Here is a 55,547-nt window from a genome sequence, read left to right as displayed (position 1 = left end):
TGCCTGGTGACGACCGGCCCGGTCGCGCGGGTCGTGGAGTGGATCGAGGCGCTCCGGGTGCCCTGCGTCCTCGACGTCGCCGGGCCACGCGCCTCGGAGTGGCCCGAGGGGTACGACGTCGCGCGCGCGTTGCTCGACGAGGCCCTCCGGACGACGACCCTGTAGGTACGCTCGGGCCGTGCTGCCGCGACCGGGAGAGCTGCTCCACTTCAGCGAGGACCCCGGGATCACCGAGTTCGTGCCGCACGTCGCGGCGACGGCGCTCCAGCCGGAGGCCTACGTCTGGACCGTGGATGCGCTCAACGCGCCCTGCTACTGGTTCCCGCGGCAGTGCCCCCGCGTCTGCGCCTGGGCGCCGGACGGGGCAAGGGTGCACGCCGTCGAGGAGGCATGGCGTCCGGCGGTGTCCGACGTGGAGCTGTACGCCTACCGCTTCTCCGCCGCCCCCTTTGAGCCCTTCGGGGAACGGCCGCACGCGTTCGTGGCGACGCGCCGCGTGGTGCCCCTGGGCCCGCCCGAGCCGGTCGGTGACGTGGCGGGCCTCCACGAGGCGCACGGCATCGAGCTGCTGGTCCTGCCCCGCCTGGAGGAGCACTTCGAGCGGGTCCGGGCGGACGGCTGGGACTTCTCCGCCATCCGGATGCGCAACGCCGGGCGGGGACCGGAGGCGTTCACGTCCTGACCTGCGTCTAGCGTGCACGCATGCAGCTGAGCGGACCGATCGCCGACCGCTACCGCGACTTCGCGACGTACGCCGCGGGCGACAGCCCGACGTTCGAGGCGTGGGCGCTCGGGGTCGCCGAGGACCCCGAGTTGCACGCCTGGCTCGCCGACCTCCCCGAGCCCAAGCAGCAGCCCAACCTCGTCTTCGCGGCAGCCCGCTGGCACGGTGCGGCGGCGCCGGGGGAGTACGCCGGTCTCAAGGAGGTCCTGCTCGACCGGGAGCAGGAGGTCAAGGCCACCATCCGGGCGCGCGCGACCCAGACCAACGAGGTCGGCCGGCTCGCGACCATCGCGCCCGTGCTGGGCACGATCGAGGGGCCGCTCGCGCTCGTCGAGGTGGGCGCCAGCGCCGGGCTGTGCCTCTTCCCTGACCGCTACGACTACGACTGGCCCGGTGCCGGCGCGCTCACCGGCAGCGGCGGGCCGACGCTGCTGGCGGAGGCGACGGGCCCGGTGCCGGTCCCGGACCGTCACCCCGACGTCGCCTGGCGCGCCGGGGTCGACCTCAATCCCCTCGACGTGACCGACGACGACGCCACGGCGTGGCTCGAGAACCTGGTCTGGCCCGAGCAGGACGAGCGTCGGGAGCGCCTGCGCGCAGCCGTGGCCGTGACCCGCCGCGAGCCGCCGTACCTCGTCCGCGGCGACCTGCTCGACCACCTGCCGTCCCTGCTCGATGAGGCGGGCCGGCACGGCACGCCGGTCGTCCTGCACAGTGCCGTCGTCGCCTACCTCGACGACGCCGGCCGGGAGCGCTTCCACGACGCGATGACGGCCCGGGTGGCGGCGGGGGAGTGCCGCTGGATCAGCAACGAGGCACCACGCGTCCTGCCGCGGGTCACCGGCGCGCACGTCCCGGGCCCGGGACGGTTCGTGCTCGCGCTGGACGGTGTCCCGGTGGCGTTCGCGCACGGCCACGGGCACTCCTTGGAGTGGCTCGCAGCACCCTGACCCGGGCCCCGGGCGGCACGCCGGGAGCGGTGTCGGAACCCCCTGTCAGACTGACGTAGGCTGACGTCCCTTCCCCTCCACGTGATCCGCGAGTCACCCCAGCGAGGCTGCTGGGTCGTCAGTTCGCGACCGTTCCTGCGACCTGAGAAGAAGGTGTGGAAGACCCCGATGTCGGCCGGCTCCAACGACAGCTTCGTGCACCTGCACGTCCACACTGAATACTCCATGCTCGACGGCGCCGCCCGCCTCGGCGACCTGGCCAACCACACCGCCGAGCTCGGCATGCCGGCCATCGCGATGACCGACCACGGCAACGTGTTCGGCGCCTACGAGTTCTACAAGAAGGCCACCGCCGCCGGGGTCAAGCCGATCATCGGCATGGAGGCCTACTTCACCCCCAACATCAGCCGCTTCGAGCGCAAGCGCGTCAACTTCTACAAGGGCGGTCCCGACGACGTCTCCAGCCGCGGTGCCTACACGCACATGACGCTGCTGTCCGAGACGACCGAGGGCATGCACAACCTGTTCCGGCTCTCGACCGGTGCGTGGCGCGACGGGTTCTTCCAGCACCCGCGCGCCGACCGCGAGCTGCTGTCGCAGCACAGCGCCGGGATCATCGGCACCACCGGCTGCCCCTCCGGCGAGGTCCAGGTCCACCTCCGGCACAACAACTACGAGGCCGCCCGCCAGACCGCAGCGGACTACCAGGAGATCCTCGGCCGCGACAACTACTTCCTCGAGCTGATGGACCACGGGCTCGACATCGAGCGCCGGGTCCGCGACGGCCTGCTGCGGCTCGCCAAGGACCTCCGGATCCCGCTCCTGGCGACCAACGACTCGCACTACGTCCACCAGGCCGACGCCAAGAGCCAGGAGCACCTGCTCTGCATCAACTCCGGCTCGACGATGGACATCCCCGCCGGCGACGGTCCGGGTCAGCGCTTCGCGTTCTCCGGCGACGGCTACTACGTCAAGTCCGCGGCCGAGATGCGCTCGCTGTGGGTCGACAAGTACGACCTGCGCGAGGCCTGCGACAACACGCTGTGGATCGCCGAGCGCTGCGACGTGAAGTTCACCGAGGGCAACGGCACCTACATGCCCCGGTTCCCCTGCCCGCCGGGAGAGAACGAGGACTCCTGGCTGGTCAAGGAGGTCGAGGCCGGCCTCGCCTTCCGCTACCCGGGCGGCGTGCCCGACGCGGTCCGCAAGCAGGCCGAGTTCGAGCTCGGCGTCATCACACAGATGGGCTTCCCGGGCTACTTCCTCGTGGTCGCCGACTTCATCAACTGGGCCAAGGACAACGGCATCCGCGTCGGCCCCGGCCGCGGCTCCGGCGCGGGCTCGATGGTCGCCTACGCGATGCGGATCACCGACCTCGACCCCCTCGAGCACGGCCTGATCTTCGAGCGGTTCCTCAACCCCGACCGCGTCTCGATGCCCGACTTCGACATCGACTTCGACGAGCGCCGGCGCGGCGAGGTCATCAAGTACGTCACCGACAAGTACGGCGACGACCGGGTCTCCTACATCGTCACCTACGGCACCATCAAGGCCAAGCAGGCCGTCAAGGACTCCAGCCGCATCCTCGGCTACCCCTTCGCCATGGGCGACCGGATCACCAAGGCGATGCCGGCCGCGGTGATGGGCAAGGACGTCCCGCTCAAGGACATCTTCGACGCGGGCCACAAGCGCTACGGCGAGGGCGGGGAGTTCCGCGGCCTCTACGAGCAGGACAACGACGTCAAGCGGGTCGTCGACACCGCCATCGGGATCGAGGGCCTCAAGCGGCAGTGGGGCGTGCACGCGGCCGGCGTGATCATGTCCAGCGAGCCGCTCATCGACGTCATCCCGCTGCTCAAGCGGCCCGCCGACGGCGCGATGATCACGCAGTTCGACTACCCGACGTGCGAGTCGCTCGGCCTGATCAAGATGGACTTCCTGGGGCTGCGCAACCTCACGGTCCTCGACGACGCCGTCAAGAACATCAAGGTCAACCGCGACGAGGACGTCGTCCTGGAGGACCTCACCCTCGACGACCCGGCCACCTACCAGCTGCTCCAGCGCGGCGACACCCTCGGCGTGTTCCAGCTCGACGGTGGCCCGATGCGGTCGCTGCTGCGCTCGATGCGTCCCGACAAGTTCGAGGACATCTCGGCCGTCGGTGCCCTCTACCGGCCGGGTCCGATGGGTGCCGACTCCCACAACAAGTACGCGCGACGCAAGACCGGGCGCGAGCCCGTGGAGGCCATCCACCCCGAGCTGGCCGAGCCGCTCGAGGAGATCCTGGGCGAGACCTACGGCCTGATCGTCTACCAGGAGCAGGTCATGGCGATCGCGCAGAAGCTCGCCGGCTACACGCTCGGACAGGCCGACCTGCTGCGTCGCGCGATGGGCAAGAAGAAGAAGGAGGAGCTCGACAAGCAGTTCGAGATCTTCTCCGGCGGCATGGTCGAGCGCGGCTACTCCATGAAGGCCGTGCAGACCCTGTGGGACATTCTGCTCCCGTTCTCCGACTACGCGTTCAACAAGGCCCACTCCGCGGCCTACGGCCTGGTCTCCTACTGGACCGCCTACCTCAAGGCCAACTACCCGGCCGAGTACATGGCGGCCCTGCTGACCAGCACCAAGGACGACAAGGACAAGTCGGCGATCTACCTCAACGAGTGCCGCCGGATGAAGATCCAGGTGCTCCCGCCCGACGTCAACGAGTCCCACGCCAACTTCACCCCGGTCGGGCACGACGTCCGCTTCGGCCTCACCGCCGTGCGCAACGTCGGCGCCAACGTCGTCGACGGGATCGTCGCCGCCCGCGAGGAGAAGGGCCGGTACGTCGACTTCAACGACTTCATGGAGAAGGTCCCCGCCCACGTGTGCAACAAGCGCGTGGTCGAGTCGCTCATCAAGGCCGGCGCGTTCGACGAGATGAAGCACAAGCGTCGGGCGCTGGTGACCATCCACGAGACCGCGGTCGACCAGTACATCGACATCAAGAAGAACGAGGCCATCGGCCAGGACTCCCTCTTCGGCGGGCTCGACGAGTCCGAGGGTGGCTTCGGCACCAGCATCGCCATCCCGGAGATCGACGACTGGGACAAGATGACGCTGCTGGGCCACGAGCGGGAGATGCTCGGCCTCTACGTCTCCGACCATCCGTTGCTCGGCCTCGAGCACGTGCTCTCCAACGGCACCGACTGCACCATCGGCCAGCTGATGCTCGACGAGGAGCGCGCCCACGGCAGCACGCTGACCATCAGCGGGCTGGTGACCAGCGTCCAGCGCAAGATCACCAAGAAGGGCGACGCCTGGGCCACGGTCACGCTGGAGGACCTCGACGGCGCCATCGAGGTGCTGCTGTTCCCCAGTGCCTACCAGCTGGCCTCCAACCACCTGGTCGAGGACGCGATCCTGCGGATCAAGGGCCAGCTGTCCCGCGACAAGGACCAGCCCGAGCTGCGCGCCCAGGAGGTCTCGGTCCCCGACATCTCCGACGGTCCCAGCGGCCCGGTGGCGGTCAACCTGCCGCACACCCGGGTCAACCCCGGCACCGTGGACAGCCTCAAGGACGTCCTGGCCACCCACCCCGGCGTCACCGAGGTCATCCTCCACGTGCGGATGCGGGACCGGACGATCGTGCTCAAGGTGGGTGACCACCACCGCGTCACGCCGAGCCCAGCCCTCTTCGCCGACCTCAAGCAGCTGCTGGGCCCGGGGTGCCTGGCCGGGTGAGCGCGGTCGCGACCCGGTCGGCCGTGGTCCTGGGCACCTTCGCGGTCGTCGGCGCCATCGCCGGGGTCGTGTGGGAGTGGCTGTGGACCCCGCCGGTGGGGATCGTCTTCCGTGGCGAGTGGATCCTGGAGCCGTCCGGTCCCGACTACGAGTTCTCCGGCACGGGCTGGTACGTCGTCATCGCCCTCGTCGCCGGCCTGCTCACCGCCGCCGCGCTCGGCTGGCTCCTGGTGGGGCGCGAGCTGACCACCCTGGTGGCCGCAGCGGTGGGATCGGTGCTGGCGGGGTGGCTCATGTTCACCGTCGGGCACAGCCTGGGACCGCCGGACCCGCGCCCCCTGGCCGCCGCCATGGACGACCTCGAGCGGCTGCCCAGCGACCTGCGCGTCGCCGTGCAGGACCCCGACCCCGACGAGGCGTCGTGGTCGCTCACGTCGAGCGCCTTTCTGGCCTTCCCGGTGGGGACCGTGGTGGGGCTGACCGTGGTCTGGTTCACCACGCGAGGTCGCCGCGTTCGCGGGGTCGGGCACGCCTCCGCTGGGTAGGCTGCCGCCGTCTGATCACGCCGCACACGGGGGTTCCACATGTCCACCACACCGCAGGGTCCCTCGGGTCCCGAGTACCTCGAGTCGTCGGCGGGCAGTCCCGTCCCCGGCGGGTCGCGCCCGAGCGACAGCCGCAAGCGGGTCATCGTCCTCGGCGGCCTCCTCGGCCTCGTCGCCGTCGGGGGTGGCGCCGCCTGGGCCGCCTCGAGCTTCCTCAGCACGGGGGACCAGCCGGCGCAGGCCCTGCCCGCCGGCACCATCGGCTACGTCAGCGTCGACCTCGACCCGAGCGGCGAGCAGAAGATCGAGGCCATCCGCACGCTGCGCAAGTTCCCCGCCTTCGCCGACAAGGTCGACCTCGACACCGAGGACGACCTGCGCGAGCGCCTCTTCACCGAGCTCACCGAGTCGGGGGAGTGCGACGGGCTCGACTACGCCGCCGACGTCGAGCCGTGGCTCGGTGACCGGGTGGCCGTCGCGGCCGTCGACACCGGCGCCGAGTCGCCGTCCCCGGTGATGGTGGTCCAGGTGACCGACGCCGACGGCGCCGAGGAGGGGCTAACGACGCTGCAGGAGACCTGCGGCGGCGACGAGGTCGACTCAGCGACCGCCGGGTGGGCCGTGGAGGGCGACTGGGCGGTCATCGGCGAGACGGCCGAGATCGCCGAGGGCGTGGTGGCCGACGCCGGCGAGGGCACCCTCGCCGACGACGCCGACTTCCAGCGCTGGACCGAGGAGGCCGGGGATCCCGGGGTCATCACCATGTACGCCGCCCCGGCCGCCGGGAAGTACGTCGGCCAGCTGATGGACGCCCAGGACGCCATGCTCGGCTCGGTCGGTGGCATGGACGAGATGGACGGCATGGCGGGCATGGACGGGCTCGACCCGGAGGCGGACAACGGCCTGACCCCGGAGATGGAGGAGTCGCTGGCCGACTTCGGCGGCGCCGCGGCCACCGTCCGGTTCGACGACGGTGCGCTGGAGGTCGAGACGGCCCTCGACTCGAGCCAGTCGATGACCGCGCTCTCCGGACTGGACGCGGGCGGCGCCGACCTGGTGGCCGGCCTGCCCGACGACACCGTCGCGGCCTTCGGCCTCGGGTTCTCCGAGGGCTGGTTCACCGCGATGGTGGACAACATGTCGACCCTCGGCGGCGCCGACGTGTCGGTCGACGAGCTGATGTCGCAGCTGTCGGAGCAGTCCGGCCTCGACCTGCCCGCCGACGCCGAGACGCTCGCGGGCGACGCGATGGCCTTGTCGGTCGGCTCGGGCCTGGACCTGGAGGCGTTCTTCAACGGCGGTCCCGGCGAGCTCCCGGTGGGGCTGACCATCCAGGGCGAGCCCGACGAGATCCAGGGCGTCCTCGACAAGATCAAGCCACAGCTGGGCCCGGACGCCGACATGCTCGAGACCGAGACCGATGGCGACAGGGTCGCGATCAGCCCCAACGCCGACTACCGCGCCAGCCTGGCCGGCGGTGGCTCGTTGGGTGACTCCGAGGCGTTCGACGAGGTCGTCGACGACACCGACGGCGCGGCGGCAGTGCTCTTCGTCGACTTCGACGCCGACGACAACTGGCTCGCGCGCCTGGCCGGGGACGAGGACCCGGAGGTGGCGGAGAACATCGAGCCGCTCTCGGCGTTCGGCGTCACCGGCTGGCTCGAGGACGGCGTGTCCCACTCCGTCGTCAGGCTGACGACCGACTGAAGGACGCTCACCGGCCGATCGGGGCCGTGGTCGCTCGCGTGACCGCGACCAGGTCGGCCGGTGACAGCTCCACGTCCAGACCGCGTCGTCCGCCCGAGACGAAGACCGTCGGCCAGGCGAGGGCCGACTCGTCGACGACCGTGGGGTGGGCGCGCCGCTGGCCGACCGGCGAGATGCCGCCGGCGACGTACCCCGTGGCCCGCTCGGCCGCGGCGACGTCGGCCATCGCCGCCTTGCCGCCGCCCAGGGCGCGGGCCAGCGCCTTGAGGTCGAGCTGGCCGACGACCGGGACGACACCGACCACCAGGGTGCCGCCGAGCGAGGCCATCAGGGTCTTGAGCACGCGCTCCGGCTCGACGCCCAGCGCCCCCGCCGCCTCGAGCCCGTACGACGCGGCGCGGGGGTCGTGCTCGTAGGGGTGCAGCGTGAACTCGATGCCCGCCGCCGCCAGGGCGACGGTCGCCGGCGTACCGCCACCGGATCTCCTGGCCATGCCGACCGGCGGGCTCAGTTGGGCGACCAGGCCGTGCGGGCCACCTCGGTGGCCGGCAGGGACGGGATCACGTTGATGGCGCGGAGCTCCTCGCGGAGCAGGGAGGTGACCAGCTCGAGCCGCTCGAGGGGCGAGTCGGCCTCCAGCAGGGACTGCCGCTCGGCCATGGGCAGCGGGGCCAGGGCCGCGAGCGTCCAGGACAGGTAGCCGGGGTCGCGCGGCAGCGTGCCGGAGAACGTGGCGCCCTGGAGCTCGCTGATCGCCGCGCGGTAGGCGGTGAAAGTGGCCCGGGCGCGGTTGAGCAGCTCGTCGGGCACAGGACCCTCGACGTCGGGGTGGTCGGCGACGTCACCGACCGCGAAGTCGCCGGACGCGTCGAGCCCGTGCAGCACGATGCGCTCCCGGGCGACGGCCTCGATCTCGAAGGTGCCGTCGTCGTTGGCCTCGACGTCGGTCAGCTGGAGCCGGACGCCGACGCGGTAGAGGGACTGGGATCCGTGGTCGCCCACCTCGTAGCCCTCCCGGATGGCCACGGTGCCGAACACGCGCTCGGCCGGGTCGTCGACCTCGAGCAGGTGCGCGACCAGGGCGCGGTAGCGGTCCTCGAACACGTGCAGCGGCAGGGAAACCCCGGGGAACACCACCGTGCTGAGGGGGAACATCGGCAGAGGAGCGTTCACGCTCCGACCCTAGCGCTGTCCAGAGGCGGCACGAGTTCGGCCGCGGCGTGGCGCGGTCCCTAGACTTGGGCCCATGATCCGCCGCATCGACCTCAGGGGAGCAGACCGCGCCACGGTCGACTACCGCGCCGCCGTGCCGCGCGCGGAGTTCGACGTGGAGGCCGCGACGCATCTGGTCTCACCGGTCCTGCACGCGGTCAAGGCCAGGGGCGTCGACGCGATCCTGGAGTACTCCGCGGAGTTCGACCGGATCGAGATCGACGACATCGCCGTGCCCCGCGAGGCCATGGTGCGCGCCCTCGAGGAGCTCGACCCGAAGGTCCGCGAGGCGCTCGAGGAGTCGATCCGCCGCCTGCGCGCCACCTGCGAGGCCGAGCTCGAGCACGACGTCGTGACCCGACTCGGTGAGGGCGCCGTCGTCACCCACCGCAAGGTGCCGATCGACCGCGTCGGCCTCTACGTGCCCGGCGGCCTCGCCCCGCTGGTGAGCAGCGTGGTGATGAACGTCGTCCCCGCGCAGGTCGCCGGCGTGCGCAGCATCGCGCTCAGCAGCCCGCCCCAGAAGAACACCGGCGGCCTGCCCGAGCCCACGATCATGGCCGCCTGCGAGCTGCTCGGCGTGCACGAGGTCTACTCCGTGGGTGGGGCCCAGGCGGTCGGCATGTTCGCCTACGGCGCCGGTCCGTGCCGGCCGGTCAACCTGATCACCGGGCCGGGCTCGATCTACGTCGTGGCCGCCAAGCGGCTCGTCCGCGGCACGGTGGCCATCGACTCGGAGGCCGGGCCCACCGAGATCGCGATCCTGGCCGACGACTCGGCCGACCCGGCCCACGTCGCCGCCGACCTGATCAGCCAGGCCGAGCACGACCCGCTCGCCGCGTCGGTGCTCGTCACCGACTCGACCGTCCTGGCCGACGACGTGACCGCCGAGCTCGACAAGCAGGTCTTCGCCACCCGCCACACCGGCCGCATCCAGCAGGCGCTGACCGGCCAGCAGTCCGGCATCGTCCTGGTCGACGACATGGACCAGGGCGTCGACGTGGTCAACGCCTACGCCGCCGAGCACCTCGAGATCCAGACCCGCGACGCGTCCGAGCACGCAGCGCGGATCACCAACGCGGGTGCCGTGTTCGTCGGCGCCTACGCCCCGGTGTCGCTGGGTGACTACTGCGCCGGCTCCAACCACGTCCTGCCGACGGCGGGCTGCGCCTGCCACTCCAGCGGGCTCAGCGTGCGCGCGTTCCTCAAGTCGATGCACGTCGTCGACTACTCTCGCGAGGCGCTCGCCGAGGTCGCCGACCACGTCGTGACCCTGGCGGAGGCCGAGGACCTGCCCGGCCACGGCACCGCGGTGTCCGTGCGGTTCGAGCGGTGAGCGCCCCGTCCGAGCAGGAGTGGGCCTCGGAGTCGGGATGGCCGCCCCTGCGGGAGGAGCTGCGCGGCATCGAGCCGTACGGCGCGCCCCAGCTCGACGTGCCGGTCCAGCTCAACGTCAACGAGAACCCCTACGGCCCCTCCCCGGAGGCCGCGGCGGACATCGCGGCCGCGGTGGGCCGGGCGGCGGCCACCCTCAACCGCTACCCCGACCGTGAGTTCGTGGAGCTGCGCGAGGCGCTGGCGGCGTACCTCAACACCTCCGGCGGCAGCGGCATCACCGCCGACCGGGTGTGGGCGGCCAACGGCTCCAACGAGATCATGCTCCAGCTCCTGCAGGCCTTCGGCGGGCCGGGACGGGTGGCGCTCAGCTTCGCCCCGACGTACTCGATGTATCCCGAGTACGCCCGCGACACGGTCACCGAGTGGGTGGCCGGCCGGCGCGAGGAGGACTTCTCCCTCGACCTCGACGCCGCCCGCGCGATGGTCGAGGAGCGGCGGCCCAGCGTCGTGCTGCTCCCGTCGCCGAACAACCCGACGGGCACGGCCCTTCCGCCCGAGGCGGTCTCGATGCTCTGCAAGGCAGCAGGGGACGGCCTGGTGGTCGTCGACGAGGCGTACGGCGAGTTCCGCCGCACCGGGACGCCGAGCGCCCTGGAGATGCTGGACGACCACCGCAACCTCGTGGTCACGCGGACGATGAGCAAGGCGTTCGCGCTGGCCGGCGCCCGGGTGGGCTACCTGGCCGCGGCACCGGAGATCTGCGACGCGATCCGGGTCGTGCGGCTGCCCTACCACCTCTCGGCAGTGACCCAGGCGACCGCGCTCGCGGCGCTGCGGCACGCCCCCGAGCTGCTCGGCCGGGTCGACGAGCTCCGCGCCGAGCGGGACGCGACGGTCGACTGGCTGCGCGGACGCGGCCTCGCCGTCGCCGACAGCGACGCCAACTTCGTGCTGTTCGGCACCTTCGCCGACCGCCATGCCGTGTGGCAGGGCCTGGTCGACCGTGGCGTGCTGATCCGCGAGACCGGGCCGGACGGCTGGCTGCGGGTCTCCATCGGGACCGGCGCCGAGATGGACGCATTCAAGGACGCACTGACCGACGTCATGGAGGACAAGAGATGAGCACCCGTACCGCCAAGCTCGAGCGCCAGACCAAGGAGACGCAGATCGTCCTCGAGCTCGACCTCGACGGCACCGGCCGCGCCGACATCTCCACGCAGGTGGGCTTCTTCGACCACATGCTGACCGCGTTCGCCCGGCACGCGCTGGTCGACCTGCGCGTGCACGCCAACGGTGACACCCACATCGACGCGCACCACACCGTCGAGGACACCGCGATCGTGCTCGGCCAGGCGCTCCGCGAGGCGCTGGGTGACAAGCGCGGTATCCGCCGCTTCGGTGACGCGACCGTCCCGCTGGACGAGGCGCTCGTGCAGGCCGTGGTCGACGTGTCCGGGCGTCCCTTCTGCGTGCACACCGGCGAGCCCGATGGGCAGGTCTACGTCCAGATCGGCGGCCTCGGCGGCGCGGCCTACCCGGGGTCGCTGACGCGCCACGTCTTCGAGTCGTTGTCGTTCCACGCCCAGATCGCACTGCACGTGCGCGTGCTGTCCTGCCGCGACCCCCACCACCTGGTGGAGGCGCAGTTCAAGGCGTTCGCCCGCGCGTTCCGCGACGCGATCGCCATCGACCCGCGCGAGACGGGCGTGCCCTCGACCAAGGGCACGCTCGGGGGCGCTTCTTGAGCGGGGCGGCCAAGCAGGTCGTCGTCCTCGACTACGGCTCGGGCAACCTGCGCTCGGTCGTGCGGGCCGCGGAGCGCACCGGCGCCGAGGTGACCCTGTCGAGCGACTTCACCGCCGCGCTGGAGGCCGACGGGCTCGTCGTGCCGGGTGTCGGGGCCTACGCCGCGTGCATGGCGGGGCTGCGGGCCATCAAGGGCGAGCGGATCATCGGTCGTCGCCTCGCCGGCGGTCGCCCCGTGCTCGGGATCTGCGTGGGGATGCAGGTGCTCTTCGCCCGCGGCGTGGAGCACGGCGTGGAGACCGAGGGCTGCGACGAGTGGCCCGGCACGGTCGAGCGGCTGCACGCCCCCGTCGTACCCCACATGGGCTGGAACACCGTCGAGGCCCCCGAGGGCACCCGGATGTTCGCCGGCATCGAGGACGAGCGCTTCTACTTCGTGCACTCCTACGGCGCCCGCCGCTGGGAGCTGGTCACCAACGACCGCACCCGCGCGCCGCTGGTCACGTGGACGACGCACGGTGACGAGCGGTTCGTCTCGGCCGTGGAGAACGGCCCGCTGTGGGCCACGCAGTTCCACCCGGAGAAGTCCGGCGACGCCGGCGCCGCGCTGCTGCGCAACTGGGTGCAGACCCTGTAGGTCTTGCCCGCTGTGTTTGATCGAAATGCGGGTCGCCCCGCCGGGCGTCCCGTCGTAGCGTCGCGGTCATGGCCACGATGAGCGTGAACCAAGTCATCCATGCCGCCGTACGACGCGACGTCACGCGCACCGAGCGAGCCCTGCGCGCGCTGCCCGACGGTGACCGGGCGCGGGCCCGGCAGGTGCAGCGGGCCTGGCAGAACCTCGTGAGGGAGCTGACCCACCACCACGAGGCGGAGGACGCCGTCATCTGGCCGTTCCTGCTCTCGCGCGGCGCCGACCCGGACCTGATGGCCGCGATGGAGGGGGAGCACGCCGCGATGAAGGAGGCGCTGACCGAGTCGACCCGCGCCATCGACTCCGTGGTCGCCGACCCGACGTCCGACCTCGCGGAGCAGGCGGCCGACGTCCTCGCCCGGTCCAGGACGGTCATCGACGCGCACCTCGAGCACGAGGAGCAGGACGTCGAGCCGCTCCTGGCCGAGCACGAGGACGATCCCGAGTGGAAGGCCGCCGCCAAGAAGCTCCGGCCGGGGACGATGGCCGACACGGGCCGCTCGCTGGCCTGGATGCAGGACGGCGCGGGTGCGCGCGAGCGGGACGGGCTGAAGGCGGCCATCCCGGGTCCGGTCCTCGCCGTGATCACCGCGCTGTTCGGCCGCCGCTATCGGCGCGAGGTGGCGCCGACCTGGCGGGCGGGAACCCAGTAGCGTCCTGCCATGGAGTCACGCCACGCGCTCGTCCGTCGTCCGTCCTCGAGGATGGGCGAGGGCCTCGTCACCCACATCTCGCGCAGCGACCACGTCGACGTCGACCTCGCCCGGCACCAGTGGGAGTCCTACGTCGACGCCCTGCACCGGGCCGGCTGGACCACGCACGAGGTCGAGGCCGCCGACGACCTCGCGGACTCGGTGTTCGTCGAGGACACGATGGTCGTGTACGGCGACCTCGCCGTCATCAGCCACCCGGGCGCGGAGGAGCGCCGCGGCGAGACCGCGGCCGCCGAGGAGGCGGTGGCGGGGCTCGGCTACCGCGTCGCCCGCATCGAGGCGCCGGGCACGCTCGACGGGGGTGACGTGCTCAAGTTCGACGGCCGCGTGTGGGTGGGCACCGGGGGGCGCACCAACCACGAGGGCGCCGCGCAGCTGAGGGAGCACCTGGCCCCGTTCGGTGCCGAGGTGATCGAGGTCCCCGTGCACAAGGTCCTCCACCTCAAGACCGCCGTGACCGCGCTGCCCGACGGCACCGTCATCGGGCACCGCCCGCTGGTCGACGACCCCGACGTGTGGGCCGGTCACTTCCACGAGGTCCCGGAGGAGTCGGGTGCGCACGTCGTCCTCCTCGACGGCGGGACCGTGCTGATGGCTGCCTCGGCGCCGCGATCCGCCGAGCTGTTCCGCGACCGGGGGCTCGACGTCGTGACCGTGGACATCTCCGAGTTCGAGAAGATGGAGGGGTGCGTCACCTGCCTCTCGGTGCGGCTCCGGGGGCTTCCCGAGGCCGGAGCGTCGTGACCGTCAGCCCGGCAGGTGCAGGTCGATGAACGGCACGGTGTCCCCGTCGCGGAGGTAGCGGTCGTGCTCGACGAACCCGTGCGCCAGGGCGAACCGCAGGCCGTCGGCGTTCGACTCCAGCACCACGGTCTCGATGCGCCGGGCACCCATGGATCGCGCCTGTGCGAGCTCCGCCTCGAGGTAGGCGGCGCCGTGGCCCCTGCAGCGGTGCTCGGGCAGGATGCGCACGATCACGGTGGCGGTGGCGCCGTCGTGGGGCGGTCGCACGGTGGCGTTCCCCACGAGCTCCCCTGACAGGCGGGCAACCGTCAGCCGGTTGCGCGGGGCTCGTTCCGTCACCTCCGCGGCAGACAGTGGGGCGGTCGGGATGACCGCGTTGTGGATCGACCGCCAGTCGTCCAGCAGGGGTCCGGTGACAACGACGATGTCGAGAGGCACGACTGGAAGTGTGGCGCATCAAGGTTGTCGTGTGACGTTTCAGAACTGTCACCGATCTCTTGAGAGATGACACCGAGACAACCTGGGAAGATGCCCTTGACTCGAACACATGTTCGATAGAGAATGGGTGGCATGGCCCTGACCCCCGCCGAGACGCCTCAGACGCCGGTGTGCGTCGACGAGCTCTCGGCGGCCGGGCTCCTGGTCGAGGCCACCCGGGCGTTGGCGGTACGCCGTGCTGCCGAGGTGGCCGAGCTCGAGCTGGCGGTGCAGTGGGCGGTCCTGCACGGCCAGCCGCGCGACGAGCGCGACCCGATGGTGTCCCCGGGAGGAGAGGGGACGCCGTCCCTGCGGGAGTACGCCGTGCCCGAGCTGGCGATGGCGCGGGAGACGCACCCGGCGACGACGCGGGCGCTGGTGGCCGACGGGCTGGACCTGGTGCACCGCCTGCCGTTGACGTGGGCGAAGGTACGAGACGGGGCGTGCGAGCCGTGGGTGGCGCGCAAGGTCGCGGTCCTCTCCCGGCGGGTGCCGGCCGCCGACGTGGGGGTGGTGGACCGCGCGGTCGCCGCCGCGATCGCCGGGCATGCGCCCGCCACGGTGCTGGAGATCGCGCGGGCCAAGGTCGTCGAGGCCGACCCCGAGGGGCACGCGATGGAGCGGGAGCGGTCCCGCCACGAGCGCTACGTGACGCTGTCGCGGGCCGACGAGTTCGGGTTCCGCCACGTGATCGCCCGGGTGCGGTCGGGCGACGCGGTGTGGCTGGACGCCCTGGTGGACCGGGTCGCCGACATCCTCGCCCTCGAGCACGGGCACGACCACAACCGCGGCGAGCTGCGCGCCGACGCCCTGGGCTGGCTGGCCCGGCCGGCTGACCTGCTCCGGCTGCTGCTGGACCACACCGACCACTCCGCCGGCGACTCCGACGAGCCCGCCGACTCCGACGAGTCCGACGAGTCCGACGAGCCCAGTGAGTCCGTGCGTCCGCTGTGGGCGCCGGAGCACCTGGCCGGGACGGTCGAGCGGCTGGCCGGCATGTCGCCGCGGCAGCTGGCCGCGATGCACGGGCGGGGCACGGTGTTCGTGCACGTCACCGAGCAGTCGCTGACCCGGCAGGCCGGCATCGCGCGGGTCGAGGGCCTGGGCCCGCTGCTCGTGCAGTCCCTGGCCGAGCTGCTCGGCCACGCGGACGTGACCATCAAGCCGGTCCTGGACCTGGCCCAACGACGCCGGGTCGACGCCTACGAGCACCCCGACCGGGTCAAGGACCACGTGTGGACCCAGACCGGCGGTGACGTGTTCCCCTTCTCGCCGCGGACCGCGAGCCGCGACCGGGTCGACTTCGACCATCCCACTCCCTACGTGCCCCCCGACCGGGGCGGACCCCCGGGACAGACCGGCGCCCACAACTCCGGCCCACTCCGACGCCGGCACCACCGCTGGAAGACCTACGGCGGCTACCGCTGCCGCCAGGCAGACCCCGGACGACACCTGTGGCAGACCCCCCACGGGCTCTGCTACCTCGTGGACCACACCGGCACCCGCACCCTCACCCCCGAACAGGCCGAGGTCATGCTCACCGCACCTGACGGCGTCGAGATCTACTGGCCATGAGCCTCGTCGCGCCCCCCGGCTGGCCGCGGGAGGTGCGCCCTCCCGACGCACCCGACTGGGAGGCGACCGCAGTGAGCTGGCTGCTGGACCTGTGCCCCGCGGAGTACCGCCGCTATCCCGGCCTACGTCGCCACGTCGTCGTGCTCGCCCGCTTCGCGGTCCTGCACGTCGAGGCGCAGCAGGCCGCTTCCCGTCGCGGACTCAGCGAGATCAGGTCCGACCTTAAGGACGTCGTCACGCTGGACGTCGTGGAGGCCGCCGTCCAGACCTTCCAGCTCGACGAGGCGCGGCTGCAGTCGACACGCCGCGCCGTCGGGCTCGTCGAGGAGGCACTACGGGGACGGCGGTACGTCGCCCGGCTCTGACCGTCCCTAGGATGCGCGGCGTGGACCTGACGCTCGCCCCTGTGACGGCTGACAACTGGCGCGATGTGGCGGACCTCGCGCCCCACGACGAGCAGCGGCGGTTCGTCGCCGCCCTCGGAGCGCGGTACCTGCTGCTGGGCGTCTACGGCGAGACCTGGCACAACCTTGGCGTCTTCGAGGGCGGCACTGCCGTCGCACACGTGATGTGGGGCGTCGACGACGACGGCTCCCACTGGATCGGCGGGCTCCTCGTCGATGCTCACCAGCAGGGACGCGGGATCGGTCGGGCGACCGTCGAGGCACTGCTCGACGGGTGGCGCGCCGACCGCCGTCTCGTGCGGGCCTCGTGCCACCCGGACAACACGGCGAGCCGGGCGCTCTTCGGCTCGCTCGGGTTCGTCGAGACCGGGGAGTGGGACGACGACGAGCTGGTGGTGGAACGCCAGCTCTGACCGCGTGCCCCGGTCAGAGGAACCGTGCGGGGTCGGGCGCGTGCCGAGGAGGTACGTCGCCGACGTGGTCGCGCATGACGCGGAGCACCGCGTCCATCGAGACATCGGCATCGACGACGACCTCGCCGTCGATGCCGAGCGTGTCGGTGGGCACGTACCACCCACGCACCCTCGAGGCCGGAACCTCGAGCGCGAGAGCCCGCCCGCTGTGCCGCCGGAGCGACTCCTCCAGGGTGACGTCGAGGTAGAACACGTGCGCTGGTCCCCGGTGCTGCGCCACCAGCGAGCGGAGCATCGGTCCGTAGTGGCCGGAGAAGAAGATCCCCTCGAGGATCACGTGGTAGTCGATGGCCAGGCAGTGTCGGGCAGTGCTGGCGATCAGCTCGATGTTGTCGCCGCCAGGTACGTCGTGCTCGCGGAGGACGACGCGTCGGAAGTGGTCCTGTCCGATGTTGGCCGTTCCTCGGCCCATGGCCAGCTGCAGCTCGCGAGCGACGCTCGACTTGCCGGCGGCCGAGTTCCCGCGGATCACGACCAGTGTCGGGTGCTCGGCCATCCGGCGATCAGATCACAGAACCATCAGTCGAGCAGACCGGCGGCACGGAACATCCGGTCGTAGATCTCGCGGACGACCGGCTCCTTGACCCGGTTGTAGCGCATGCCGAAGCCGAGGACGCCGTTGTCGTCGCCGGTGGCAGCCATCTCGGCGGCCGCCGCACGCTTGGCGGCGGCGTACCGCTCGCGGTCCTCGGGGTGGGCGACCAGCCAGTCCCGGAACATCCGGTGCCGGACCACCTCGGGGCAGTCGGGGCCGAAGACGTGGAGGTGCGTGCGCGGCTCGTCGAGCTGCTTGAGGAGGCGGTGCTCGTGCCAGTCCGGCTCTGTGAGCCAGTGCACGAACCCGAGTCGCTCGAGAGGGGGGACGTACGACGCCTCGTCGATGGGGTCGGCCACCGTGAGGTCGATGTCGATGACGGGCTTGGCCGGCAGCCCGGGCACGGAGGTTGAGCCGATGTGCTGGATGCCGAGCACGCGATCGCCGAGGACGGCGCGGACCTCGGCCTCGAGGCGGCGGTACCGCTCGGACCAGGTGGGATCGGGCTCCTCGATCCGCACGGTGTAGCCGGTCCGGTGGGCGCCGACGTACACCACGTCGGCCTCGGCGTGGTGCCGGGTGATCTCCGCGGGGGTCGGCATCCCTACCGGTCCGCCGACCCGGCGTACCGGTGCAGCGTGGACGTCCACATGCGGGCGATCATGCGGCCCATGGGGCCACGGTGCAGCAGGAACATCAGAGGCTTCTGGGCGGGCCGAGGGTCGGTGTTGTCGTACTCGACGTACAGGCGCGTGCCACCATCCCGCGGCACCAGCCGGATCTCGCTCGCGCCGCCGCCCCCGTAGCTGCTCTCCACGACCGTCCACCGGACCACCGTCGGGTCCGACCAGTCGTAGAGCTTCGGGGTGCGCTTCCACGTCTCCAGTCGGCGGTCGGAGAAGTCGGTGAACGCGTCCAGCACCTGCCCCGGGGACGCCTTGGTCGTCACCTCGAACCGCATGCCGTCATTGCAGCACCACGGACGGCGCTCGGTCCATGCCGCCGGGGTGGGTGTCTTGCCAGCCTCCACCCTTCCCACCGCGGCTCAACGGTTCGCCGACAAGGACCGCCACAGCGACGGGTTCGACCTCGTGGTCCTCGCGAAGGTGGCGGCCGACCTGAAGGTCGAGGCGGTGGCCTATCCGCGTGCCTGCGCCTCTGAGCGCCGCTGGGCGCCCGGGACCCACCGCGGCACCATCTCCGGCCACCAGCGCCGGACGGCCCAGGTGTGCAGCAGCGCCAGCGGGACCCAGCCCAGGAGGGCGTGCCCGAACGGGTGGGCGGCGCCGGCGTAGTCGTAGCCGTGCTCCGGCGTGGCCTCGCAGACGTCCGGGATCTCACCGGCCCAGCACGGGCTCGCCACGTGCGGCACCACCTCGGCGCCGACCAGCACCACCACCGGCCCCGCCACCAGCAGGGCGCACCGCGCCAGCACCGCACGGCCGCGGTCGGCGCGCAGGATCGCGACCGCTGCCGCCAGGGCGAGCAGGACGGCGACGGCGACGAGGGCCACGGGCAGCACGGTCGGCGACGCCTCCACGAGCTCGACCCCCGAAGGGAGGGACTCGGGAGCGCACGGAGGATCGGTGCAGGGTTCGCTCACGTCGGTGGTGTCGCTCCCGACGTCCGGCCAGACGAAGCCGAGCAGTGCCACCGCCGTCCCCAGCGCGATCGCCGTCGCGCCCGCCAACAGCGTCGCCGCAACGGACCCCCGTCCGGCCCGGATCGCCCACACCCCCCGCGCAGCCATGCCTCATCGTGCCCCAGCCCCACGCGCCTGTCATGCCCCTGCCGGGCGCCGCCGAGTAGGTTGCCCGCCATGGGACCGGACACGACACAGCCCGAGGTGCGCACGGACTTCGTCTGCATGACGCTCGTCGACCCGCGGGGCTGGCTCCTGATGCAGGAGCGCGACGAGCACGCACCGGTCTGGCCCGACGCGTGGTGCTTCCCCGGGGGCGGCCTCGCGCCGGGGGAGTCGCCGAGGGACGGCGCCCTGCGCGAGCTGGCCGAGGAGACCGGCATCGTCGTCGATCCCGACCTGGTCGACGACCTCGGTGAGCTCGAGCAGGAGTCGCCGATCGGCCGGTTCCGCTACCACGTCTTCGTCGCGCCGACCGAGCTCGGCGACGCCGACGTGGACTGCCGGGAGGGGCGGCAGATCGTCTTCGTCGACCCCGCCACCGTCGAGGAGAGGCCGGTGGTGTCGTCCACCCTGGCGGCGCTGGGCGCGGTCCGCGCCTGGGCAGCCGAGCACACACCCGTCCCACCGGAGGACGCCCGAGCCTTCGCGGGAGTGATCCTCGTCGACCGCCGGGGCTGGATCCTGATGCAGGAGCGCGACGAGCACCCCCGCATCGACCCCGAGACCTGGGGGCTCTCCGGCGGCCATCTGGAGCCGGGGGAGTCGCCCGCGGAGGGTGCCCTGCGCGAGCTCGAGGAGGAGACCGGAGTGGCCCTCTCCCGGGAGGACCTGCGCGAGGTCGGGACCTTCGCCAACGACCACCGGGAGGCCTACGGCACCTGGGACCGGATGTGGGTGTACGCCGCCGAGGCCGACCTGGGCGACGCGGACATCGACTGCCGGGAGGGCCGCCAGATCGTGTTCGTGGACCCCGCCACGGTCGGCGACCTGCCGCTCACCAAGGGAGCGACGGCCATCGTCCCTGCCTTCCTCCGCAGTGACGTGTACGCCAGCATGGCGCCATGACCTTCACCGTCCACCCCGTCCCCGGCCCGGGCGCCGAGGACGTCGTCGTCACGCCCGACGGCCACGTCTACACCGGCACTGAGGACGGCTCGATCTTCCGCCTGAGCCCCGACGGCCAGGAGATCCGCCGCGTCGCCCACACCGGCGGCCGACCGCTGGGCCTCGAGCTCTTCGAGGACGGCGACCTCCTGGTCTGCGACGCCCGCCGCGGGCTGCTGGTGGTCCACGACCCGGAAGGCGACGCCTCGGTCGAGACGCTGGCGGCCAGCGTCGACGGGGTGCCGATACGCTTCTGCAACAACGCGGCGATCGCCGCCGACGGCACCATCTGGTTCAGCGACTCATCCACCCGCTACGGGATCGACCAGTGGAAGGACGACTTCGTCCAGGACACGCGCACCGGTCGGCTGCTGCGCCGCGACCCCGACGGCGCCGTGACCGTCGTCCTCGACGGCCTCGCCTTCGCCAACGGCGTCGCCCTGAGCCTCGACGAGCGCTTCGTCGCGGTCGCCGAGAGCGGGGCGCGCACCGTCGTACGACGCTGGCTCCAGGGGCCGCGGGCGGGGGAGCGGGACCTGCTGGTCGGCGACCTGCCGGGCTACCCCGACAACATCTCCCGAGGGAGCGACGGCCTGATCTGGGTCACCATCGGCAGCCCGACCGACCCGGTCGTGGAGCGGCTGCAGAGGGCGCCGTTGCTGCTCCGCAGGGCCGTCACGAGGATCCCCCAGCGCTTCCAGCCCGCGCCCGCGCAGACGATCCGGGTGCAGGCCTACGACGACGACGGCACGCTGGTGCACGACGTCGACCTCGACGAGCCGGGCTACCACATGGTCACCGGTGTCCGTGAGCACGCGGGGCGGGTCTGGATGGGCAGCCTGCACGAGCCGGCGGTGGCCGTCCACGATCTGCCTTGAGAGAGCTCGCCGCATAGACTCCCCGGCATGGGTCATCTCCAGTCGATCACGTCCCCGCAGGACCTGCGCGGGCTCACCGACGACCAGCTGGACGCACTGGCGGCCGAGATCCGGGACCTGATGATCCGGACCGTGGCCACCAACTCGGGCCACCTCGGCCCCAACCTCGGCGTCGTCGAGCTGACGCTGGCCATCCACCGGGTCTTCGACAGCCCGCGCGACCGCGTCGTCCTCGACACCGGGCACCAGTCCTACGTGCACAAGCTGGTCACGGGTCGCCATGCCGAGTTCGGCACCCTGCGCAAGGAGGGTGGCGTCAGCGGCTACCCGAGCCAGGCCGAGTCCGAGCACGACATCGTGGAGAACTCCCACGCCTCGACCGCGCTGTCCTACGCCGACGGGCTGGCCAAGGCCTACGCCATCCGGGGTGAGGACCGTCACGTGGTCGCGGTCATCGGCGACGGCGCCCTGACCGGCGGCATGGCCTGGGAGGCCCTCAACAACATCGCGATCAACCCGCAGAGCCGGCTGGTGATCGTCGTCAACGACAACGGCCGCTCCTACACGCCGACCATCGGCGGACTCGCCACCGCGCTCACCACGCTGCGCACCGACCCGCAGTACGAGCGGGTCCTCGAGGTCGTCAAGCGCCGCCTCAATGCCGTCCCCGGCATCGGGCACGCGGCGTACGACGCCCTGCACGCGGTGAAGAAGGGCATGAAGGACGCCCTCGCCCCGCAGGGCCTCTTCGAGGACCTCGGCCTCAAGTACGTCGGCCCCATCGACGGCCACGACCGCGCGGCGATGGAGGGCGCACTGACGAAGGCCAAGCGCTTCGGTGGCCCGGTCATCGTGCACGCCATCACCCGCAAGGGCTACGGCTACGACCCCGCCGAGCGCCACGAGGCCGACCAGTTCCACGCGCCCGGTCCCTTCGACGTCCAGACGGGCGCGGAGAAGCCGAAGGGCCGCATCTGGACCGACCACTTCTCCGACGCGATCGTCGAGGTCGGCGAGCGCCGCAAGGACGTGGTGGCCATCACCGCGGCGATGATGCACCCGGTCGGGCTCGACGCGTTCGCGGCAAGGTTCCCCGAGCGCACCTTCGACGTCGGCATCGCCGAGCAGCACGCGGCCACGTCGGCCGCCGGCCTCGCGATGGGCGGCATGCACCCGGTCTTCGCGGTCTACGCGACGTTCCTCAACCGGGCCTTCGACCAGGTCCTCATGGACTGCGCCCTGCACAGGTGCGGGGTGACCTTCGTCCTCGACCGCTCGGGCGTCACCGGCGACGACGGCGCCAGCCACAACGGCATGTGGGACATGTCCATCCTCCAGGTCGTCCCCGGGCTGCGGCTGGCCGCGCCGCGCGACGTCACCCGGCTTCGCGAGCTGCTCGACGAGGCCGTGGAGGTCTCCGACGCCCCCACCGTCGTGCGCTTCCCCAAGGGCCCGCCGCCCGAGGACATCCCGACGCTGTCCAAGGCGGGCGGTGCCGACGTGCTCGTCCACACCGGCGAGCAGGACGTCCTCGTCGTCGCCGTCGGCTCGATGGCCACCGTCGCGGTCGACGTGGCCGAGCGGCTCACCGCCCAGGGCATCGGCGTCACCGTCGTCGACCCCCGCTGGGTCAAGCCCGTGGACCCCGCCATCGTCGAGCTGGCACGCCGGCACCGGCTGGTGGTCAGCGTCGAGGACAACGGCCGGGTCGGCGGCTGCGGCGCCACGCTGCTGCAGACCCTCAACGACGCCGGCGTGACGACGCCGTTCCGCCTCCACGGCATCCCGCAGGAGTTCCTCGACCACGCCAAGCGCGACGTGATCCTGGCGCGCATCGGCCTCGACGCCCAGACCATCGCACGCGGCATCGTCGAGGACGTGACGGCCCACGACGACGGTCGTCTGCCCCTGGATGCCTCCCACCCGAGCTGACCGCGCGGCCACGAGGCTCCTGACCGCGGCAGCGCTGCTGCTCGCGGTGGTCGGGTGTGCCCTGGACGGGGACCGCGAGGAAGCACCGCAGGGGGAGGCCGCGCAGCAGTTGGCGGACCGGATGGAGGAGGTGCTCGACCGGCGGGCCACGGCGCTGCGGACGGGTGACGAGGGTGCCTTCATGACGACGGTGGGCCGGCGGTCGGTCCGCTTCGTCGCACGTGAGCGGACGTACGCCGACAACCTCGCGCAGCTGCCCGTCTCCCGGCTGTCCTACCGCGTCGACCCGGCCACCATCGCCGGGGACGACGGCCGCTGGAAGGCGGAGGTCGAGATCGGGATGCAGCTCGAGGGCTACGACGAGGCACCCGTCGTACGGCCGGCGCGGTTCAGCTTCGCCGAGGACCCGGACGGCGACGGGCTGGTCGTCGTCGGGGACCGGGACCGGGGGTGGGAGCGCCGCCACGAGGTCACCAGCCAGCCCTGGGACACCGGCAGCATCGTGGTCCGGGAGGGTGACGGCGTACCTGGTGTCTTCGACGACGCGAGCGTGGCGAGCGCGGAGCAGGTCCTGCGGGAGGTCGAGACGGGGATCGGTGCGGTCGGCGCCGTCGTGCCCCACGAGTGGTCGGGCCGCGTGGTCCTCTACGCGCTGTCCGACACCGGCGTGCTCGAGGGCGTCGAGGGACTGCCGGGGGAGGACCCTGACGACCTCGACGCCGTCACGTTCTCGGTGGCGACGCGGCCGGGCAGCGAACGGGTGGCCGGCAACCGGTTCGTGCTGCACCCCCGGATGCTGTCCGCCGCGCCCGACCGGCTCGCCCGCCTGGTCCGGCACGAGCTCACCCACGTCGCTGTCGGCGAGCGGGACGACGAGGTCTGGACCTGGCTGGCCGAGGGGATCGCCGAGTGGGTCTCGGTGCAGCCCATGGCGCCCGAGGACCGGCTCCTGCCGCGCGCCGCGGTCGAGGCAGCCGCGGCGGGACCCGATTCGCTGCCTCCCGACGACGGCTTCCACGGACCCGACCAGGGCGCGCACTACGGGCTGAGCTGGTGGGCCTGCCAGGCGATCGTCGACCTCCGCGGCGAGCGCCCGCTGTGGCGCCTCCTGGACCGGCTCGCCGCCACGAGCCCCGCGGACCGGGTCGACGAGCTCGAGCAGGTCCTCGGGATGAGCGCGGGCCGGCTGGCCCGCGAGGCGGCCCGGCGGATCCTGGCGACGTACTCCTGATCAGAGGTCGCGCTGGACGGACTCCGGCTCCTCGCCCTTGAAGCGGCTGATGTTCCAGATGGCGAGGGCCAGTCCTCCCCACAGGACAATCATGGCGACCAGCATCATGGTGATGGCGGCGGCGGACATCACGCTCTCCTCTCGTCCTGCTGGGCCTGGATCTCGGGATCGCCGAGGAAGGTGGCGTCGCGCCACGGCACCCGGGCGGCGACGAAGCCCAGGACCGCCACCGCGATCGCCAGGCCCCAGCCGAGGGTGTTGAGCATCCAGGTCGGGTAGCCCTCGTAGGGCTCCTGGAGGTTGTTGATGAGCTCGTTGCCGAGGATGAAGGTCAGGGCCGCGGGGGCGAAGATGCCGATCAACCACTGCCACCAGGTGCCGACCTGCACGGACCCGTCGCGGTTGAGGTGCTCGCGCAGCAGGCCGGTCTTCCGGAAGGCCCAGGACAGCGCGAGCATGCTCACCACGGCCACGAGGAGGATGCCGAACCGGTTGATGAAGTGGTCGATGATGTCGAGGACGTAGACCCCGGTGGTGGTGCCCAGCAGGACGGTGCTGATGAGGGCGGCCGGGACGCCGACCGCCATCGAGGCACCGGTCCGCGTCATCTCGAACTTGTCCCGCACACCAGAGATGACCACCTCGATCACGCTGACCAGCGACGTCACGCCGGCCACCACGAGCGATCCGAAGAACAGGACGCCGATCAGCGCACCGAGCGGAGCCTCGTTGATGATCGCGGGGAAGGCGATGAAGGCCAGGCCCAGACCGTCGGTCGCCACCTCGTCGACGCCGGTGCCGGCGGCCGTGGCCATGAATCCGAGGGCGGCGAAGACACCGATGCCGGCCAGCAGCTCGAAGCCCGAGTTGGCGAAACCGACGACCAGTCCGGACCCGGTCATGTCGCTGCGCCGACCGACGTACGACGCGTAGGTGATCATGATGCCGAAGCCCACGGACAGGGAGAAGAAGATCTGCCCGAAGGCCGCGATCCACACGCTGGTCTCGCCCAGCGCGCCCCAGTCGGGGGTGAACAGCGCGTCGAGGCCGACCGAGGCGCCGTCGAGCGTCAGCGCGACCACGACGAGCGCGATGAAGGCGACGAAGAGGACCGGGATGAAGAACATGGACACTGCGCCGATGCCCTTCTGCACGCCCAGCGCCATGATGACCAGTACCGCCACCCACACCAGGACCAGTGGCACGGTCACGCCGGTGACGAAGTCGAGCCCGATGCCGGGGTCGCCCGCCTGGAGGTAGTCACCGAAGAGGAACGCCTCCGGGTCGTCGCCCCAGGCCTTGTCGACGGAGAAGAACGCGTACCGGGCGGCCCAGGCGATGACGGCGGCGTAGTAGACCGCGATCACGAAGCAGATCCCGACCTGCCACCAGCCGAGTCCCTCGGCCGCTCGGTGGGCCCGACGGAAGGACAGCGGCGCGGAGCCCCGGTAGCGGTGGCCGAGGCCGTAGTCGAGCAGGAGGAACGGCAGTCCGGCCGTCAGGAGGGCCACGAGGTAGGGGATGATGAAGGCGCCGCCGCCGTTCTCGTAGGCGACGTACGGGAAGCGCCAGATGTTGCCCAGCCCGACGGCCGAGCCGATGGCGGCCAGGATGAAGACCCTGCGGGAGCTGAACGCCCCCCGATGCTTATCGGAGTGCTCGATGGCTGAGCTCATGGACGCCTCCTGCCGACGACAACGTGGCTCTCAGCATGCCAGAGTCCGGCCCGCCCGAGGTGTGGGGCGGGCCGGACTCCGGTCACCGGTTGCGGCGGCTCAGTGGAAGCGCTTGCCGTTGACCTTCTCCGAGATGCCCGAGATGTCGAGCAGCATCGTCAGGCCGCCGTTCCAGAAGGAGAACCCGGCGCCGGTGATCATCGCGAGGTCGAGGTCCTCCGGAGCCGCGACGACGCCCTCGTCCAGCATGAGTCGGGCCTCCTCGGCCAGGCCGGCGAGGACCTTCTCGCGCACCTCCGGTCCGGTCAGCACGACCGGGGACTCCGGCTTCTCGAGCAGCTCGAGGACCTCGGGGTCGATGGAGAGGTCGGGGGCGTAGTAGGACGACTTCTTCGCCGCCACCACGCGCTCGAGCGCGGGGGAGACGTAGAACCGGTCGGGGAACGCCCCGTGCAGCGTCTCGCTGTTGTGCAGCGCGATCGCCGGACCCACCAGCGAGAGCAGCATGAAGGGCGGCATCGGGGCCACGCCGGCGAACGCGCCGTCCGCCACGGTGATCGGGGTGCCCTCGTCGACGATCCGGCCGACCTCGCCCATGAAGCGGCCGAGGAGGCGGTTGACGATGAACGACGGGCTGTCCTTGACCAGGATCGTGGTCTTCTTCAGCGCCTTGCCGGTGGCGAAGGCCGTGGCCAGCGTGGCGTCGTCGGTCTGCTCGCCCTTGACGATCTCGAGCAGCGGCATCACCGCGACCGGGTTGAAGAAGTGGAACCCCACGACCCGCTCCGGGTGCTCGAGGTCGGCGGCCATCTCGGTGATCGACAGCGACGAGGTGTTGGTCGCCAGCACGCACTCGGGCGAGACGACCTTCTCCACGTCGGCGAAGACCGACTTCTTGACCGACATCTCCTCGAAGACCGCCTCGATGACGAAGTCGGCGTCCCCGAAGGCGACCTGCTTGTCGGTGGCCCCGGTGACCAGCGCCTTGTGGCGGTTGGCCTTGTCCTGGTTGTAGCCCCGGCCCTTGGCGAGCAGCTTGTCGATCTCGGCGTGCACGTAGGCCACGCCCTTGTCGGCGCGCTCCTGGTCGAGGTCGGTGAGGACCACCGGCACCTCGAGGCGGCGTACGAACAGCAGCGCCAGCTGGCTGGCCATCAGGCCGGCACCCACGATGCCGACCTTGGTGACCGGGCGGGCCAGTGCCTTGTCGGGGGCGCCGGCGGGCCGCTTGGCCCGCTTCTGCACCAGGTCGAAGGCGTAGAGGCTGGCGATGAGCTCGGGCGTGCGCGACATCTCCTCGAGGGCGTCGTCCTCGGCCGCGAAGCCGGCGTCCCGGTCCGCGTCGCGGGCACCGGCGATGAGCTCGACGGCCTTCCTCGCGGCGGGGGAGGCGCCACCGGTCTTGGACTGCACGATGCCCTCGGCGCGGGCGATCGCCGCGTCCCACGCGTCGCGGTCGACCTCGGGACGCTCCACGACCGTCTCGCCGCGCAGCACCGAGGCCGCCCAGAGCAGCGACTGCTCCAGGAAGTCGGCGCCGCCGAAGACCGCGTCGGCCAGGCCGAAGTCGTACGCCGCCTGCCCGCCCAGGGTCTTCCCGTTGTTGAGCGGGTTCTCCAGGACCAGGGTGACGGCCTTGTCCGCGCCGACCAGCTGCGGGACGAGGTAGGCGCCACCCCAGCCGGGGACCAGACCGAGCATGACCTCGGGCAGGCCCAGGGCCGGCGCGGAGTCCATCACGGTGCGGTAGGTGCAGTGCAGGGCGACCTCGAGGCCGCCGCCGAGGGCGAGGCCGTTGATGAACCCGAAGGACGGCTTGCCGCCCTCGCCCAGCTTGCGGAAGACCGCGTGGCCGAGCTCGGCCACCACACGCACGGCGTCGGGGCCGCCACCGGAGATCGAGGTGAGGTCGGCGCCGGCGGCCAGGATGAACGGCTTGCCGGTGACCGCGATCGCGTCGATCGAGTCGTCGGCCAGCGCCGCGTCGATCGCGGTGTTGAGCGCGAGCAGCGAGCGCGGACCGAAGGTGTTGGGCTTCGTGTGGTCCTCGCCGTTGTCGAGGGTGATCAGGCCGAAGGTCGCGCCCGGCAGGGCGACCTTGCGCAGGTGGGCCCGGGTGACGCGCTCGGCGTCGGACGAGATCTCCTCGGCGCGGGCGAGCAGGGGTGCGATGTCGGTCATGTCAGGCCGCCTCTCCGGTCCAGTGGGGGTTCTCCCAGATGACGGTGCCGCCCATGCCGATGCCGATGCACATGGTCGTGAGGCCGTAGCGGACCTCGGGGCGCTCCTCGAACTGCCGGGCGAGCTGGGTCATCAGCCGCACGCCCGACGAGGCCAGCGGGTGGCCCATGGCGATGGCACCGCCGTAGGGGTTGACGCGCTCGTCGTCGTCGGCGATGCCGAAGTGCTCGAGGAAGGCGAGCACCTGGACGGCGAAGGCCTCGTTGACCTCGAACGCGTCGATGTCCTCGATGGTCAGGCCGGCCTGGGAGAGCGCCTTCTCGGTGGCCGGGATCGGCCCGGCGCCCATGACCTCGGGCTCGACGCCGACGAAGGAGTAGGACACCAGCCGCATGCGCACCGGGAGGCCGAGCTCGCGGGCGGTCTCCTCGTCGGCCAGCAGCGCGGCGGTGGCGCCGTCGTTGATGCCCGCCGCGTTGCCGGCGGTCACCTTGCCGTGGGCGCGGAAGGGCGTCTTGAGGCCGGCCAGGGTCGCGAGGGTCGTCTCGGGGCGCATCGGCTCGTCGGTGGTGGCCAGGCCCCAGCCGTCCTCGGCGGAGCGGGTGGCGACCGGGACGAGGTCGCGCTGCAGCGACCCCGCGTCGTACGCCGCCTTGGTCTTCTGCTGCGAGCGCACGGCGTAGGTGTCCACGCGCTCCTTGGTGATCGTGGGGTAGCGGTCGTGCAGGTTCTCCGCGGTCTTGCCCATCACGAGGGCGTCGGGGTCGACGATCCGCTCGGAGAGGATGCGCGGGTTGGGGTCCACGCCCTCGCCCATGGGGTGGCGGCCCATGTGCTCGACGCCGCCGGCGATGGCGACGTCGTAGGAGCCGAAGGCGATGCCCGAGGCGGTCGTGGTCACCGCGGTCATGGCGCCGGCGCACATGCGGTCGATCGCGAAGCCGGGGACGCTCTGCGGCAGGCCGGACAGCAGGGCGGCGGTGCGGCCGATGGTCAGGCCCTGGTCGCCGATCTGGGTGGTGGCGGCCACGGCGACCTCGTCGACCCGCTCGGGCGGGAGGGACGGGTTGCGGCGCATGAGCTCGCGGATGCACTTGATGACGAGGTCGTCGGCGCGCGTCTCGGCGTACTGGCCCTTGGCCTTGCCGAACGGGGTGCGCACGCCGTCGACGAAGACGACCTCTCGCAGCTGACGGGGCACGGGTACTCCTGTGGGGCGGGGGTGCGGACGGCCTCACGTTACCCTCCGGTAACAAGATCGTGTCAGGTTCACCGGTGTGTGCCCGCTCACGCCGCGCCGCTCACTAGGCTGGGGGCATGTCAGAACCCTCCCGGCTGGTGCACATCGTCGACGACGTCGCGGGGGTCGAGGACCCCGGCGGACTCACGATGGTCGTCGTCCTGACCGGCTTCCTCGACGCGGGCCAGTCCGCGGAGGTCGCGGCTCGTCACCTGCAGTCGCTCTCCGAGGGCCGGGTGGTGGCCACCTTCGACGTCGACGCCCTGCACGACTACCGCGCCCGCCGGCCCCCGGTCGCCTTCGTGCGCGACCACTACGAGGGGTACGAGGCCCCGCGCCTGGTCGTCCGCGCCCTGACCGACGCCGGCGGGACGCCCTACGTGCTGCTCACCGGCCCCGAGCCCGACATCCGGTGGGAGGCCTTCGCGCGCGCCGTGCGCGAGGTGGTCGAGCGCTTCGACGTACGCCGCGTGGTCAGCCTGGGCGCCGTCCCGATGGCCGTCCCGCACACCCGCCCCATCGCGGTCACCCCGCACGCCAACCGCGCCGAGCTGCTGACCGGCGAGAGCCCGTGGCGCGGCGAGCTGCGCGTGCCCTCCAGCGCCCAGTCGCTGCTGGAGATCCGGCTCGGCGAGTGGGGCCACGACGCGCTGGGCTACGTCGTGCACATCCCGCACTACCTCGCGCAGATGGAGTACCCGCAGGCCGCGACCGTCCTGCTCGAGCAGCTCGAGCTCGGCGGTCACCTCGCCTTCGACCTCACCGACCTTCGCGAGGCCGCGGAGATCACCGAGACCGAGATCGAGCGCTACCTCTCCTCCCACGACGAGGTCAGCGAGGTCGTGCACGGTCTCGAGCGCCAGTACGACGCGTTCCGCGAGGCCGAGGAGTCCGGCAGCTCGCTGCTCGCCTCGGACCAGCCGCTGCCCACCGGCGAGGAGATCGGTCAGCAGTTCGAGCAGTTCCTGGCCGGCCTCGACGAGGACGGCGACCGCTGATGGCCGGCTCTGCCGAGGAGCTCGTGTCCCTGCTCGTCCTCGAGCAGCTCGACGTCGACCTGTTCCGGGGCAAGCAGCCCGACACGGCCCGCCAGCGGGTGTTCGGCGGCCAGGTGGCCGCCCAGTCGGTGGTGGCCGCGAACCGCAGCGTGGAGGACGTCTTCGTGATGCACTCGCTGCACTCCTACTTCCTGCGCCCCGGCGACCCGGCCGTGCCGATCGTCTACGACGTGGAGCGCATCCGGGACGGGCGCTCCTTCGCCACCCGCCGCGTGATGGCACGCCAGCACGGGCGGCCGATCTACTACCTGACCGCCAACTTCCAGAAGCCCGAGGACGGGTTCGAGCACCAGGACCGGATGCCGCAGGTGGTCGGGCCCGACCGGGGTGTCCCGATGGCCAGCCTGGCCAGCCAGCGCGGACCGGAGGCGGCCCGGGAGTGGGAGCGCGAGTGGTCGGCGCTCGACGTCCGCTACCTCGGCACCTCCGCGATGGGTCTCCCCGAGGACGACGACCACCCCGCGCGGGCGCAGCTGTGGATCCGGATCGCCGGCGAGCTCGACGACGACCCCCTCACCCACCAGGCGGCCTTCACCTACGCCAGCGACCTCACCCTGCTCGGCGCGTCCCTGGTGCCGCACGGCGTGCACTTCGGCACCCCCGGCATGCAGATGGCGTCGCTCGACCACACCGTGTGGTTCCACCGTCCCTTCCGCGCCGACCGGTGGTGGCTCTACGACCAGGTCTCGCCGACCGCGGTCGGGGGCCGGGGGCTGGCCACGGCGCGCGTCTTCACCGAGGACGGGACCCTGGTGGCCACCGTCGCGCAGGAGGGGCTGATCCGCCTCCGCACCCAGTGAGCTCCGGAGCATCGCTGACGACGATCCGGTTCGGCCGCCCGCGTCGCTGAGGTGTCGCTGAGCCCGCTCAGACGGGGGTGGCGCGACCGACCACGTGCGGCGAGCCGTCACGCGGGGCCGTCAGGGCGAACGTGTGGACACCTGCGTCGACGACGTCCGCGAAGGCCACGGTGCCCGGCAGGAACGCCGGCCGCTTGAAGGCGACCTCGACGGTCACCGCCCCGGGCAGGCGGTTCTCGATCGCCGCCACCGACCGCGCCAACGTCCACATGCCGTGCGCGATCTGGCGGCGGAAGCCCAGTGCCCGGGCCGTCCACGGGTAGAGGTGGATCGGGTTGTGGTCGCCGGAGACGGCCGCGTAGCGGCGGCCCAGGTCGGCCGGCAGCCGCCACTCGATCCCTCCCGCCGGGGCGCCCTCGATCGCCAGCCCGCCCGAGGCGCCGGCCTCGCCGCGGCCGCGGCGCAGGTAGGTCGACGTCGACTCCCAGACGGTCTCGTCACCGGACGTGACGACGGTGACGAAGTCGAGCAGGGTGCCCTTGGCGTGGGCCCGGGGCGCACCGACCGACGTCGTCAGGTTCAGCGTCTCCCCGACACCGACGGGGCGGTGCGCGGTGATGGTGTTCTCGAGGTGCACGGTCCCGATGGCGGGCCACGGGAACGCCGGGTCGCTCATCACGGCCATGTGCAGCGGGAACGCGAGGAGGTGCGGGTAGGGGAGGGGGACGGTGTCCTTGCGCGGGAAGCCGCACACCGCGGCGTACGCCTCGACGTCGGCTCGCCGGACCCCGACCGCCTGGCGGGCGTAGGCCAGTCCCTCGAACGCGGAGGCCGGTTGCTTGCGCACCCCGGGCAGCAGGTTGAGGACCGGTACGGCGGGCAGTGCGGCGCGCGCGAGGGTGCGGAACCCGCCGGGCTCGCCGCTGAGAACGGTGGGCTCGACCACGTCAGGCGCCCAGCATCATCTGGCCGCAGACGCGGACCACGTTGCCGTTGACGGCGGTGGAGGCGGGGTTGGCGTACCAGGCGATCGTCTCCGCCACGTCGACCGGGAGCCCACCCTGGCTCATCGCGTTGAGGCGCTGCCCGACCTCGCGGGTCGCGAAGGGGACGGCTGCGGTCATGTCGGTGATGATGAACCCCGGTGCCACGGCGTTGACCGTGATGCCGTCGCCCACCTCGTCGGCCAGGCTGTCCACCAGCCCGATCACGCCGGCCTTGGAGGTGGCGTAGTTGGTCTGCCCGAGGTTGCCGGCGATGCCCGCGATGGACGCGACGCCGACGATGCGGCCGTTGGCGTGGACGACCCCCTCGTCGAGCAGCGTGCGGGTGATCCGCTCCGGTGCGGTGAGGTTGACCGCGATCACGCTCTCCCAGCGGTCGGTGCCCATGTTGGCCAGCTTCTTGTCCCGGGTGATGCCGGCGTTGTGCACGACGACGTCGACGCCGCCGTGCTCGGTGCGCAGGTGGTGGGCGATCCGCTGCGGGGCGTCCTTGGCGGTGATGTCCAGGACCAGGTGGTCACCGTCGAGCTCGCGGGCCAGCGCCTGCAGCTCGCTCGCGGCCTGCGGGACGTCGAGACCGACGACGGTGGCCCCGTCGCGGTGCAGCACACGGGCGATCTGCTCGCCGATTCCGCGGCTGGCGCCGGTCACCAGGGCGACCTTGCCCTCCAGGGGACGGCCCCAGTCGGCGACCGGCTCGGCGGTGGTCGTGCCGGTCGCGCCGATGCGCACCACCTGCCCGGACACGTAGGCGGACTTGGGCGAGAGGAGGAAGGCCAGCGTGGACGCGATCGCGCCCTCGGCGCCGGGGGAGACGTGCACGAGCTGGACGGTGCCGCCGCGGCCGATCTCCTTGCCCAGCGACCGGGTGAACCCCTCGAGGGCCCGCTGCGCGACGCGCTCGCTCCCCGCCACCGACTCCGGGGTCGTGCCGAGCACGACGACCCGGGGGCACCGGTCGAGGCGACGCATGAGCGGGGTGAAGAACTCCTGCAGCGCCACCAGGCCGGAGGACTCGGTGATGCCGGTCGCGTCGAAGACCAGCGCCTTGTAGGTCTCGCCGTCGACCGGGGTGGTCGCCGACCCGATGCCGAGCTCGCCGAGCGTGGCCGGGAGGTCGTGGGCCAGGCGGCCGACACCACCGGTGAGCACGGTGCCCGTCACGAGCGGGGAGCCCTCCGTCCAGCGCTCCAGGCGGGTGGGGTTGGGCAGCCCGACGAACTTGGCGAGCGGCTTGCCGATCGGCGAGGAGACGAAGCCCTGGTAGCGATCGCTCATGGCGGGGAGGTCCTCCGGTGACGTGTAACGACTGGTGTAACTGCGTGTCTACCCTAGAGTAGGGACATGAGCTCCTCGACCCGCCGCGTCGCCGTCCTCGGTGGCAACCGCATCCCGTTCGCCCGGTCCAACACCGTCTACGCCGACGTCTCCAACCAGGAGATGCTCACCGCGGCGATCGATGGGCTCGTCACCCGCTACGGCCTCGAGGGCGAGCGGCTCGGCGAGGTGGTGGCCGGCGCGGTGCTCAAGCACGCGCGCGACTTCAACCTCACCCGCGAGTCCGTGCTCGGCTCCCGACTGGCCCCCGAGACGCCCGCGACCGACATCCAGCAGGCGTGCGCCACCGGGCTCCAGGCCGCGATCCAGGTCGCCGGCAAGATCGCGCTCGGGCAGATCGACGTGGGCATCGCCGGGGGCACCGACACCACCTCCGACGCGCCGGTGGCGGTCAGCGACAAGCTGCGCAAGAAGCTGATGCGGGTCAACGCGGCCCGCGACACCGCCGGCAAGGTCAAGGCGCTCGGCGCGATCCGACCCGGCGACATCGGCCTGGAGGTCCCGCAGAACGGCGAGCCGCGGACCCGGCTCTCGATGGGCGAGCACGCCGCGCTCACCGCACTCGAGTGGCGGGTCTCCCGGGAGGCCCAGGACGAGCTCGCCGCCGCGTCCCACCACAAGATGGCGGCGGCGTACGAGCGCGGCTTCTTCGACGACCAGGTCATGCCCTTCCGCGGCGTCGAGCGGGACAACAACCTGCGCCCGGACTCCACCGTGGAGAAGCTCGCCACGCTCAAGCCGGTCTTCGGCAAGGGTGAGGCGGCGAGCATGACGGCCGGCAACAGCACGCCGCTCAGCGACGGCGCCTCGGCGGTGCTGCTCGCCTCGGAGGAGTGGGCGAAGGAGCACGACCTGCCGGTGCTGGCCTGGTTCGTCGACCACGAGACCGCCGCGGTCGACCACGTCAACGGCCACGAGGGCCTGCTGATGGCCCCGGCGTACGCCGTCCCGCGGATGCTCGCGCGCAACGGCCTGTCCCTGCAGGACTTCGACTTCTACGAGATCCACGAGGCGTTCGCCTCGCAGGTGCTCTCGACGCTGGCGGCCTGGGAGGACCCGGTGTTCTGCAAGGAACGTCTCGGCCTCGACGAGCCGCTGGGCTCCATCGACCGCGACAAGCTCAACGTCACCGGCTCCTCGCTGGCCGCCGCGCACCCCTTCGCCGCCACCGGTGGCCGGATCGTCAACACCCTGGCCCACCTGCTCGAGGAGAGGGGCTCGGGGCGCGGCCTGATCTCCATCTGCGCCGCGGGTGGCCAGGGCGTCGTGGCCATCCTGGAGCGCTGAGCCGGCGGGTGGGCCGGCTGGTAGGGTCGGCGGCGCTCCATCCAGCAGAGACATCCTTTAACGATCCGTCCCGTGAGGCGGAGAAGGAGGTCAGGGCCGCATGGCCGACCCTCGCATCGTGCTCGACTCCGGTGACATCGCCCGGGCGTTGACACGCATCTCCCACGAGATCCTCGAGCGCAACAAGGGCGCCGCCGACCTCGTCCTCCTCGGCCTCCACACCCGTGGGGTCCCGCTCGCCCGCCGCATCGGCGAGCGCATCGCCAGCGTCGAGGGGGTCGGCGTCGCCGTGGGCGAGCTCGACGTGACGATGTACCGCGACGACCTGCGCAAGCAGCCGACCCGACGCTCCCACAAGACCGAGATCCCCGCCGGCGGCATCGACGACAAGGTCGTGGTGCTGGTCGACGACGTGCTGTTCTCCGGGCGCACCATCCGGGCCGCCCTCGACGCGCTCGCCGACCTCGGGCGACCCTCCGCCGTACGCCTCGCGGTGCTGGTGGACCGGGGCCACCGCGAGCTGCCCATCCGCGCCGACCACGTCGGCAAGAACCTCCCCAGCGCCCGCAGCGAGCGGGTCAGCGTCCGGCTGGCGGAGGTCGACGACCTCGACGAGGTGACGATCGCGTGAGGCACCTGCTCTCCATCGACGACCTCTCCGTCGACGCGATCGCGGAGATCTTCGAGACCGCCGCCGACATGCACGACGTGCAGCGCCGCGAGGTCAAGAAGCTGCCCGCCCTGCGCGGCCGGACGGTCATCAACATGTTCTTCGAGGACTCCACCCGCACCCGGTCGAGCTTCGAGATCGCGGGCAAGTGGCTCTCGGCCGACGTCATCAACATCTCGGCCAAGGGCTCCAGCGCGTCCAAGGGCGAGAGCCTGCGGGACACCGTGCTGACGGTCTGCGCGATGGGCGTCGACGGGCTGGTCATCCGCCACCCGGCGTCCGGGGCGGCCCAGCAGGTCAGCCAGTGGGTCGACGCGGTCGTCGTCAACGCCGGCGACGGGATGCACGAGCACCCGACCCAGGCGCTCCTCGACGCCTACACCCTCCAGCGCCGGCTCGGCTCGCTCGAGGGCCGCCACGTGGTGCTGGTCGGGGACCTGACCCACAGCCGGGTCTTCCGCTCCAACGTGCTGTGCCTGACCAAGCTCGGGGCGCGGGTCACCGTGGTGGCGCCACCCACCCTGATGCCGGCGGGAATCGCGGCGTGGTCCGCGGCCGCGGGCTTCGAGACGTCCTACGACCTCGACGCCGTGCTGCCGCACGCCGACGCCGTGATGATGCTGCGCGTGCAGCGCGAGCGCATGTCGGGCGGCTACTTCCCCAGCGCGCGGGAGTACACCGTCGGCTACGGGCTCACCCGCGACCGGCTCGCCACCCTCAAGCCGGACGCGCCCATCTGCCACCCCGGCCCGATGAACCGCGGCCTCGAGATCGCCGCAGACGCCGCGGACGCCGCGCAGTCGGTCGTCCTGGAGCAGGTCTCCAGCGGCCTGGCCGTGCGCATGTCCGTGCTCTACCACCTGCTTGCCGGAGAGGAGTCCTGATGGGTCTGGTGATCACCGGCGCCTCGCTGCTGGGGGAGAAGACCGGGGACCTGTACGTCGACGACGCGGGCCGGCTCGTCGACGAGGCGCCCGCCGGGGCCGAGGTCCTCGACGCCGACGGCCTCGTGGCCCTGCCCGGGCTCGTCGACCTGCACACCCACCTGCGCGAGCCGGGCCGGGAGGACGCCGAGACGATCCTCACCGGGTCGCGCGCGGCCGCCGTCGGCGGCTACACCGCCGTGCTGGCCATGGCCAACACCTCGCCGGTGACCGACACCGCCGAGGCGGCCCTCCGGGTCCTCGACCTCGGGCGCGAGGCCGGGCTGGTCGACGTGCAGCCGGTGGGTGCGGTCACCCGCGGGCTGGCCGGCGAGGAGCTCGCCGAGCTCGGCCTGATGGCGCGGTCGCGCGCCCGGGTCCGGGTCTTCTCCGACGACGGGAAGTGCGTCCACGACGCGCGGGTGATGCGCCGGGCGCTGGAGTACGTCAAGGCCTTCGGCGGCGTCGTCTCCCAGCACGCCCAGGACCCCACGCTGGCCGGCCCCACCTCCTGCTGCCACGAGGGCGAGCTGTCCGGCCGCCTCGGGCTGCCGGGCTGGCCGGGCATCGCCGAGGAGGTCATCGTCGCGCGCGACGTCATGCTGGCCCGCCACACCGGCTCCCGCGTGCACGTCGCGCACGTCTCGACCGCCGGGTCGGTGGAGGTGATCCGCTGGGCCAAGGCCCAGGGCATCGACGTCACCGCCGAGGTCACGCCGCACCACCTGCTGCTCACCACCGACCTGCTCACCGGCTACGACCCGACGTACAAGGTGAATCCGCCGCTGCGCCCGCAGGAGGACGTCGACGCGCTCCGCGAGGCGCTCGCGGACGGCACCATCGACGCGGTCGCGACCGACCACGCGCCGCACGCCCGGCACGACAAGGAGCACGCGTTCGTCGACGCGGCCTTCGGGATGCTCGGGCTCGAGACCGCGCTGGGCGTGGTGCGCACCGCGCTGCCCGACCTGTCCTGGGCGCGGGTCGCGCAGGTCATGTCGACCACGCCGGCGCGGATCGCAGGACTCGCCGACCACGGCTCGCTGGCGCTCGGCAGCCCGGCCCACGTCACCCTCGTCGACCCGGCCGCCTCGGTCACCGTCGACCGCGCGGCGTCGGTCTCGCTGTCGCGCAACAACCCCTGGCACGGGCGCAAGCTGGTCTCGCGGGTCGTGCACACCGTGTACGGCGGGCGCCCCACCGTCCGCGACGGTGTCCTGGTCTGACGGGACGACCTAGGCTCGCGCCATGGAGATCACCAGCGTCGAGCAGCTCGAGGCCGTCGTCGGGGAGCCTGCCGAGCGGGCGCGCACCAAGGAGCGCTCGGTGCTGACCGAGATCGACCGGGCCTGGCTCGCAGCGACGCCGTTCTGCGTGCTGGCCACCGCGGACGCCGACGGCCGCTGCGACGCGAGCCCCAAGGGCGACCCGCCCGGCCGGCTCGTGCACGTCATCGACGACCGGACCATCGCGCTGGCCGAGCGTCCGGGCAACCGGCGCGTCGACGGCTACCGCAACGTGCTGGCCAACCCGTGGGTCGGGCTCGACTTCCTCATCCCCGGCCGCGGGGACACGCTGCGGATCAACGGCCGGGCCCGGCTGGTCGACGACGCGCCCTTCTTCGACGACCTGGCCGTCACGGGCCGCCGCCCGCTCCTGGGCCTGGTCGTCGACATCGAGACGATCTTCTTCCACTGCGCCAAGGCGTTCTCCCGCTCCCGGCTGTGGGACCCGACCACGTGGGCGCCGACGGAGAACGTCCCCCGTCGAGCCGTGATCGCCGCCGAGCTCGAGCCGGTGGCCGGCCAGTCGCTCGCCGACCTCGACGACTACTACCGGCCCGAGAACTACGACGCCAGGCTCTACTGATGGCCCACCCCCAGCTGCTCCACACCGTCCTGGACGCCGTGGACGTTCGCCGCGAGGCCGAGTTCTGGCGCGAGCTGCTGGGCCTGGTCTACCGCCCCGGCGACGAGGTGCCCGAGGGTGCCACCGACGACCTCGACTGGCTCGTCCTGACCCACCCGGACGGTCGTCGGGCGCTGGCCTTCCAGCAGGTCACCGAGCAGGCGCGGACCACGTGGCCCAGCCAGGAGGTGCCGATGCAGCTCCACCTCGACCTGACGGTCCCCGACGACGACCAGCTCGCCGAGCAGCACGACCGGGCGCTCGCCCTGGGCGCCACGGTCCTGCTCGACCGCACCGACGACGCGGACGAGCCGTTGTGGGTGCTCGCCGACCCGGAGGGCCACCCGTTCTGCATCTTCGTCGCCTGAGGAGGCGCCATGACCACGCCGTACGACGTCCCGACCGGTGAGGGGACCGGGACCTACGAGTTCCGGATGATGCCCACCGACGACTTCCACGGGGGAGCGTCGAGCGTCACCGTGACCGACACCGCCCGCGGACGCGCGGTGCTGGTGGCCTACACCTGGGAGCACGCCGAGGACGGTCCGCAGGAGGGCACACTCGTGCTGGGCGTCCCCGGCGAGGACGGCGTGGTGACCGCAGCGTGGGTGGACAGCTGGCACCAGCGCGACGTCGTGCTCCTGACCGGAACCGGATCGGCCGCCGGTGCCACGGTCGGCTACGAGTACGCCCCGGGCTGGACCTGGGAGATCGAGGTCGGGGTCGTCGACGGCGACCTGGCACTGGTGATGCGCAACGGCGTGCCGGCCGGCGAGGGGAGCCCGGGCGGCCGGTACGACGTGATGCGAGGCCGCTGGTCCTGAGGCAAGCTCGACGTGTGCTCGCTGGGGATCACCCGCCGGGGCGGTCCCCCGTCCGAGACAGGCGCTCGCGGCTCAGGAACCGAACCGGCTTGCCGAGCGACTCCGCGTAGGCGATCTCCCGTCGGGTCGACTCACCTGTGTAGCCGTCCGGATCGACGATGTACACCTCGTCAGCCATGCGGATCTTCTGGAGGTGCACGCGGCCGAGCCGCCCCTTCAGGTCCGAGCTGTCGGCTGCCCAGTCGTAGTCCGGCAGGTCGGGGAGGCTGAACATCCCGAGGCTGATCACGACGCAGCCCTCCATCGTGAGCCGCTGGTTGACCTCCGCGAACTCAGCCTCGAACCTGGTCGATCCGCAGAGCGTGATGACAGTCCCCTCGGTCGCCTGCTGGTCCTCCATGGGTCTCATGATCGGTGACCGGCAAGTCGAGTCGCTCGCCGCCCCCGGACATCCGGGTGGCCGGGCTTCATGCCGACCAGCCGGTCTCCGCACAGCGGCAGCCTCGCAGCTCCAGGCGACTAGGGTCGCCGCATGCCCGACTTCACATGGCGCCCGGCCAACCAGGCAGCGGCAGCGGACGTCGAGGCGGTCTTCGCCACCGGGGGTGCCCGCAAGTGCCGTTGCCAGGCGCTGAAGGTGCCCGGCTGGATCTGGCGCGACACCACCCAGGGGCAGAGGGATGTCTCGCTGCTGGAGCAGACCGCCTGCGGCACCCCCGGACCGACGTCCGGGCTGATCGGGTACGTCGACGGCGAGGCGGCCGGCTGGGTCGCGGTCGAGCCGCGGGAGAACTACCCCAGGCTGTGGAGCCGGAAGCAGGGGTGGATGAGGATGGACCCCGAGCTGGAGGGCGTCTGGTCGGTCACGTGCTTCGTCGTGCGCAAGGGCTGGCGCCGGTCGGGGCTGACCTACGAGCTCGCCGCCGCCACCGTCGAGTACGGCGAGCAGGTCGGAGCCCGCGTCCTGGAGGGGTACCCGATCGAGCCACCGCCGGGCAGGTCCGTGATCTGGGACGAGGCCTCGGTCGGGCTGGTGCAGGTCTTCCTCGAAGCCGGCTACGAGGTGGTGGCCTCACCCACCTTGCGCCGACGTGTGGTGCGGCGGCGACTGGGCAGCCCCGCATGACCGTGGCGAGGTCGGCGAGCTCACTGTGCCTGGCGTCGAGGACGGTCATCCGAGTCGAAGGGTCCTGCGATGCCTGACTACATCCGCTGGATCCGTGACCGTGTGGGCCATGACCGGATCTTCTTGAACTTCGCCTGCTGTGTCGTCTCCGACGAGCACGGACGCGTGCTGCTCCAGCTGCGAGGCGACCGCGAGAGAGCTGTGTGGAGTTTCCCGGGTGGTGCCCTGGAGCTGGGCGAGTCAGCCGAAGACGCTGCCGTGCGCGAGGTGCGCGAGGAAACGGGGCTCGACGTGGCGGTCACCGAGCTCGTCGGCGTGTACACCAGGTACGAGGACCGGTATCTCAACGGAGATGTGGCGCAGACCGTTGCCGTTGTCTTCCGAGCGCGCATCGTGGGCGGAGCACTCGCGATCGACGGGGACGAGACGATCGGACTGCAGTTCCACGACCTCGGGCGTTTCCCTCATCTGGTCAACCAGCAGCACGAGGACATCGCGTCGGACATCCGAGCCGGCCGTCGCGGCGTCTGGCGCTAGGGGGTCAGCCGAGCAGGGCCGCGCGTGCCACGTCGCGGCCCGGTGCCCGGCGCAGCTCCTCGCCCATCGCGCGGGCCAGGTGCGGGGCAGGGCCGTCGAGGAGGGCGCGCACGGCGGTGCCCAGGTCCGCGGACGTGACCACGTTCGGGTCGAGCGCAACCCCCAGCCCCGCGGCCTCGATCGCCGCCGCCCCCGCGAACTGGTCGGTGGAGAACGGCAGCACCACCATCGGCACGCCGGCGGTGAGCGCCTCGGTCACGCTGTTGTTGCCGCCGTGGGTGACCAGCACCGCCGCCCGGTCCAACACGGCGACCTGCGGGAGGAAGGGACGCATCAGCCAGTCCGGCGGGACCTCCGGCAGTCCGGTGGCGGAGCCGGTCGCCACCGCGACCCGGAGGCCGAGCGGACGCAGTGCGTCCAGCACCGTCGCCAGCACGTCCCCGCGGGCCGACAGGAAGCTGCCGAAGCTGACGTAGGCCACCGGCCGGTCGTCGGCCGCGAGCCAGTCCCGGACGTCGTCGGCCGCCGGCTCGGCCCGCACGGCCGAGCCGAGGAACGCGTGCGGCGGCAGCAACGCCGTACGAGCCGGGTCGTGCAGCGCCGACGGGTAGTTCAGCATCAGCAGGTCACCGTGCTCGGCGAACGCGTCCGCCGACGATGCGGCACCGGGTGCCAGCACCCGCAGGGCGGCGTTCCACTCCGCGGTGAAGGCGTCCCGGACGTCGCGGCACAGCCGGTGCAGCTCGTCGAGGTCGGACTCCGGCGCGCTGAACGCGGCCGGCCAGACGGGCGGGTAGCCGTAGACCTCGTCGCCGACCGGCAGCGCGGACGGGTGGCCGAGCACGACATCGGCGTACGGGACGCCCGCCACGCCCAGCGCGAGGCGGGCGCTGAACGCCAGGTGGTCGACGATCACCTGGTCTGGCCCCACTTTGTCGACGACGTCCAGCACGGCGCGGGCCCGGTCCACCGGATCCCACAGCAGATCGTTGCGCCGCGCCTCGGCCTGGTAGCGCAGCGTCGCCACCATGCCGTGCCGGGTGGCGGCGAAGAAGCCACGCAGCGCGGCGTCCTCGCCGGGTGGCTGCTGCTCGGCCCGGATGACACCGGGATTCGAACCCCGGCCCAGCACCAGATCAGCACGGTCGAAGCCGAACCCGGCGACGATGCCGGCGGTCGCCGGGCCGGTGGCGACGACGACCGACTCGCCGGCGTCCCGCCAAGCCGTCGCGAGGGTCGCCAACGGCAGCAGGTGCGAGGCGTAGTCCGGGCTGATCACCAGCAGGGTCATGCGGGCAACCGTGTCACGAGCGGCGCGCCGTACGGGCGGCACCGGAGTAGATGGCGCTCAACCGGTCGGCCATGGCCTGCACGGTGAAGTCGGCCCTGATGCGTTCCAGGGCACGGTCCATCCGCTCGGCCTGACCCGGTGCGGTGGCGAGGTCGAACGCGACACGCGTCGCACGGGCCACCTCGTCCGGCCGGCGCGTGTCGACGAGCACGCCGGTCATCCCGTCGTCGATGTAGGTGGCCGGACCGCCTGCTGACGGACCCACCACCACCAGCCCGGAGGCCAGGGCCTCCAGGAGCGCCAGGCCGAACTCCTCCTTGAGGCTGCTGCACACGTACACCCCGCCCGGGCCGATGCCGCCCGCCGTACCCGCCCGCGCGGCCGCCAGCCAGACCGCGACCACGTCGTTGGGTCGGTGACCTGGCATCAGCAGGCCCGGGGCCGCCGTGGGGAACCGCGTCAGGACCTCGGCGATCAGGTCGAGCTGCTCGCGTTCGTCCGGGGAGGGATCGGCCAGGTCGCCGCCGACGATCAGCAGGTTGGACCGCTCGGCCAGCTCCGCATCTCCGGCCCACGCCTCGACCAGGGTCGCCATTCCCTTGACCCGGTGCAGGCGCCCCACGCTGATCACCAGCGGGAGCCCCCTGCGGTGCTCGGGCAGAGCGGCGACGAGCGCGTCGAGCTCCTCCAGCGCCGGGCCGGAGGTCCCGGACCGCTCCAGCTCGGCGGCGGCTGCGGCACTGACGCTCAGGTCGACGCCCTCCGGCACCACGGTGAACCGGCTGGGCTGCCCGGCCACGTCGAGGCCGAGCAGCTCGCGCATGTCGTGCTGCAGCTCGGGGCGGGGGAAGAGGACGACATGGGCCGAGTCATCGGCCAGCCGCTGCACCAGGCGGGCACGGAACCAGTAGTGCTCTCGTTCGTCCTGGGTGCCGAAGTTGCCTCGGTGCAGGCCCCCGGTCATGTCGAGGGCATGGATGACGGCGTGCGGGTCGGGCGCGAGGGTGAACACCGTCGGGATGCCCAGCTCGCGGGCCACCTCAGCCGCGGCCAGGCTGCCCACCTCCGCCATCCGGAGGTGCAGCACGTCGACGCGGTGAGCCCTCAGCACTCGGCGGATCCCGCGTTCCGCCGCGACCCGCGACGGCCAGGCCTGCGCGGCGGAGGCGGCCTCGGTGAGCAGGGGCACCGGGGTCAGCAGGTGCCCGTCCGCCGGCGTCAGCGCGTCCAGGGCGGCGCGGGCGGTGCCGCGCGAGAGGGTCAGGACCCGGTCGACACCGGGCCCGGTGGCCAGCGCATCACCCAGACGGACCAGCAGCGTGGCGATGCCGCCGTTGTCACCGGCGCCCGCCCGGCTGAGGTCACGGTCGATGTCGGCGTGCAGGAAGAGCTGGGCGACGGCCAGACCGGACCCGGCCTCGCCACGCTCGGCCGCGTCGATGCCGAGATCGATGGCGGCAAGACGGGCGACGGTTCCCAGGTCGTCATCGGCCCTGCTGAGGTCACGGACCACCGCCACCGCGGCGGCGTCGGCCGGGCGGTCCCCGAGGGCGGCGACAGCGGTCAGCCGTACCGCCAGGTGCTCGCCGGGAGAGACGGCGAGCCGGAGCAGCGCGCGGCCGGCTATCGGACCGGGCACCAGGCCGAGGGTCTCGACGATCCTGCTGCGGACCGCCGGACCGGCCGCCCCGGCGAGCGCGCCCTCGACGGCGAGCGCGACCTGCCCCGGCGCGGAGGCGGCCCATCGGGCGAGCGTGCGCTGGGCGAGGACACCGGAGAACCCGCCGCCCACGACGACGCCGACCAGCCTGCCGATGGCGTCGAGGCGGGGCAGCCGGGCCCCGAGCGCCCAGCTCGCGTGCTCGCGCAGGAACGGCCGGGGGTGCGACAGGAGCTCGGACAGGACGGCGTCGGCCCCGTCGTCGAACACCTGGGCGAGGGCGTGCACGGCGGCGACCGCGGTCAGCTCGTCGCTCTCGTCGATCACCGCGGCGAGCAGCCGCACCGGTTCCGGTCCGGTCTCGGCGCCGGCGGCGGCCGCGAGCCGGTCCCCGCTGCGCAGCACGTCCACCACGAACGGTGCCTGCTGGACCTCGTCCAGGGTGTGTCGAAGAGAGCGACCCATGCTGCGCATTCGGTGCCGGGGACACATCGGATGGCGAAGAAGCTCGGATGATCTCGACTACGCTCCGCCGCATGCCGGGGACCGAGCCGTGTGCGCAGCGGCGGTTCGAGTACGGCTGGCTGCTTGCCGGGCTGGCGTGGGGAGCGCTCCTCGGCGTCGGGACCGCGACCGTCCCGTTCCTCCTCGTCATGCTGTCCGGCGGTGAGACGCCGACGCTGGACAGCAGCTGGCTGGTGGCGCTCATGTGGGTCGTCCTGCTGGCGATCAGCGGCGCCACGTACGGCGGGATGGTGGGGCTGGTCACCGGTGTCGTCGTGATGCTGGTCGTCGGCCGCGATCCCGCGGTGAGGGCCGCCCGACGTAGACCCGCCGCCTTGGCACTCGTTGTCGCGCCCCTTGCGGCGACGGCCCTGTGGTATCTGTGACTGCCCCGGCGTCTGGGGCGTGGCCCTCTACCGGCGCCGGACGCGGTGCCTCGGAACGGCGGCGGTCGTACGCTCGAGTCGTGACGGGCGAGCCCTCGGAGATGTTCGAGTCGATGTATGCGAGCACGGAGGCCGGCGGTGCCCGGCCGCCGTGGGACTACGGCGCCGCGCGTCCACAGCTCGTCGAGTGGGTCGAGGCGCAGGGGCTGGCGGGAGACGGCCGCGAGGCGCTGGTGGTCGGGTGTGGCTACGGAGCGGACGCCGAGCTCCTCCAGCGCCTGGGGTTCCGGACCACGGCGTTCGACTTCGCGCCGACGGCGATCGCTGTGGCGCGACGCAAGCATCCGGACACCGAGGTGACCTACCTCGTCGCCGACGTCCTCGACCTGCCCCGTGAGTGGCAGGGCAGGTTCGACCTGGTCGTCGAGAGCCTCACAGTGCAGTCCATGCCACCGCCGCAGCACGCGCTCGCAGCGCGACGCATCGCGACGCTCGTGGCACCCCACGGCACCCTGCTGGTCCTGGCGACCACTCGGGAGGACGGGTCCGAGGTGACCGGACCGCCGTGGCCGCTGACCCGCGCCGAGGTCGAGGCGTTCGCGGACGGGGACCTCGTCATCCGCCATCTTGAGCGGATCGAGAGCGGCACCTGGTGGCGGGCCGAGCTGTCACGCACCGGCGCAGTCACTGGCCCGGCCTGAGCACTCACCGTTCGACCACCAGTCCCAACCAGCGGCCCAGCGAGGCGATCTCGTCGTCCACCGCCGACCGCAGCGAACGGTTCCACCGGCCGTCCTCGTGGACGGCGTTCACCCGCAGCACGCCCGCGTCCCGGTCCGCCGAGGCGTCGACCTTGCCCACCAGCTGGTCGCCGTGCAGGACCGGGAGCGCCCAGTAGCCCCAGCGGCGCTTCGCGGCCGGCTTGTACATCTCGAGCTGGTAGTCGAAGCGGAACAGCTCGGCCATCCGCTTGCGGTCGAAGACCAGCCGGTCGAGCGGTGAGAGGAGCGCCGTACGCCCCTCGAGGTCGTCGAGGTCGTGCAGGTACGACGGGTCGACGCGCCAGGTCCCGCGGAGTCCCTCGACCCTCGCCTCCTCGCCGACCGGCCCGACGTCGTTGGGCTCGCCCGGGGACACGGTCGCGCGCTGCCGCGCGATGCCGAGGGCGCGCAGCCGGCGCGCGCCCCGGATGCGGAAGGCCTCCTCGAGCGGGACCGGCACGACGTCGGGGTAGACCCGCTCGGCCAGGTCCCACAGCTTGTCGCGTCCCTCGGTGCCGGCGACCGCCACCTCCCCGCGCTGCACCATCATGTCGAGGAGCCGGCGGACGTTGCGGTCGTTGTTCCACCCGCTCGACTGCCACGGGACCAGCGTCGTGTCGGGCAGCTCCCGAGCGGTGCACGGTCCCTCGTCGTGCAGCTGGGCCAGGATGTCGCGCCGGGTGTCGTCGTTGGCCTCGACCCAGCCCACCAGGTCCACCTGCCACGGCTTGAGCTCGCCCGGTCCCGGCCACGCGGCCATCTCGGCGCGGTAGAGCGCGAGGTCCTCGGCCGGGCGGAGCATCGAGTGCAGCTCGACGAGCGACCCGTCGGCGACCAGGCCGTCGAGCACGGACGTCCGGTACGACGCCCCGAGGCGCGACCAGGCCACGACGTGCGCGCTCGGGGCGACGGCCGCGGTGGGCTCGACCTGCAGCAGCGACAGGTGCCTGACGGCGTCCAGCAGGTCGGTGGGCCGGTCGGCGCCGAGGAGCTGGGCGCGGACCGCGACCCGACGGGCCTGCTGGGCGGTGAGCTCGTGCACGGGGCGACGATAATCGGGCGTCAGGACGAGACGCGTCCGGTTCGCGTACGCCGCGTCAGGTGACAGGGGGAGCGGGCTCAGCCCCGACGGGGGACGGTGACCACGTTGCCGACGCCCCGGACCCGCACCTGCGGGCGGCCGCGGGTGACCTCCACCCGGTTGCGGTCGCCGCGCACCCGCAGCCGGTCGAGCCGCCGGTGGGCGACCGTGTTGCCGTCGCCGACGACCTTCGTGGTCCAGCCCCGGCGCGCCGCGAGGGCGATGCCCGAGCCGCGCAGCACGACCTCGTGCACGCGGTCGGCCGTCACGGACGCGCCCGAGCCGGTGACCTCGAGCCGCTCGACCAGGCCGGGGGAGGAGACGGTGGACCGGGGGCCGGTGACGACCAGCTCCTCCGCCGAGGTGGCCTCGACGCGGTTGTCCGCACCGGCGACGACCACGAGTCCCTGGGTCTTGGCGGTGACCCGGTTGCGCTCGCCGGTCACGTGCAGGTGGGTCGCGGTCGGCATCGTGACCACGGCGTCGTCGGCGGTGACCCGCACCGTGCCGCACACGCCCTCGAGGACGTAGGTCGTGTCGTCCCACGCCAGCTCGAGGCCGTCCTCGCCCTCCAGCGCGCAGTTGACCGGGACCGTCAGGCCGGCGTGGGCGGGAACGGCGGCGATCACGCCGCCGAGGAGCAGGGCGACGGTGACGGCGGATGCAGGTGCGGAGAAGCGGTACATGTGTACACCATGTCGTGCCGGCGACCCACGCGCCCACACCGCGGAGCGTGGTCTCGGACACACGACCCCCGCTGATAGGGTCTGGCCCGCAGATACATCCTTTAACGATCCGTCCCGTGAGGCGGAGAAGGAGGTCGGCGTTGCCTGCACGCGCGCCCGCACTGCTCGTCCTCGAGGACGGGCGTACCTTCCGAGGCGATGCCTTCGGAGCCGAGGGGGAGACCTTCGGTGAAGCGGTGTTCTCCACCGGCATGACCGGTTACCAGGAGACCCTCACCGACCCCAGCTACCACCGCCAGGTGGTCGTCATGACCGCGCCGCACGTCGGCAACACGGGCATGAACGACGAGGACCCCGAGTCCACCCGCATCTGGGTCGCCGGTTACGTGGTCCGCGACCCCGCCCGGGTGCCCAGCAGCTGGCGCTCGCAGCGCACGCTCGACGACTCGCTGCGCGACCAGGGCGTCGTCGGCATCTCCGGGGTCGACACCCGTGCGCTGACGCGCCACCTGCGCGAGCGCGGAGCCATGCGGGTCGGGATCTCCACCACCGAGACCGACCCGGCCGCGCTGCTGCGGCGGGTGCAGGAGTCCGCCGAGATGCGCGGCTCCAACCTCAGCGAGGCGGTGTCCACGCAGGAGGCGTACGTCGTGCCCGCCGTCGGTGAGAAGCGCTTCACCGTGGCGGCCGTCGACCTCGGCATCAAGGCCAACACCCCGCGGATGATGAGCCAGCAGGGCATGGAGGTGCACGTCCTGCCCGCGACCGCCACGGTCGAGGAGGTGCTCGCCACCGGTGCCGACGGCCTGTTCTTCTCCAACGGTCCCGGCGACCCGGCCGCCACGACCGCCCAGGTCGAGCTGCTGCAGGCCGCGCTGGAGCGCGGGCTGCCCTACTTCGGCATCTGCTTCGGCAACCAGCTCTTCGGCCGCGCACTCGGCTTCGGCACCTACAAGCTGACCTACGGCCACCGCGGCATCAACCAGCCGGTGATGGACCGCACCACCGGCAAGGTCGAGGTCACCGCGCACAACCACGGCTTCGCGGTCGACGCCCCGCTCGAGGGCAGCACCACCACGCCGTACGGCGAGGCGACGGTGAGCCACGTCTGCCTCAACGACGACGTGGTCGAGGGGCTCGAGCTGCGCTCGCCGGACGGCGCGCTGCTGAGCTTCTCGGTGCAGTACCACCCCGAGGCGGCGGCCGGGCCGCACGACGCGGCGTACCTCTTCGAACGGTTCGCCCAGCTCATGACCGAGCGGAAGGAGGCCTGACGTGCCGAAGCGTGACGACATCAAGAGCGTGATGGTCATCGGCTCCGGGCCGATCATCATCGGCCAGGCCTGCGAGTTCGACTACTCCGGCACCCAGGCGTGCCGGGTGCTCAAGGAGGAGGGCCTGCGGGTCGTCCTGGTCAACTCCAACCCGGCCACGATCATGACCGACCCCGAGTTCGCCGACGCGACGTACGTCGAGCCGATCACCCCCGAGTACGTCGAGAAGGTCATCGCCCAGGAGCGCCCCGACGCGCTGCTGGCGACCCTCGGCGGCCAGACCGCGCTCAACTGCGCGATGGGTCTGGCCGAGCAGGGCGTGCTGGAGAAGTACGGCGTCGAGCTGATCGGCGCGAGCATCGAGGCCATCGACCGCGGCGAGAACCGCGAGGTCTTCAAGAAGATCGTCGCCGAGCTCGGCGGCGAGAGCGCCCGCTCGGTCATCTGCCACTCCATGGACGACCTGCTCGCGGCCGCCGACGACCTCGGCTACCCGATGGTCGTCCGCCCGTCCTTCACCATGGGCGGCACCGGCTCGGGCATGGCCTACGACGAGAAGGACCTGCGCCGCATCGGCGGCGCCGGCCTCGCGGCCAGCCCGACCACCGAGGTGCTCCTCGAGGAGTCGATCCTCGGCTGGAAGGAGTACGAGCTCGAGGTCATGCGCGACACCGCGGACAACGTGGTGATCGTCTGCTCGATCGAGAACCTCGACCCGATGGGCGTGCACACCGGTGACTCGATCACCGTCGCGCCGGCGATGACCCTCACCGACCGCGAGTACCAGGCGATGCGCGACCTGGCCATCGGCATCATCCGCTCGGTCGGCGTCGACACCGGCGGCTGCAACATCCAGTACGCCGTCAACCCCGAGGACGGTCGCCTGATCGTCATCGAGATGAACCCCCGCGTCTCGCGCTCCAGCGCGCTGGCATCGAAGGCCACCGGCTTCCCGATCGCCAAGATCGCCGCCAAGGTCGCCATCGGCTACACGCTCGACGAGATCCGCAACGACATCACCCGCGAGACCCCGGCGTCCTTCGAGCCCACGCTCGACTACGTCGTGGTCAAGGTGCCCCGGTTCGCCTTCGAGAAGTTCCCCGGCGCCGACACCACGCTGACCACCCACATGAAGAGCGTCGGCGAGGCGATGGCCATCGGCCGCAACTTCACCGAGGCGCTGCAGAAGGCGCTGCGGTCCCTGGAGAGCAAGGGCGCGACCTTCGACTTCGCGGCCCCGGTCGGCGACCCGGCCGCGCTGCTGGAGCAGTCCCGCACGCCGACCGACGGCCGGCTGCGGACCGTGATGGACGCGATCCGCGCGGGCGCGACGCCCGAGCAGGTCTTCGACGCCACCGCGATCGACCCGTGGTTCGTCGACCAGCTGTTCCTCATCAAGGAGGTCGCCGACGAGGTGGCCGCCGCTCGCGAGCTCGACCTCCCGACCCTGCGCCTGGCCAAGCGGCACGGCTTCTCCGACGCCCAGGTCGCGGCGATCCGCGGGATGCGCGAGGACGTCGTCCGCGGCGTGCGCCAGGCCCTCGGGCTCCGACCGGTCTACAAGACCGTGGACACGTGCGCGGCCGAGTTCGCCGCCACGACGCCCTACCACTACTCCTCCTACGACGAGGAGACCGAGGTGGAGCCGCGCGAGCGCGAGGCGGTCATCATCCTGGGCAGCGGCCCCAACCGGATCGGTCAGGGCATCGAGTTCGACTACTCGTGCGTGCACGCCTCGCTGGCGCTCAGCGACGCCGGCTACGACACGATCATGGTCAACTGCAACCCCGAGACGGTCTCCACCGACTACGACACCTCGGACCGGCTCTACTTCGAGCCGCTCACGCTGGAGGACGTGCTGGAGATCGTGCACGCCGAGCAGCAGGCCGGCCCGATCGCCGGCGTCATCTGCCAGCTCGGTGGGCAGACGCCGCTCGGGCTCGCGCAGGGCCTCGCGGACGCGGGGGTCAAGATCGTCGGCACCACTCCCGAGGCGATCCACCTCGCCGAGGAGCGCGGCGCCTTCGGCCGCGTGCTGGCCGAGGCCGGCCTGCCCGCCCCCAAGCACGGCATGGCCGTCACCTTCGAGGACGCCAAGCGCATCGCCGACGACATCGGCTACCCCGTGCTGGTGCGACCGTCGTACGTCCTGGGCGGTCGCGGCATGGAGATCGTCTACGACGACGGCCGCCTGCGGTCCTACATCGAGGCCGCCACCGAGATCAGCGACGAGCACCCGGTGCTGGTCGACCGGTTCATCGACGACGCGGTCGAGATCGACGTCGACGCGCTGTACGACGGCCACGAGCTGTTCCTCGGCGGCGTGATGGAGCACATCGAGGAGGCCGGCATCCACAGCGGCGACTCCTCGTGCGCGCTGCCGCCGATCACGCTGGGGGCCACCGAGGTCGACCGCATCCGGGTCGCCACCGAGGCGATCGCCCGGGGCGTCGGGGTCCGCGGCCTGATCAACATCCAGTTCGCCCTCAGCTCCGACGTGCTCTACGTCCTGGAGGCCAACCCGCGGGCCAGCCGGACCGTGCCGTTCGTCTCCAAGGCGACGGCGACGCCGCTGGCCAAGGCGGCCGCCCGGGTGATGCTCGGCGAGACCATCGCCGACCTGCGCGCGTCGGACCTGCTGCCCGAGGTCGACGGCGGGCACCTGCCCGCCGACGCCCCGATCGCGGTCAAGGAGGCGGTGATGCCCTTCAACCGCTTCAAGACCATCGAGGGCCGCAACGTCGACACCGTGCTCGGCCCGGAGATGAAGTCGACCGGCGAGGTGATGGGCTTCGACGCCGACTTCGGCACCGCGTTCGCCAAGGCGCAGGCCGCGGCCTACGGCTCGCTGCCGACGACCGGACGGATCTTCGTGTCGGTGGCCAACCGCGACAAGCGCAACATGGTCTTCCCGATCAAGGTGCTGGCCGAGCGCGGCTTCGAGATCCTGGCCACCCAGGGCACCGCCGAGGTGCTGCGCCGCAACGGGGTGACCACCACCGTCGTGCGCAAGCACCACGAGGGGGAGGGCCCGCACGGCGAGAAGACGACCGTCCAGCTGATCAACGACGGCGACATCGACCTCGTCATCAACACGCCCTACTCGACCGGCGGCTCCGCCCGCCTCGACGGCTACGAGATCCGCACGGCCGCCGTGCTGGCGGACATCCCCTGCATCACCACCGTCCAGGGGCTCGGCGCCGCGGTGCAGGGCATCGAGGCCATGACCGCCGGCGAGATCGGCGTGCGCAGCCTGCAGGACTGGCAGCGGGGGAGGACCGCTCGCTGATGGGTCGCCCCTACCGCCTGCTCTTCGACCACCTGCTGACCCGGGCCGACCCGGAGCGCGCGCACCACGCCGCGTTCCGGGCGATCCGGGCGGCCGGCCCGGTCGCGCGGCGGCTGCCCGCGCCGGCCGGCAAGCCGGTCGAGGCGATGGGGCTGACGTTCCCGCACCGGGTCGGCCTCGCGGCCGGGTTCGACAAGAACGGCGTCGGCATCGACGCCCTGGGTGCGCTGGGGTTCGGGCACGTCGAGATCGGCACGGTGACCGGCGAGCCGCAGCCCGGCAACCCGCGTCCACGGCTGTTCCGGCTCCCGCAGGACCGGGCGGTCGTCAACCGGATGGGCTTCAACAACGACGGCGCGGAGGCGGTGGCCCTGCGTCTCGCGCGCCGCGGCCGGCCCGAGGGCGCGCCCGTCCTGGGCATCAACATCGGCAAGACCAAGGTGGTCCCGCCCGAGCGCGCGATCGCCGACTACGAGAAGTCCACAGGACTGCTCGCGCCGCACGCGGACTACCTCGTGGTCAACGTCAGCTCGCCCAACACCCCGGGCCTGCGCGACCTCCAGGCCGTGGCGGTCCTCGAGCCCCTGCTGACCGCCGTACGCCGGCGCGCCGACCAGGTCCGCCCCGACGACCGGGTGCCGCTGCTGGTCAAGATCGCGCCCGACCTCAGCGACGCGGACGTGCTCGCGGTGGCCGACCTCGCGGTGGCGATCGGGCTGGACGGCGTCATCGCCACCAACACGACCATCACCCGTGACGGGCTCCGCACCGACCCCGCCACCGTCGAGGCGATCGGCGCCGGCGGCCTCAGCGGCGCCCCGCTGCGCGAGCGCGCCACCGCCGTGCTGCGGATGGTGCGCGAGCGCGTCGGGGACGACCTCACCCTCGTCGGGGTCGGCGGCATCACCACCCCGCAGGACGCGCGCGAGCGGATCGAGGCCGGCGCGGACCTCGTGCAGGGCTACACCGCGTTCGTCTACGAGGGTGCGCTGTGGCCGCGGACCCTGGTCGCGGGGCTCCCCTCCGCATGACGCGCACGACCCCGGTGCACGTCGTCGGCGAGGTGCTCGCGACCAAGCGGGCCGGCGCCTACCGGCACCTGACCATCGCCGCGCCCGGCGTCCCCGAGCGCTTCCGGGCGGGCAACTTCGTCGCCATCAGCGTCGGCGACGGCCGCCTCGCCCGCCGTCCGCTGTGGATCCACCGGGTCAAGGAGACGGGGGCCTACGGACCCACCCTCGACGTCGTCGTCGAGCCGCGGGGTCCCGGCAGCACCTGGCTGGCCGAGCTGCCGGTCGGGGCCCACGTGCCCGTCACCGGTCCCCTCGGCCGGCCGTTCGCGCTGCCCCGCGAGCCGGTGTCCTGCGTGCTGGTCGGCGAGGGGTACGCCGCGGCGCCGCTGTTCCCCCTCGCCGCGCGGCTGCGCGAGCGCGGCTGCCCGGTCAGCCTCGTCCTCGCCGCCGACGACGAGGCGCACCTGCTCTCCGCGCTGGAGGCCCGCCGCAGCGCCCGCTCGGTCAGCGTCGTCACCCGCGACGGCTCGGTGGGCGTGCGCGGTGACGTCGCCGCCCAGGTCGACGCCGTGCTCGAGCGGGCGGACGCCGACGTCGTCTACGCCGCCGGCACCACGGCCACCCTCGCGGCGGTGGCCGTAGCCGCCGAGCGACGGGGCGCCTGGAGCCAGGTCGCGCTGGAGACCCCGATGGCCTGCGGCACCGGCCTGTGCCAGGGCTGCCCCGTGCCGGTGGTCGCCGAGGACGGCGTGACGCGTCGGGTCCGCGCCTGCGTCGACGGGCCGGTCATCCGTGGCGACCGCGTCCACTGGGACGGGCTCGGATGAGGCGGGGCACGGTGATGGTCGCCAGCGGCTGCGGCGGCACCGGCCGCGAGCTGGCGCCGTACGTCGACCTCGACGGCCTCGACCTCGTCACCCGCTCCATCACCCTCGACGCGCGGGCCGGCGGTGCGGCCCCCCGGGTCGCCGAGACCCCGAGCGGGCTGGTGCACGCGGTGGGGCACCAGAACCCCGGCCTCGAGCACTTCCTCGCCACCGAGCTGCCCTGGCTGGTGCGCGCCGGCGTGCGCGTGCACGTGTCGGTCGTCGGGGCGTCCATCGGCGAGTACGCCGAGCTGGCCCGGCGGCTCAGCCGCGCCCCGGGCGTGGCCGGCCTCGAGATCAACCTCGGGTCGCCCGACCAGGCCGGCGAGGACCTCTTCGAGGTGCGCGAGCCCTACCACGCGGCCAGCGTCGTCGCCGCGGTCCGTCGCGAGTTCCCCGCCGACCGGCCGGTGCTGGCCAAGCTGCGCCCCGACCTGTCGCGCGCCGTCGAGGGCGCCCGGGCCGTCCACGACGCCGGCGCGAGCGGCGTGGTCCTCGGCGACGCCGTCCCCGCGGCCATGCCCGACGGCCGTCCCGGCGGGCTCTGCGGGCCCGCGATCACCCCCGTGGCCCTGCGCTGCGTGCGCGAGGTCACCGCGCTGCTCCCCGACGTCGAGGTCGTCGGCGCGGGTGGCGTCGACGGACCCGCGACGGCCCGGGCCTTTCTGGCAGCCGGCGCCGTCGGCGTCCAGGTGGGCGCCGCTCTGCTGCACGACCCCACGACCGTGGCGCGCGTGCGCGCCGCCCTGGCCGACGACCTGGCCGACGACCTGGCCGACGACCTGGCCGGGGGACCGGACGACCCCGAGAGGACCCTGTGATGACCGACCACTTCGGCGCCCGCCTGCACGCCGCCATGGAGGAGCGTGGCCGCTTCTGCGTGGGCATCGACCCGCACGCGTCGCTGCTCCGCGACTGGGGGCTGGACGACGACGTGGCCGGCCTGGAGCGCTTCGCCCGCACCGTCGTGGACGCGGTCGCGCCCGAGGTCTCGGTGGTCAAGCCGCAGAGCGCGTTCTTCGAGCGCTTCGGCAGCCGGGGTGTCGCGGTGCTGGAGCGGGTGATCGCCGACTCGCGGGCCGCGGGCGCGCTGGTGCTGCTCGACGTCAAGCGTGGCGACATCGGGTCCACCAGCCAGGCCTACGCCGACGCCTACCTCGACCCTGCGTCGCCGCTGGCCTCCGACGCCATCACCGTCAGCCCCTACCTCGGCTTCGGCTCCCTCGACCCCATGGTCGAGACCGCCCGTCGGCACGGAGCCGGCCTCTTCGTGCTCGCCCTGACCTCCAACAAGGAGGGCCCCGAGGTCCAGCACGCCCGGACCGGCGAGGGCACGGTGGCGGGCAGCGTCCTGGCCCACCTGCGCTCGCGCAACGACGGGCTCACGCCGCTCGGCGACCTCGGCGCGGTGATCGGCGCGACCATCGGCGACAGCGCCGAGGACCTGGACTTCAACGGTCCCGTCCTGGCACCCGGCTTCGGCGCCCAGGGCGGCACGGTGGCCGACCTGCGCCGCATCTTCGGGCCCGTGGCCCGCCGCGTGCTGCCGAGCTCGTCGCGCGAGGTGCTGGCGTCCGGCCCCGACCCCGTGGCCCTGCGGGACGCGGCCCGCCGGGGCAACGAGGCGGTCGCCGCGCTGGGCGACGCGTGAGGACGCTGCTCCTGGCGGCCGCTCCCGCGCTGGCCCTCGTGCTGGCGATCGGGTGCGCGAGCGACCAGGAGACCTACTGCGAGGCCGTCGAGGAGCACCGGGCCGAGCTCAGCGACATCGCCGCGAGCGGGGAGCCCGGGGCGGTGCTGGGGGCGCTCGA

General features: G+C 72.5%; 57 protein-coding genes (2 of these 57 running past the window's edge). 39 read left to right on the top strand and 18 right to left on the bottom strand.

All coding sequences use genetic code 11. The annotated features are described in order from the left end of the window. The 6 genes from DAI17_RS17770 to DAI17_RS17745 all read left to right on the top strand — a co-directional run. Positions 1-165 carry the 3' portion of a YpsA SLOG family protein gene (locus tag DAI17_RS17770; RefSeq protein WP_107774566.1) on the top strand. Its footprint begins 312 nt before the window's first position, so the window shows 165 of its 477 coding nt (coding positions 313-477); its start codon lies beyond the left edge, outside the window; the stop codon is at positions 163-165. Between the two features lie 13 nt (positions 166-178). Further along, complete coding sequence (locus tag DAI17_RS17765) at positions 179-682, top strand: DUF6886 family protein (RefSeq protein ID WP_107774565.1); 504 nt, start codon at positions 179-181, stop codon at positions 680-682. 20 nt (positions 683-702) lie between these two features. Then, the gene (locus DAI17_RS17760) at positions 703-1,674 is read left to right on the top strand and encodes a DUF2332 domain-containing protein (protein ID WP_107774564.1); all 972 of its coding nucleotides are present in this window, start codon (positions 703-705) and stop codon (positions 1,672-1,674) included. 168 nt (positions 1,675-1,842) lie between these two features. Beyond that, positions 1,843-5,400 (top strand): DNA polymerase III subunit alpha, encoded by a 3,558-nt coding sequence (gene dnaE, locus DAI17_RS17755; RefSeq protein ID WP_107774563.1) that lies wholly within the window; start codon positions 1,843-1,845, stop codon positions 5,398-5,400. Continuing rightward, on the top strand, positions 5,397-5,945 hold the full coding sequence (locus DAI17_RS17750) for a hypothetical protein (RefSeq protein ID WP_159081619.1): 549 nt from the start codon (positions 5,397-5,399) through the stop codon (positions 5,943-5,945). Before dnaE ends, DAI17_RS17750 begins: the two co-directional genes overlap by 4 nt. Before the next feature lie 39 nt (positions 5,946-5,984). Further along, positions 5,985-7,652 (top strand): DUF3352 domain-containing protein, encoded by a 1,668-nt coding sequence (locus DAI17_RS17745; RefSeq protein ID WP_107774561.1) that lies wholly within the window; start codon positions 5,985-5,987, stop codon positions 7,650-7,652. A 7-nt stretch (positions 7,653-7,659) separates the two neighbouring features. On the opposite strand, the gene ybaK is transcribed toward DAI17_RS17745, so the two are convergent. Then, entirely contained in the window at positions 7,660-8,145 is a 486-nt protein-coding gene (gene ybaK, locus DAI17_RS17740; RefSeq protein WP_107774560.1) for a Cys-tRNA(Pro) deacylase, read from the bottom strand. A gap of 14 nt (positions 8,146-8,159) precedes the next feature. Beyond that, positions 8,160-8,825: an LON peptidase substrate-binding domain-containing protein gene (locus tag DAI17_RS17735; protein WP_107774559.1), complete on the bottom strand. Its 666-nt coding sequence runs from the start codon at positions 8,823-8,825 to the stop codon at positions 8,160-8,162. A gap of 73 nt (positions 8,826-8,898) precedes the next feature. On the opposite strand from DAI17_RS17735, the gene hisD reads away from it, so the two are divergent. From hisD to ddaH, 6 genes are all read left to right on the top strand, one after another. After that, positions 8,899-10,200, top strand: a complete 1,302-nt coding sequence (gene hisD / locus DAI17_RS17730; protein WP_107774558.1) for a histidinol dehydrogenase — start codon at positions 8,899-8,901, stop codon at positions 10,198-10,200. Beyond that, positions 10,197-11,324 (top strand): histidinol-phosphate transaminase, encoded by a 1,128-nt coding sequence (locus tag DAI17_RS17725; RefSeq protein WP_107774557.1) that lies wholly within the window; start codon positions 10,197-10,199, stop codon positions 11,322-11,324. The genes hisD and DAI17_RS17725 overlap by 4 nt, the downstream gene beginning before the upstream one ends. Then, on the top strand, positions 11,321-11,947 hold the full coding sequence (hisB, locus tag DAI17_RS17720; protein WP_107774556.1) for an imidazoleglycerol-phosphate dehydratase HisB: 627 nt from the start codon (positions 11,321-11,323) through the stop codon (positions 11,945-11,947). The genes DAI17_RS17725 and hisB overlap by 4 nt, the downstream gene beginning before the upstream one ends. Next, on the top strand, positions 11,944-12,585 hold the full coding sequence (hisH, locus tag DAI17_RS17715; protein ID WP_107774555.1) for an imidazole glycerol phosphate synthase subunit HisH: 642 nt from the start codon (positions 11,944-11,946) through the stop codon (positions 12,583-12,585). The genes hisB and hisH overlap by 4 nt, the downstream gene beginning before the upstream one ends. Positions 12,586-12,653: 68 nt before the next feature. Further along, complete coding sequence (locus DAI17_RS17710) at positions 12,654-13,295, top strand: hemerythrin domain-containing protein (protein WP_107774554.1); 642 nt, start codon at positions 12,654-12,656, stop codon at positions 13,293-13,295. Between the two features lie 9 nt (positions 13,296-13,304). Further along, positions 13,305-14,099, top strand: a complete 795-nt coding sequence (gene ddaH / locus DAI17_RS17705; protein WP_107774553.1) for a dimethylargininase — start codon at positions 13,305-13,307, stop codon at positions 14,097-14,099. Between the two features lie 3 nt (positions 14,100-14,102). Here the strand turns inward: ddaH and DAI17_RS17700 are convergent, their stop codons facing one another. Further along, on the bottom strand, positions 14,103-14,537 hold the full coding sequence (locus DAI17_RS17700) for a GNAT family N-acetyltransferase (protein ID WP_107774552.1): 435 nt from the start codon (positions 14,535-14,537) through the stop codon (positions 14,103-14,105). A gap of 132 nt (positions 14,538-14,669) precedes the next feature. Between DAI17_RS17700 and DAI17_RS17695 the strand changes: the two genes are divergently transcribed. Genes DAI17_RS17695 through DAI17_RS17685 form a run of 3 tightly spaced genes read left to right on the top strand, consistent with a single transcriptional unit; the run spans position 14,670 to position 16,968 of the window. Next, entirely contained in the window at positions 14,670-16,151 is a 1,482-nt protein-coding gene (locus DAI17_RS17695) for a hypothetical protein (RefSeq protein WP_107774551.1), read from the top strand. Further along, the gene (locus tag DAI17_RS17690; RefSeq protein ID WP_107774550.1) at positions 16,148-16,516 is read left to right on the top strand and encodes a hypothetical protein; all 369 of its coding nucleotides are present in this window, start codon (positions 16,148-16,150) and stop codon (positions 16,514-16,516) included. Before DAI17_RS17695 ends, DAI17_RS17690 begins: the two co-directional genes overlap by 4 nt. Before the next feature lie 20 nt (positions 16,517-16,536). Then, positions 16,537-16,968 (top strand): GNAT family N-acetyltransferase, encoded by a 432-nt coding sequence (locus DAI17_RS17685; RefSeq protein ID WP_199905188.1) that lies wholly within the window; start codon positions 16,537-16,539, stop codon positions 16,966-16,968. Between the two features lie 13 nt (positions 16,969-16,981). On the opposite strand, the gene DAI17_RS17680 is transcribed toward DAI17_RS17685, so the two are convergent. From DAI17_RS17680 to DAI17_RS17665, 4 genes are all read right to left on the bottom strand, one after another. Further along, positions 16,982-17,524, bottom strand: a complete 543-nt coding sequence (locus DAI17_RS17680) for an AAA family ATPase (RefSeq protein WP_107774548.1) — start codon at positions 17,522-17,524, stop codon at positions 16,982-16,984. Between the two features lie 23 nt (positions 17,525-17,547). Next, positions 17,548-18,165 carry a GrpB family protein gene (locus DAI17_RS17675; protein WP_107774547.1) on the bottom strand — a complete coding sequence of 206 codons (618 nt, stop codon included), beginning with the start codon at positions 18,163-18,165 and terminating at the stop codon, positions 17,548-17,550. A 2-nt stretch (positions 18,166-18,167) separates the two neighbouring features. Beyond that, a complete protein-coding gene (locus tag DAI17_RS17670; RefSeq protein WP_107774546.1) occupies positions 18,168-18,524 on the bottom strand; it encodes an SRPBCC family protein in 357 nt (118 codons plus the stop codon). A 177-nt stretch (positions 18,525-18,701) separates the two neighbouring features. Beyond that, on the bottom strand, positions 18,702-19,313 hold the full coding sequence (locus tag DAI17_RS17665) for a hypothetical protein (RefSeq protein ID WP_159081618.1): 612 nt from the start codon (positions 19,311-19,313) through the stop codon (positions 18,702-18,704). 69 nt (positions 19,314-19,382) lie between these two features. Between DAI17_RS17665 and DAI17_RS21610 the strand changes: the two genes are divergently transcribed. The 4 genes from DAI17_RS21610 to DAI17_RS17645 are packed head-to-tail and all read left to right on the top strand — an operon-like array spanning position 19,383 to position 24,353. Further along, positions 19,383-20,273 (top strand): NUDIX domain-containing protein, encoded by an 891-nt coding sequence (locus tag DAI17_RS21610; RefSeq protein WP_107774544.1) that lies wholly within the window; start codon positions 19,383-19,385, stop codon positions 20,271-20,273. Beyond that, positions 20,270-21,190: an SMP-30/gluconolactonase/LRE family protein gene (locus DAI17_RS17655; RefSeq protein WP_107774543.1), complete on the top strand. Its 921-nt coding sequence runs from the start codon at positions 20,270-20,272 to the stop codon at positions 21,188-21,190. Before DAI17_RS21610 ends, DAI17_RS17655 begins: the two co-directional genes overlap by 4 nt. Positions 21,191-21,217: 27 nt before the next feature. Beyond that, a complete protein-coding gene (dxs, locus tag DAI17_RS17650) occupies positions 21,218-23,122 on the top strand; it encodes a 1-deoxy-D-xylulose-5-phosphate synthase (protein WP_107774542.1) in 1,905 nt (634 codons plus the stop codon). Further along, complete coding sequence (locus tag DAI17_RS17645) at positions 23,103-24,353, top strand: hypothetical protein (protein ID WP_107774541.1); 1,251 nt, start codon at positions 23,103-23,105, stop codon at positions 24,351-24,353. Before dxs ends, DAI17_RS17645 begins: the two co-directional genes overlap by 20 nt. Here the strand turns inward: DAI17_RS17645 and DAI17_RS17640 are convergent, their stop codons facing one another. From DAI17_RS17640 to DAI17_RS17625, 4 genes are all read right to left on the bottom strand, one after another. Further along, positions 24,354-24,482, bottom strand: coding sequence for a methionine/alanine import family NSS transporter small subunit (locus tag DAI17_RS17640; RefSeq protein WP_107774540.1), 129 nt, complete (start codon positions 24,480-24,482; stop codon positions 24,354-24,356). Beyond that, a complete protein-coding gene (locus tag DAI17_RS17635) occupies positions 24,482-26,029 on the bottom strand; it encodes a sodium-dependent transporter (RefSeq protein WP_107774539.1) in 1,548 nt (515 codons plus the stop codon). Before DAI17_RS17635 ends, DAI17_RS17640 begins: the two co-directional genes overlap by 1 nt. Positions 26,030-26,128: 99 nt before the next feature. Then, a complete protein-coding gene (locus DAI17_RS17630) occupies positions 26,129-28,210 on the bottom strand; it encodes a 3-hydroxyacyl-CoA dehydrogenase NAD-binding domain-containing protein (protein ID WP_107774538.1) in 2,082 nt (693 codons plus the stop codon). A 1-nt stretch (position 28,211) separates the two neighbouring features. Further along, complete coding sequence (locus DAI17_RS17625) at positions 28,212-29,411, bottom strand: thiolase family protein (RefSeq protein ID WP_107774537.1); 1,200 nt, start codon at positions 29,409-29,411, stop codon at positions 28,212-28,214. 116 nt (positions 29,412-29,527) lie between these two features. Here DAI17_RS17625 and DAI17_RS17620 point away from each other — a divergent pair, with 116 nt between their 5' ends. Both DAI17_RS17620 and DAI17_RS17615 read left to right on the top strand, forming a co-directional pair. Beyond that, the gene (locus DAI17_RS17620) at positions 29,528-30,448 is read left to right on the top strand and encodes a proteasome assembly chaperone family protein (RefSeq protein WP_107774536.1); all 921 of its coding nucleotides are present in this window, start codon (positions 29,528-29,530) and stop codon (positions 30,446-30,448) included. Then, positions 30,448-31,308 (top strand): acyl-CoA thioesterase, encoded by an 861-nt coding sequence (locus DAI17_RS17615; protein WP_107774535.1) that lies wholly within the window; start codon positions 30,448-30,450, stop codon positions 31,306-31,308. The genes DAI17_RS17620 and DAI17_RS17615 overlap by 1 nt, the downstream gene beginning before the upstream one ends. A gap of 67 nt (positions 31,309-31,375) precedes the next feature. Here DAI17_RS17615 and DAI17_RS17610 read toward each other — a convergent pair whose 3' ends face one another. Next, on the bottom strand, positions 31,376-32,254 hold the full coding sequence (locus DAI17_RS17610; RefSeq protein ID WP_107774534.1) for a MaoC family dehydratase: 879 nt from the start codon (positions 32,252-32,254) through the stop codon (positions 31,376-31,378). A gap of 1 nt (position 32,255) precedes the next feature. Next, on the bottom strand, positions 32,256-33,590 hold the full coding sequence (locus DAI17_RS17605; protein ID WP_107774533.1) for a 3-oxoacyl-ACP reductase: 1,335 nt from the start codon (positions 33,588-33,590) through the stop codon (positions 32,256-32,258). Between the two features lie 66 nt (positions 33,591-33,656). Here DAI17_RS17605 and DAI17_RS17600 point away from each other — a divergent pair, with 66 nt between their 5' ends. The 7 genes from DAI17_RS17600 (at position 33,657) to DAI17_RS17570 (ending at position 39,262) form a co-directional block, all read left to right on the top strand. Further along, positions 33,657-34,937 (top strand): acetyl-CoA C-acetyltransferase, encoded by a 1,281-nt coding sequence (locus DAI17_RS17600; protein ID WP_107774532.1) that lies wholly within the window; start codon positions 33,657-33,659, stop codon positions 34,935-34,937. Positions 34,938-35,037: 100 nt separating this feature from the next. After that, positions 35,038-35,568, top strand: coding sequence for a bifunctional pyr operon transcriptional regulator/uracil phosphoribosyltransferase PyrR (gene pyrR / locus DAI17_RS17595; RefSeq protein ID WP_107774531.1), 531 nt, complete (start codon positions 35,038-35,040; stop codon positions 35,566-35,568). Next, positions 35,565-36,491, top strand: coding sequence for an aspartate carbamoyltransferase catalytic subunit (locus DAI17_RS17590; protein ID WP_107774530.1), 927 nt, complete (start codon positions 35,565-35,567; stop codon positions 36,489-36,491). Before pyrR ends, DAI17_RS17590 begins: the two co-directional genes overlap by 4 nt. Continuing rightward, on the top strand, positions 36,491-37,756 hold the full coding sequence (locus tag DAI17_RS17585; protein ID WP_107774529.1) for a dihydroorotase: 1,266 nt from the start codon (positions 36,491-36,493) through the stop codon (positions 37,754-37,756). The genes DAI17_RS17590 and DAI17_RS17585 overlap by 1 nt, the downstream gene beginning before the upstream one ends. 22 nt (positions 37,757-37,778) lie before the next feature. Further along, entirely contained in the window at positions 37,779-38,399 is a 621-nt protein-coding gene (locus DAI17_RS17580) for an MSMEG_1061 family FMN-dependent PPOX-type flavoprotein (RefSeq protein ID WP_107774528.1), read from the top strand. Then, entirely contained in the window at positions 38,399-38,806 is a 408-nt protein-coding gene (locus DAI17_RS17575; RefSeq protein WP_234412576.1) for a VOC family protein, read from the top strand. The genes DAI17_RS17580 and DAI17_RS17575 overlap by 1 nt, the downstream gene beginning before the upstream one ends. A 9-nt stretch (positions 38,807-38,815) precedes the next feature. Then, positions 38,816-39,262 carry a hypothetical protein gene (locus tag DAI17_RS17570; protein WP_107774527.1) on the top strand — a complete coding sequence of 149 codons (447 nt, stop codon included), beginning with the start codon at positions 38,816-38,818 and terminating at the stop codon, positions 39,260-39,262. A 28-nt stretch (positions 39,263-39,290) separates the two neighbouring features. Here DAI17_RS17570 and DAI17_RS17565 read toward each other — a convergent pair whose 3' ends face one another. Next, positions 39,291-39,662 carry a hypothetical protein gene (locus DAI17_RS17565; RefSeq protein WP_107774526.1) on the bottom strand — a complete coding sequence of 124 codons (372 nt, stop codon included), beginning with the start codon at positions 39,660-39,662 and terminating at the stop codon, positions 39,291-39,293. Between the two features lie 132 nt (positions 39,663-39,794). Here DAI17_RS17565 and DAI17_RS17560 point away from each other — a divergent pair, with 132 nt between their 5' ends. Further along, positions 39,795-40,388: an N-acetyltransferase gene (locus tag DAI17_RS17560; protein ID WP_107774525.1), complete on the top strand. Its 594-nt coding sequence runs from the start codon at positions 39,795-39,797 to the stop codon at positions 40,386-40,388. A 69-nt stretch (positions 40,389-40,457) separates the two neighbouring features. Then, positions 40,458-40,925, top strand: coding sequence for an NUDIX hydrolase (locus DAI17_RS17555; RefSeq protein WP_107774524.1), 468 nt, complete (start codon positions 40,458-40,460; stop codon positions 40,923-40,925). A gap of 4 nt (positions 40,926-40,929) precedes the next feature. On the opposite strand, the gene DAI17_RS17550 is transcribed toward DAI17_RS17555, so the two are convergent. Both DAI17_RS17550 and DAI17_RS17545 read right to left on the bottom strand, forming a co-directional pair. Then, positions 40,930-42,216, bottom strand: a complete 1,287-nt coding sequence (locus DAI17_RS17550; protein WP_107774523.1) for a nucleotide disphospho-sugar-binding domain-containing protein — start codon at positions 42,214-42,216, stop codon at positions 40,930-40,932. Positions 42,217-42,229: 13 nt separating this feature from the next. Then, a complete protein-coding gene (locus DAI17_RS17545) occupies positions 42,230-44,341 on the bottom strand; it encodes a glycosyltransferase (RefSeq protein ID WP_107774673.1) in 2,112 nt (703 codons plus the stop codon). Positions 44,342-44,412: 71 nt separating this feature from the next. On the opposite strand from DAI17_RS17545, the gene DAI17_RS17540 reads away from it, so the two are divergent. Both DAI17_RS17540 and DAI17_RS17535 read left to right on the top strand, forming a co-directional pair. After that, positions 44,413-44,766 (top strand): hypothetical protein, encoded by a 354-nt coding sequence (locus DAI17_RS17540; RefSeq protein ID WP_159081617.1) that lies wholly within the window; start codon positions 44,413-44,415, stop codon positions 44,764-44,766. An 80-nt stretch (positions 44,767-44,846) separates the two neighbouring features. Beyond that, on the top strand, positions 44,847-45,467 hold the full coding sequence (locus tag DAI17_RS17535; protein WP_107774521.1) for a class I SAM-dependent methyltransferase: 621 nt from the start codon (positions 44,847-44,849) through the stop codon (positions 45,465-45,467). A 4-nt stretch (positions 45,468-45,471) separates the two neighbouring features. Here DAI17_RS17535 and DAI17_RS17530 read toward each other — a convergent pair whose 3' ends face one another. Then, positions 45,472-46,569: a DNA glycosylase AlkZ-like family protein gene (locus DAI17_RS17530; protein WP_107774520.1), complete on the bottom strand. Its 1,098-nt coding sequence runs from the start codon at positions 46,567-46,569 to the stop codon at positions 45,472-45,474. Positions 46,570-46,646: 77 nt separating this feature from the next. Beyond that, a complete protein-coding gene (locus tag DAI17_RS21085; protein ID WP_159081616.1) occupies positions 46,647-47,294 on the bottom strand; it encodes a DUF3060 domain-containing protein in 648 nt (215 codons plus the stop codon). A 140-nt stretch (positions 47,295-47,434) separates the two neighbouring features. On the opposite strand from DAI17_RS21085, the gene carA reads away from it, so the two are divergent. The 7 genes in view from carA to DAI17_RS17490 are tightly spaced (at most 1 nt apart) and all read left to right on the top strand, a layout consistent with a single transcriptional unit that may run on beyond the window. Continuing rightward, positions 47,435-48,568, top strand: a complete 1,134-nt coding sequence (gene carA / locus DAI17_RS17520) for a glutamine-hydrolyzing carbamoyl-phosphate synthase small subunit (RefSeq protein ID WP_199905187.1) — start codon at positions 47,435-47,437, stop codon at positions 48,566-48,568. Position 48,569: 1 nt separating this feature from the next. Then, the gene (carB, locus tag DAI17_RS17515; protein ID WP_107774518.1) at positions 48,570-51,857 is read left to right on the top strand and encodes a carbamoyl-phosphate synthase large subunit; all 3,288 of its coding nucleotides are present in this window, start codon (positions 48,570-48,572) and stop codon (positions 51,855-51,857) included. Continuing rightward, positions 51,857-52,888 carry a quinone-dependent dihydroorotate dehydrogenase gene (locus tag DAI17_RS17510; protein ID WP_107774517.1) on the top strand — a complete coding sequence of 344 codons (1,032 nt, stop codon included), beginning with the start codon at positions 51,857-51,859 and terminating at the stop codon, positions 52,886-52,888. The genes carB and DAI17_RS17510 overlap by 1 nt, the downstream gene beginning before the upstream one ends. Beyond that, positions 52,885-53,697 (top strand): iron-sulfur cluster-binding protein, encoded by an 813-nt coding sequence (locus DAI17_RS17505; RefSeq protein WP_107774516.1) that lies wholly within the window; start codon positions 52,885-52,887, stop codon positions 53,695-53,697. Before DAI17_RS17510 ends, DAI17_RS17505 begins: the two co-directional genes overlap by 4 nt. Then, a complete protein-coding gene (locus DAI17_RS17500) occupies positions 53,694-54,557 on the top strand; it encodes a beta/alpha barrel domain-containing protein (protein WP_107774515.1) in 864 nt (287 codons plus the stop codon). Before DAI17_RS17505 ends, DAI17_RS17500 begins: the two co-directional genes overlap by 4 nt. After that, positions 54,557-55,387 (top strand): orotidine-5'-phosphate decarboxylase, encoded by an 831-nt coding sequence (gene pyrF, locus DAI17_RS17495; RefSeq protein WP_107774514.1) that lies wholly within the window; start codon positions 54,557-54,559, stop codon positions 55,385-55,387. Before DAI17_RS17500 ends, pyrF begins: the two co-directional genes overlap by 1 nt. Then, positions 55,384-55,547 carry the start of a hypothetical protein gene (locus tag DAI17_RS17490; RefSeq protein ID WP_107774513.1) on the top strand. The gene runs 277 nt beyond the window's last position, so 164 of the gene's 441 nt are visible here — the first part of the coding sequence; it begins with the start codon at positions 55,384-55,386; the stop codon falls past the right edge of the window. Before pyrF ends, DAI17_RS17490 begins: the two co-directional genes overlap by 4 nt.

It is taken from the genome of Nocardioides sediminis, from assembly GCF_003047295.1.
GTDB classification, from domain to species: domain Bacteria; phylum Actinomycetota; class Actinomycetes; order Propionibacteriales; family Nocardioidaceae; genus Nocardioides; species Nocardioides sediminis.
The sequence above is the reverse complement of the archived record's forward strand: the minus strand, read 5'-3'. Positions and strand labels throughout refer to the sequence as shown.

Coding starts and splice junctions, on each gene's coding strand:
- DAI17_RS17570 (WP_107774527.1), top strand. CDS start 38,816: ATGACCACGCCGTACGACGTCCCGACCGGTGAGGGGACCGGGACCTAC.
- pyrF (WP_107774514.1), top strand. CDS start 54,557: ATGACCGACCACTTCGGCGCCCGCCTGCACGCCGCCATGGAGGAGCGT.
- DAI17_RS17500 (WP_107774515.1), top strand. CDS start 53,694: ATGAGGCGGGGCACGGTGATGGTCGCCAGCGGCTGCGGCGGCACCGGC.
- DAI17_RS17545 (WP_107774673.1), bottom strand. CDS start 44,341: ATGGGTCGCTCTCTTCGACACACCCTGGACGAGGTCCAGCAGGCACCG.
- pyrR (WP_107774531.1), top strand. CDS start 35,038: ATGGCCGACCCTCGCATCGTGCTCGACTCCGGTGACATCGCCCGGGCG.
- DAI17_RS17680 (WP_107774548.1), bottom strand. CDS start 17,524: ATGGCCGAGCACCCGACACTGGTCGTGATCCGCGGGAACTCGGCCGCC.
- DAI17_RS17760 (WP_107774564.1), top strand. CDS start 703: ATGCAGCTGAGCGGACCGATCGCCGACCGCTACCGCGACTTCGCGACG.
- DAI17_RS17505 (WP_107774516.1), top strand. CDS start 52,885: ATGACGCGCACGACCCCGGTGCACGTCGTCGGCGAGGTGCTCGCGACC.
- DAI17_RS17630 (WP_107774538.1), bottom strand. CDS start 28,210: ATGACCGACATCGCACCCCTGCTCGCCCGCGCCGAGGAGATCTCGTCC.
- DAI17_RS17655 (WP_107774543.1), top strand. CDS start 20,270: ATGACCTTCACCGTCCACCCCGTCCCCGGCCCGGGCGCCGAGGACGTC.
- DAI17_RS17575 (WP_234412576.1), top strand. CDS start 38,399: ATGGCCCACCCCCAGCTGCTCCACACCGTCCTGGACGCCGTGGACGTT.
- DAI17_RS17555 (WP_107774524.1), top strand. CDS start 40,458: ATGCCTGACTACATCCGCTGGATCCGTGACCGTGTGGGCCATGACCGG.
- dnaE (WP_107774563.1), top strand. CDS start 1,843: ATGTCGGCCGGCTCCAACGACAGCTTCGTGCACCTGCACGTCCACACT.
- DAI17_RS17665 (WP_159081618.1), bottom strand. CDS start 19,313: ATGGCTGCGCGGGGGGTGTGGGCGATCCGGGCCGGACGGGGGTCCGTT.
- DAI17_RS17600 (WP_107774532.1), top strand. CDS start 33,657: ATGAGCTCCTCGACCCGCCGCGTCGCCGTCCTCGGTGGCAACCGCATC.
- ybaK (WP_107774560.1), bottom strand. CDS start 8,145: ATGGCCAGGAGATCCGGTGGCGGTACGCCGGCGACCGTCGCCCTGGCG.
- DAI17_RS17690 (WP_107774550.1), top strand. CDS start 16,148: ATGAGCCTCGTCGCGCCCCCCGGCTGGCCGCGGGAGGTGCGCCCTCCC.
- DAI17_RS17645 (WP_107774541.1), top strand. CDS start 23,103: ATGCCTCCCACCCGAGCTGACCGCGCGGCCACGAGGCTCCTGACCGCG.
- DAI17_RS17670 (WP_107774546.1), bottom strand. CDS start 18,524: ATGCGGTTCGAGGTGACGACCAAGGCGTCCCCGGGGCAGGTGCTGGAC.
- DAI17_RS17620 (WP_107774536.1), top strand. CDS start 29,528: ATGTCAGAACCCTCCCGGCTGGTGCACATCGTCGACGACGTCGCGGGG.
- DAI17_RS17745 (WP_107774561.1), top strand. CDS start 5,985: ATGTCCACCACACCGCAGGGTCCCTCGGGTCCCGAGTACCTCGAGTCG.
- DAI17_RS17585 (WP_107774529.1), top strand. CDS start 36,491: ATGGGTCTGGTGATCACCGGCGCCTCGCTGCTGGGGGAGAAGACCGGG.
- hisD (WP_107774558.1), top strand. CDS start 8,899: ATGATCCGCCGCATCGACCTCAGGGGAGCAGACCGCGCCACGGTCGAC.
- DAI17_RS17605 (WP_107774533.1), bottom strand. CDS start 33,590: ATGAGCGATCGCTACCAGGGCTTCGTCTCCTCGCCGATCGGCAAGCCG.
- DAI17_RS17615 (WP_107774535.1), top strand. CDS start 30,448: ATGGCCGGCTCTGCCGAGGAGCTCGTGTCCCTGCTCGTCCTCGAGCAG.
- DAI17_RS17675 (WP_107774547.1), bottom strand. CDS start 18,165: ATGCCGACCCCCGCGGAGATCACCCGGCACCACGCCGAGGCCGACGTG.
- DAI17_RS17695 (WP_107774551.1), top strand. CDS start 14,670: ATGGCCCTGACCCCCGCCGAGACGCCTCAGACGCCGGTGTGCGTCGAC.
- ddaH (WP_107774553.1), top strand. CDS start 13,305: ATGGAGTCACGCCACGCGCTCGTCCGTCGTCCGTCCTCGAGGATGGGC.
- DAI17_RS17510 (WP_107774517.1), top strand. CDS start 51,857: ATGGGTCGCCCCTACCGCCTGCTCTTCGACCACCTGCTGACCCGGGCC.
- DAI17_RS17640 (WP_107774540.1), bottom strand. CDS start 24,482: ATGTCCGCCGCCGCCATCACCATGATGCTGGTCGCCATGATTGTCCTG.
- dxs (WP_107774542.1), top strand. CDS start 21,218: ATGGGTCATCTCCAGTCGATCACGTCCCCGCAGGACCTGCGCGGGCTC.
- DAI17_RS17560 (WP_107774525.1), top strand. CDS start 39,795: ATGCCCGACTTCACATGGCGCCCGGCCAACCAGGCAGCGGCAGCGGAC.
- DAI17_RS17580 (WP_107774528.1), top strand. CDS start 37,779: ATGGAGATCACCAGCGTCGAGCAGCTCGAGGCCGTCGTCGGGGAGCCT.
- DAI17_RS21610 (WP_107774544.1), top strand. CDS start 19,383: ATGGGACCGGACACGACACAGCCCGAGGTGCGCACGGACTTCGTCTGC.
- DAI17_RS17565 (WP_107774526.1), bottom strand. CDS start 39,662: ATGGAGGACCAGCAGGCGACCGAGGGGACTGTCATCACGCTCTGCGGA.
- DAI17_RS21085 (WP_159081616.1), bottom strand. CDS start 47,294: ATGTACCGCTTCTCCGCACCTGCATCCGCCGTCACCGTCGCCCTGCTC.
- DAI17_RS17710 (WP_107774554.1), top strand. CDS start 12,654: ATGGCCACGATGAGCGTGAACCAAGTCATCCATGCCGCCGTACGACGC.
- DAI17_RS17635 (WP_107774539.1), bottom strand. CDS start 26,029: ATGAGCTCAGCCATCGAGCACTCCGATAAGCATCGGGGGGCGTTCAGC.
- DAI17_RS17540 (WP_159081617.1), top strand. CDS start 44,413: ATGCCGGGGACCGAGCCGTGTGCGCAGCGGCGGTTCGAGTACGGCTGG.
- DAI17_RS17550 (WP_107774523.1), bottom strand. CDS start 42,216: ATGACCCTGCTGGTGATCAGCCCGGACTACGCCTCGCACCTGCTGCCG.
- hisB (WP_107774556.1), top strand. CDS start 11,321: ATGAGCACCCGTACCGCCAAGCTCGAGCGCCAGACCAAGGAGACGCAG.